General features: G+C 71.0%; 50 protein-coding genes (2 of these 50 running past the window's edge). 28 read left to right on the forward strand and 22 right to left on the reverse strand.

The window, feature by feature from the left end:
• The 3 genes from ACSDR0_RS23210 to ACSDR0_RS23220 all read left to right on the forward strand — a co-directional run.
• Positions 1-51 carry the 3' end of a hypothetical protein gene (locus tag ACSDR0_RS23210; protein WP_435290971.1) on the forward strand. 1,911 nt of this gene lie to the left of the window's left edge, so 51 of the gene's 1,962 nt are visible here — the last part of the coding sequence; its start codon lies off the left edge, out of view; its stop codon occupies positions 49-51.
• Positions 52-185: 134 nt separating this feature from the next.
• Entirely contained in the window at positions 186-3,350 is a 3,165-nt protein-coding gene (locus ACSDR0_RS23215) for an alpha-mannosidase (RefSeq protein ID WP_435290972.1), read from the forward strand.
• A gap of 209 nt (positions 3,351-3,559) precedes the next feature.
• Entirely contained in the window at positions 3,560-3,967 is a 408-nt protein-coding gene (locus ACSDR0_RS23220) for an ATP-binding protein (RefSeq protein WP_435290973.1), read from the forward strand.
• A gap of 52 nt (positions 3,968-4,019) precedes the next feature.
• Here the strand turns inward: ACSDR0_RS23220 and ACSDR0_RS23225 are convergent, their stop codons facing one another.
• Both ACSDR0_RS23225 and ACSDR0_RS23230 read right to left on the reverse strand, forming a co-directional pair.
• Entirely contained in the window at positions 4,020-4,847 is an 828-nt protein-coding gene (locus ACSDR0_RS23225) for a hypothetical protein (RefSeq protein WP_435290974.1), read from the reverse strand.
• Between the two features lie 23 nt (positions 4,848-4,870).
• A complete protein-coding gene (locus ACSDR0_RS23230; RefSeq protein ID WP_435290975.1) occupies positions 4,871-5,425 on the reverse strand; it encodes a hypothetical protein in 555 nt (184 codons plus the stop codon).
• Between ACSDR0_RS23230 and ACSDR0_RS23235 the strand changes: the two genes are divergently transcribed.
• Positions 5,417-5,605, forward strand: a complete 189-nt coding sequence (locus tag ACSDR0_RS23235) for a hypothetical protein (protein WP_435290976.1) — start codon at positions 5,417-5,419, stop codon at positions 5,603-5,605. The genes ACSDR0_RS23230 and ACSDR0_RS23235 overlap by 9 nt on opposite strands.
• Positions 5,606-6,077: 472 nt before the next feature.
• Here ACSDR0_RS23235 and ACSDR0_RS23240 read toward each other — a convergent pair whose 3' ends face one another.
• On the reverse strand, positions 6,078-8,486 hold the full coding sequence (locus ACSDR0_RS23240) for an ATP-binding cassette domain-containing protein (protein WP_435290977.1): 2,409 nt from the start codon (positions 8,484-8,486) through the stop codon (positions 6,078-6,080).
• An 883-nt stretch (positions 8,487-9,369) separates the two neighbouring features.
• On the opposite strand from ACSDR0_RS23240, the gene ACSDR0_RS23245 reads away from it, so the two are divergent.
• Together ACSDR0_RS23245 and ACSDR0_RS23250 are read left to right on the forward strand one after the other, a co-directional pair.
• Positions 9,370-10,584 (forward strand): cytochrome P450, encoded by a 1,215-nt coding sequence (locus ACSDR0_RS23245; RefSeq protein ID WP_435290978.1) that lies wholly within the window; start codon positions 9,370-9,372, stop codon positions 10,582-10,584.
• A 73-nt stretch (positions 10,585-10,657) separates the two neighbouring features.
• Positions 10,658-11,428: an SDR family NAD(P)-dependent oxidoreductase gene (locus ACSDR0_RS23250; protein WP_435290979.1), complete on the forward strand. Its 771-nt coding sequence runs from the start codon at positions 10,658-10,660 to the stop codon at positions 11,426-11,428.
• Between the two features lie 71 nt (positions 11,429-11,499).
• On the opposite strand, the gene ACSDR0_RS23255 is transcribed toward ACSDR0_RS23250, so the two are convergent.
• The 4 genes from ACSDR0_RS23255 to ACSDR0_RS23270 all read right to left on the reverse strand — a co-directional run bounded on the left by ACSDR0_RS23255 (position 11,500) and on the right by ACSDR0_RS23270 (position 18,659).
• Complete coding sequence (locus ACSDR0_RS23255; RefSeq protein ID WP_435290980.1) at positions 11,500-16,314, reverse strand: tetratricopeptide repeat protein; 4,815 nt, start codon at positions 16,312-16,314, stop codon at positions 11,500-11,502.
• Positions 16,314-16,646 (reverse strand): trypco2 family protein, encoded by a 333-nt coding sequence (locus ACSDR0_RS23260; RefSeq protein ID WP_435290981.1) that lies wholly within the window; start codon positions 16,644-16,646, stop codon positions 16,314-16,316. Before ACSDR0_RS23260 ends, ACSDR0_RS23255 begins: the two co-directional genes overlap by 1 nt.
• A gap of 321 nt (positions 16,647-16,967) precedes the next feature.
• Positions 16,968-17,924 carry an NAD-dependent epimerase/dehydratase family protein gene (locus ACSDR0_RS23265; RefSeq protein WP_435290982.1) on the reverse strand — a complete coding sequence of 319 codons (957 nt, stop codon included), beginning with the start codon at positions 17,922-17,924 and terminating at the stop codon, positions 16,968-16,970.
• 102 nt (positions 17,925-18,026) lie between these two features.
• Positions 18,027-18,659: a TetR/AcrR family transcriptional regulator gene (locus ACSDR0_RS23270; protein ID WP_435290983.1), complete on the reverse strand. Its 633-nt coding sequence runs from the start codon at positions 18,657-18,659 to the stop codon at positions 18,027-18,029.
• Between the two features lie 113 nt (positions 18,660-18,772).
• Between ACSDR0_RS23270 and ACSDR0_RS23275 the strand changes: the two genes are divergently transcribed.
• The gene (locus tag ACSDR0_RS23275; protein WP_435290984.1) at positions 18,773-19,537 is read left to right on the forward strand and encodes an SDR family oxidoreductase; all 765 of its coding nucleotides are present in this window, start codon (positions 18,773-18,775) and stop codon (positions 19,535-19,537) included.
• A gap of 96 nt (positions 19,538-19,633) precedes the next feature.
• Complete coding sequence (locus ACSDR0_RS23280; protein WP_435290985.1) at positions 19,634-20,071, forward strand: nuclear transport factor 2 family protein; 438 nt, start codon at positions 19,634-19,636, stop codon at positions 20,069-20,071.
• Between the two features lie 45 nt (positions 20,072-20,116).
• On the opposite strand, the gene ACSDR0_RS23285 is transcribed toward ACSDR0_RS23280, so the two are convergent.
• Positions 20,117-20,704 carry a CGNR zinc finger domain-containing protein gene (locus ACSDR0_RS23285; RefSeq protein ID WP_435290986.1) on the reverse strand — a complete coding sequence of 196 codons (588 nt, stop codon included), beginning with the start codon at positions 20,702-20,704 and terminating at the stop codon, positions 20,117-20,119.
• Positions 20,705-20,791: 87 nt separating this feature from the next.
• Here ACSDR0_RS23285 and ACSDR0_RS23290 point away from each other — a divergent pair, with 87 nt between their 5' ends.
• Both ACSDR0_RS23290 and ACSDR0_RS23295 read left to right on the forward strand, forming a co-directional pair.
• Positions 20,792-21,580, forward strand: coding sequence for an MBL fold metallo-hydrolase (locus tag ACSDR0_RS23290; RefSeq protein ID WP_435290987.1), 789 nt, complete (start codon positions 20,792-20,794; stop codon positions 21,578-21,580).
• A 145-nt stretch (positions 21,581-21,725) separates the two neighbouring features.
• Complete coding sequence (locus ACSDR0_RS23295; protein WP_435290988.1) at positions 21,726-22,589, forward strand: hypothetical protein; 864 nt, start codon at positions 21,726-21,728, stop codon at positions 22,587-22,589.
• Positions 22,590-22,703: 114 nt separating this feature from the next.
• Here the strand turns inward: ACSDR0_RS23295 and ACSDR0_RS23300 are convergent, their stop codons facing one another.
• Both ACSDR0_RS23300 and ACSDR0_RS23305 read right to left on the reverse strand, forming a co-directional pair.
• Entirely contained in the window at positions 22,704-23,876 is a 1,173-nt protein-coding gene (locus tag ACSDR0_RS23300; RefSeq protein WP_435290989.1) for a GDSL-type esterase/lipase family protein, read from the reverse strand.
• On the reverse strand, positions 23,873-24,358 hold the full coding sequence (locus tag ACSDR0_RS23305; RefSeq protein ID WP_435290990.1) for an FBP domain-containing protein: 486 nt from the start codon (positions 24,356-24,358) through the stop codon (positions 23,873-23,875). Before ACSDR0_RS23305 ends, ACSDR0_RS23300 begins: the two co-directional genes overlap by 4 nt.
• 81 nt (positions 24,359-24,439) lie before the next feature.
• Between ACSDR0_RS23305 and ACSDR0_RS23310 the strand changes: the two genes are divergently transcribed.
• Positions 24,440-25,039 (forward strand): TetR/AcrR family transcriptional regulator, encoded by a 600-nt coding sequence (locus ACSDR0_RS23310; protein WP_435290991.1) that lies wholly within the window; start codon positions 24,440-24,442, stop codon positions 25,037-25,039.
• Positions 25,040-25,239: 200 nt separating this feature from the next.
• On the opposite strand, the gene ACSDR0_RS23315 is transcribed toward ACSDR0_RS23310, so the two are convergent.
• Positions 25,240-25,809: a helix-turn-helix domain-containing protein gene (locus tag ACSDR0_RS23315; RefSeq protein ID WP_435290992.1), complete on the reverse strand. Its 570-nt coding sequence runs from the start codon at positions 25,807-25,809 to the stop codon at positions 25,240-25,242.
• Between the two features lie 232 nt (positions 25,810-26,041).
• The gene (locus ACSDR0_RS23320) at positions 26,042-26,848 is read right to left on the reverse strand and encodes an inositol monophosphatase family protein (protein WP_435290993.1); all 807 of its coding nucleotides are present in this window, start codon (positions 26,846-26,848) and stop codon (positions 26,042-26,044) included.
• Positions 26,849-27,049: 201 nt separating this feature from the next.
• Between ACSDR0_RS23320 and ACSDR0_RS23325 the strand changes: the two genes are divergently transcribed.
• Entirely contained in the window at positions 27,050-28,243 is a 1,194-nt protein-coding gene (locus ACSDR0_RS23325) for a monooxygenase (protein WP_435290994.1), read from the forward strand.
• Between the two features lie 122 nt (positions 28,244-28,365).
• Here ACSDR0_RS23325 and ACSDR0_RS23330 read toward each other — a convergent pair whose 3' ends face one another.
• From ACSDR0_RS23330 to ACSDR0_RS23345, 4 genes are read right to left on the reverse strand one after another with little or no spacing between them, the layout of a single operon-like run.
• The gene (locus ACSDR0_RS23330) at positions 28,366-30,267 is read right to left on the reverse strand and encodes a DUF6807 family protein (protein WP_435290995.1); all 1,902 of its coding nucleotides are present in this window, start codon (positions 30,265-30,267) and stop codon (positions 28,366-28,368) included.
• On the reverse strand, positions 30,264-31,295 hold the full coding sequence (locus tag ACSDR0_RS23335) for a mandelate racemase/muconate lactonizing enzyme family protein (protein ID WP_435290996.1): 1,032 nt from the start codon (positions 31,293-31,295) through the stop codon (positions 30,264-30,266). Before ACSDR0_RS23335 ends, ACSDR0_RS23330 begins: the two co-directional genes overlap by 4 nt.
• Positions 31,296-31,303: 8 nt before the next feature.
• Positions 31,304-32,170 (reverse strand): 5-dehydro-4-deoxyglucarate dehydratase, encoded by an 867-nt coding sequence (locus ACSDR0_RS23340; RefSeq protein WP_435290997.1) that lies wholly within the window; start codon positions 32,168-32,170, stop codon positions 31,304-31,306.
• Between the two features lie 14 nt (positions 32,171-32,184).
• Positions 32,185-33,072: an NAD-dependent epimerase/dehydratase family protein gene (locus ACSDR0_RS23345; RefSeq protein ID WP_435290998.1), complete on the reverse strand. Its 888-nt coding sequence runs from the start codon at positions 33,070-33,072 to the stop codon at positions 32,185-32,187.
• Positions 33,073-33,219: 147 nt separating this feature from the next.
• On the opposite strand from ACSDR0_RS23345, the gene ACSDR0_RS23350 reads away from it, so the two are divergent.
• From ACSDR0_RS23350 to ACSDR0_RS23395, 10 genes are all read left to right on the forward strand, one after another.
• Positions 33,220-34,182, forward strand: coding sequence for a LacI family DNA-binding transcriptional regulator (locus ACSDR0_RS23350; protein WP_435290999.1), 963 nt, complete (start codon positions 33,220-33,222; stop codon positions 34,180-34,182).
• 763 nt (positions 34,183-34,945) lie between these two features.
• A complete protein-coding gene (locus ACSDR0_RS23355) occupies positions 34,946-35,926 on the forward strand; it encodes a carbohydrate ABC transporter permease (protein WP_435291000.1) in 981 nt (326 codons plus the stop codon).
• The gene (locus ACSDR0_RS23360) at positions 35,910-36,770 is read left to right on the forward strand and encodes a carbohydrate ABC transporter permease (protein WP_435291001.1); all 861 of its coding nucleotides are present in this window, start codon (positions 35,910-35,912) and stop codon (positions 36,768-36,770) included. The genes ACSDR0_RS23355 and ACSDR0_RS23360 overlap by 17 nt, the downstream gene beginning before the upstream one ends.
• A 34-nt stretch (positions 36,771-36,804) precedes the next feature.
• Entirely contained in the window at positions 36,805-38,067 is a 1,263-nt protein-coding gene (locus tag ACSDR0_RS23365; protein ID WP_435291002.1) for an ABC transporter substrate-binding protein, read from the forward strand.
• Positions 38,068-38,149: 82 nt separating this feature from the next.
• Positions 38,150-39,433, forward strand: a complete 1,284-nt coding sequence (locus ACSDR0_RS23370; RefSeq protein WP_435291003.1) for a Gfo/Idh/MocA family protein — start codon at positions 38,150-38,152, stop codon at positions 39,431-39,433.
• Between the two features lie 56 nt (positions 39,434-39,489).
• Positions 39,490-39,933 (forward strand): DUF1801 domain-containing protein, encoded by a 444-nt coding sequence (locus ACSDR0_RS23375; RefSeq protein ID WP_435291004.1) that lies wholly within the window; start codon positions 39,490-39,492, stop codon positions 39,931-39,933.
• Between the two features lie 243 nt (positions 39,934-40,176).
• A complete protein-coding gene (locus ACSDR0_RS23380) occupies positions 40,177-41,841 on the forward strand; it encodes a glucuronyl esterase domain-containing protein (protein WP_435291005.1) in 1,665 nt (554 codons plus the stop codon).
• A 298-nt stretch (positions 41,842-42,139) separates the two neighbouring features.
• Positions 42,140-42,376 (forward strand): hypothetical protein, encoded by a 237-nt coding sequence (locus ACSDR0_RS23385; protein WP_435291006.1) that lies wholly within the window; start codon positions 42,140-42,142, stop codon positions 42,374-42,376.
• Complete coding sequence (locus tag ACSDR0_RS23390; protein ID WP_435291007.1) at positions 42,373-42,858, forward strand: Clp protease N-terminal domain-containing protein; 486 nt, start codon at positions 42,373-42,375, stop codon at positions 42,856-42,858. The genes ACSDR0_RS23385 and ACSDR0_RS23390 overlap by 4 nt, the downstream gene beginning before the upstream one ends.
• Positions 42,859-43,192: 334 nt before the next feature.
• The gene (locus tag ACSDR0_RS23395) at positions 43,193-44,290 is read left to right on the forward strand and encodes a serine hydrolase domain-containing protein (RefSeq protein ID WP_435291008.1); all 1,098 of its coding nucleotides are present in this window, start codon (positions 43,193-43,195) and stop codon (positions 44,288-44,290) included.
• Positions 44,291-44,378: 88 nt separating this feature from the next.
• On the opposite strand, the gene ACSDR0_RS23400 is transcribed toward ACSDR0_RS23395, so the two are convergent.
• Positions 44,379-44,894, reverse strand: coding sequence for a MarR family winged helix-turn-helix transcriptional regulator (locus ACSDR0_RS23400; protein WP_435291009.1), 516 nt, complete (start codon positions 44,892-44,894; stop codon positions 44,379-44,381).
• Between the two features lie 39 nt (positions 44,895-44,933).
• Between ACSDR0_RS23400 and ACSDR0_RS23405 the strand changes: the two genes are divergently transcribed.
• Complete coding sequence (locus ACSDR0_RS23405) at positions 44,934-45,905, forward strand: EamA family transporter (RefSeq protein WP_435291010.1); 972 nt, start codon at positions 44,934-44,936, stop codon at positions 45,903-45,905.
• Between the two features lie 69 nt (positions 45,906-45,974).
• On the opposite strand, the gene ACSDR0_RS23410 is transcribed toward ACSDR0_RS23405, so the two are convergent.
• Positions 45,975-47,900, reverse strand: a complete 1,926-nt coding sequence (locus tag ACSDR0_RS23410; protein ID WP_435291011.1) for an amino acid transporter — start codon at positions 47,898-47,900, stop codon at positions 45,975-45,977.
• A 547-nt stretch (positions 47,901-48,447) separates the two neighbouring features.
• Positions 48,448-49,149, reverse strand: coding sequence for a DUF4386 domain-containing protein (locus ACSDR0_RS23415; protein WP_435291012.1), 702 nt, complete (start codon positions 49,147-49,149; stop codon positions 48,448-48,450).
• Positions 49,150-49,338: 189 nt separating this feature from the next.
• On the opposite strand from ACSDR0_RS23415, the gene ACSDR0_RS23420 reads away from it, so the two are divergent.
• The 3 genes from ACSDR0_RS23420 (at position 49,339) to ACSDR0_RS23430 (ending at position 51,912) form a co-directional block, all read left to right on the forward strand.
• Positions 49,339-50,049: a TetR/AcrR family transcriptional regulator gene (locus ACSDR0_RS23420; RefSeq protein ID WP_435291013.1), complete on the forward strand. Its 711-nt coding sequence runs from the start codon at positions 49,339-49,341 to the stop codon at positions 50,047-50,049.
• Between the two features lie 164 nt (positions 50,050-50,213).
• Positions 50,214-50,444, forward strand: a complete 231-nt coding sequence (locus ACSDR0_RS23425) for a hypothetical protein (RefSeq protein ID WP_435291014.1) — start codon at positions 50,214-50,216, stop codon at positions 50,442-50,444.
• A gap of 16 nt (positions 50,445-50,460) precedes the next feature.
• On the forward strand, positions 50,461-51,912 hold the full coding sequence (locus tag ACSDR0_RS23430; protein WP_435291015.1) for a family 43 glycosylhydrolase: 1,452 nt from the start codon (positions 50,461-50,463) through the stop codon (positions 51,910-51,912).
• Between the two features lie 342 nt (positions 51,913-52,254).
• Here ACSDR0_RS23430 and ACSDR0_RS23435 read toward each other — a convergent pair whose 3' ends face one another.
• Positions 52,255-53,148 carry an NAD(P)H-binding protein gene (locus ACSDR0_RS23435; protein ID WP_435291016.1) on the reverse strand — a complete coding sequence of 298 codons (894 nt, stop codon included), beginning with the start codon at positions 53,146-53,148 and terminating at the stop codon, positions 52,255-52,257.
• A gap of 62 nt (positions 53,149-53,210) precedes the next feature.
• Between ACSDR0_RS23435 and ACSDR0_RS23440 the strand changes: the two genes are divergently transcribed.
• Together ACSDR0_RS23440 and ACSDR0_RS23445 are read left to right on the forward strand one after the other, a co-directional pair.
• Positions 53,211-53,945 carry a helix-turn-helix transcriptional regulator gene (locus ACSDR0_RS23440; protein WP_435291017.1) on the forward strand — a complete coding sequence of 245 codons (735 nt, stop codon included), beginning with the start codon at positions 53,211-53,213 and terminating at the stop codon, positions 53,943-53,945.
• Positions 53,946-54,117: 172 nt separating this feature from the next.
• Entirely contained in the window at positions 54,118-54,828 is a 711-nt protein-coding gene (locus ACSDR0_RS23445; RefSeq protein ID WP_435291018.1) for a tetratricopeptide repeat protein, read from the forward strand.
• A 154-nt stretch (positions 54,829-54,982) separates the two neighbouring features.
• Here the strand turns inward: ACSDR0_RS23445 and ACSDR0_RS23450 are convergent, their stop codons facing one another.
• Both ACSDR0_RS23450 and ACSDR0_RS23455 read right to left on the reverse strand, forming a co-directional pair.
• Positions 54,983-55,747, reverse strand: coding sequence for an SDR family NAD(P)-dependent oxidoreductase (locus ACSDR0_RS23450; RefSeq protein WP_435291019.1), 765 nt, complete (start codon positions 55,745-55,747; stop codon positions 54,983-54,985).
• Positions 55,748-56,013: 266 nt separating this feature from the next.
• A protein-coding gene (locus tag ACSDR0_RS23455; RefSeq protein WP_435291020.1) for an NADPH-dependent FMN reductase crosses the window boundary here: on the reverse strand, positions 56,014-56,331 show its 3' portion. 243 nt of this gene lie beyond the right edge of the window; only the last 318 of its 561 coding nucleotides appear in the window; the start codon falls outside the window, past its right edge — the gene reads right to left on this strand; the stop codon is at positions 56,014-56,016.

Raw genomic sequence — 56,331 nt, forward strand, 5'->3', positions numbered from 1 at the left:
ACCACCGCTGACGACACCACCACGCCCCCCACCGACGACGGCGACCGCTGACCCTTCCGCGGGACCGCCCGAGCCCCGCACGGCACCACCCCGGCGCACACCGACAAGGAAGGCCACCCCCTCACCCCGCGGCGGACACCACACTGTGCCGCTTACCGCACCCGCCCGCGGGGAATACCCGCACGATGCATGACGATCGGCGGATCACCGAAGACCGTGTCTCCACCTTCGTGGCCGGGCGCCTGCGCCCCGCCCTGTACGGCTCACCGCTGCCCCTGAGCCTGTCCGCCTGGCGGGTCCCGGGCGAGCCCGTCCCCGTCGCCCAGGCGCTGGCCGCCGACTACTCCCCCTTCGCCGTCGGCGAGGGCTGGGGCGCTCCGTGGGCGACCACGTGGCTGCGTGCCCGCGCCGAGATCCCCGCGGGCTGGGCCGGCCGCCGGGTGGAGGCGGTCTTCGACCTGGACTTCGACCTCGCCAAAGGACCGGGCGGCCAGGCCGAGGGCCTGGTGCACGACGCCTCCGGCACGCCCGTCCAGGGCCTGCACCCCCGCAACCGTTCCGTACCGCTGGCCCTGGAGGCGACCGGCGGCGAACGGGTGGACCTGCTGATCGAGCTGGCGGCCAACCCGCCGATCAGCGGCAGCCACGGAGTCGGCACCCACTACGGGACGAAGGAGAGCGCCGGTACCGGCACCCTCTACCGGCTCAGGGCGGCCGACATCGCCGTGCGCGAGGAGGACGTGTGGCACCTCCTGCTGGACATGGAGGTGCTGGAGGAGCTGATGCGGGAACTGCCGACCGGCTCGCCGCGCCGCCACGACATCCTGCGCGCCCTGGAGCGCGCCGTGGACGCCGTCGACCCCTGGAACGTCGCCGCCACGGCCGCGGCCGGACGCGAGCGCCTCGCCGGCGTGCTGGCCAGGCCCGCCCACGCCTCCGCGCACACCGTCATGGCCGTCGGCCACGCCCACATCGACTCCGCGTGGCTGTGGCCGCTGCGCGAGACCGTCCGCAAGTGCGCCAGGACCTTCACCAACGTCACCGCCCTCGCCGAGGAGTACCCCGAGCTGGTCTTCGCGTGCTCGTCGGCGCAGCAGTACGCCTGGATGAAGGAGCACCGGCCGGAGATCTTCGAACGGATCAGGAAGGCCGTCGGCCAGGGCACGTTCGTCCCGGTCGGCGGGATGTGGGTGGAGGCCGACGGCAACCTGCCCGGCGGCGAGGCACTGGCCCGCCAGCTCGTGTACGGGCGGCGCTTCTTCGCGGCGGAGTTCGGCGTCGAGCAGGACGGGGTGTGGCTGCCCGACTCCTTCGGCTACACCGCCGCCTACCCCCAGCTCGCCCGGCTGGCCGGGGCGCGCTGGTTTCTGACCCAGAAGCTCTCGTGGAACGAGACCAACCGCCTGCCCCACCACACCTTCGACTGGGAGGGCGTCGACGGCACCCGGATCCTCACCCACTTCCCTCCCGTCGACACCTACAACGCGGAGCTGACCGGGCGCGAACTCGCCCACGCCGAGCGCAACTTCGCCGACAAGGGCGCGGCCAGCCGCTCGCTCGCGCCGTTCGGCCACGGCGACGGCGGGGGCGGCCCCACCCGGGAGATGATGGAGAAGGCCCGCCGGCTGCGCGACCTCGAAGGGTCCCCGAAGGTGGAGATCACGCGCCCGGCGGAGTTCTTCGACGCGGCCCGCGCGGAATACCCGCGACGCCCCGTGTGGCGCGGTGAGCTGTACCTGGAGACCCACCGCGGCACCTACACCAGCCAGGCCCGCACCAAACGCGGCAACCGCCGTGCCGAGCATCTGCTGCGGGAGGCCGAGCTGTGGGCCGCGACCGCCACCGTGCGCACCGGCGCCCCCTACCCGTACGAGGAGCTGGAGGCGGTGTGGCGGCAGGTGCTGCTGCACCAGTTCCACGACATCCTGCCGGGCACCTCCATCGGCTGGGTGCACCGGCAGGCGGAGGAGACCTACCGGCGAATCCACCGCGACCTGGAGCGGATCATCGACGTCGCCCTGGCCGCCCTCGTGGCCGACGGCGACAGCGACAGCGACAGCGACAGCGACAGCGACAGCGACAGCGACGGTGATCCTGCCGGCCGGTACGCCTACGCCGTGTTCAACGCGGGCCCGTCGGCGCGGCGGGAGGTCGTGGTCCTGCCCGCCGGCACGCCCGCCCCGCGAGGGGCCCAGGCACTGACCGGCGGAAGGCACGCGGTCGCGGTGTCCGCCCCCGCGCTCGGCGGCGGCGCGCTCGCGAACGAGATCCCCGCCACCGTCACCGCCACCGCGGACGGCGACGACCTCGTCCTGGACAACGGCCTGCTGCGGGTCCGGATCGACGGCGACGGCCTCGTGCGGTCGGTGTTCGACCTCACCGCCGGACGCGAGACCCTCGCCCCGGACCAGCCGGGCAATCTGCTGCAGCTGCACCACGACGACCCCAACCTGTGGAGCGCGTGGAACGTCGACCACCACTACCGCAACACCGTGCGCGACCTGACCGGCGCCGTCTCGGTGACGATCACGGAACAGGGCCCGCTGCTGTGCTCGGTGCGCGTCGTACGGGCCGTCAACGACTCGCGGATCGTGCAGGACCTCGAACTGACGGCGGGAAGCCGCCGGCTGGTGGTACGCGGCGACATCGACTGGCAGGAACGCGACGCGATCCTCAAGGCGGCCTGGCCGCTGGACGTACACGCCGAGCACGAGAGCGCGGAGATCCAGTTCGGGCACGTACGGCGGCCCACGCACGAGAACACCAGCTGGGACGCCGCGCGCTTCGAGGTGTGGAACCACCGCTGGGTGCACGTCGGCGAGCACGGCTTCGGCGCGGCCGTGCTGAACGACTCCACCTACGGCCACGACCTGCGCCGGCACACCCGCGAGGACGGCGGCACGACCACGACGCTGCGCCTCAGCCTGCTGCGGGCGCCGCACAGCCCCGATCCGCACGCCGACCGGGGCCGGCACGCGTTCACGTACGCGCTGGAGGCGGGCGCCGACGTCGGCGCGGCCATCGCCGGCGGCTACGCGCTCAACCTGCCGCTGCGCGGACGGCCGGGCCGCGCCGGCGCCGGGCCCCTGCTCGCCGTCGACAACCCGTCCGTGGTCGTGGAGGCGGTCAAGCTCGCCGACGACCGCTCCGGTGACCTGGTGGTACGGCTCTACGAGTCCCGGGGAGGCGCCGCGACGGCGACGCTGACCAGCGCCGTCGACCTGGCCGACGCCCACACGGCCGACCTGCTGGAACGGCCCGAGGCCCGGCTCGCCCGCGCGGACGGCCGCGGCGTGCGGCTGTCGCTGCGCGCCTTCCAGATCATCACCCTGCGGCTGAGCCTCCGCTGATCCCGCCCGCCCCTCCTTTTCCGGTACGGGCGGGCGATCCCGGCGGCCTCACCTGGGGCGGGAGCGCTCCCACCCCGGATGGACGATTGAGCAGGTCAGGGCGGGTAGTGACCCTACACAAGGTTCACAGCGACCGTTCTGGTTCTGGCCGACACGTCGGTAACGCCCCCGGTGAAAGCCACAGACGGCACTCACGTAAGGGGACAGGTATGCACACCGGTCAGCGCGGCCACTGGCCGATCAGCACCGACCTGATCGGCATCCGCAGGCATCTGCACCACTACATGAGCCAGGTGGGGCTGGCCGGAACGCGGCGTGACGACCTGCTGCTGGCGGCCAACGAGGCCGTCATAAACGTGCTGGAACACGGCGACGCGGCCGGCACCGTGAGCGTCTGGCACGACGAGGCGGACCTCGTCGTCGACGTCGTCGACGACGCCGGACGCCTGACCCCCGAGCAGGCCGACCGCCACAGGCCCACCCCGGGCGCGGTCCGCGGGTTCGGGCTGTGGCTGATGGGCCGGCTCTGCGACGAGTTCACCATCTGCCAGAGCGGCGGCCGGTCCCGAGTCCGGTTGCGGATGCGCCTGCACGCCGCCACCGGCGCCGTACGATAACCGGCCGGCTATCGTACGGGGCCGCGCTCCCTCGAGGCGCGTGCCGCCGGGCTCAGCCGGCGCGCGACTCCGGCCCCTCGGAGCGGCGGGCCGTGAGCATCAACGGGGTGCCGACTCCGTGCCGGAAACCCGCCTCGGCGAGGAAGGCCGCCAGCCACCCCAGGGCGTCCAGCGACCACTCGACCAGGACGCCGTGGAAGGTGGCCCGGTGCCGGGCGGGCCCGAGCCACACCTCGTCGACGACGGCGGGCTCCAGGACCACGCCATCATCGTCGCCGTCGTCCGTCACCGAGACCGACTCGCACGAGAAGACGTCCTGATCGAACTGCCGCATCCACCGGAGCATCTCGGGCGCCGCCGAGCGGATGGACGGATCCTGCCCGCCGTCCAACGTCACCCGCGCCCGCGCTCTCAGGCCCGGATCGCCGTCGGCGAACCAGCCCGCGTCCTGCAGCAGGGTCATCACGGCGCTCACGCGCGACGACGCGCCCTGCGGCGCACCGAGGTCCTGCACGGGCAGCAGGACCCGGACCGCCCGCAGGCGCGCGGTGCCGATACGGGCCACGACGTCACCCGCGCACGAGAGGAACCCCTGCACCGGCAACGGCCGCCCCTGCGGGACCGGCGTGGTCAACGACACCTGAAACCACGCGACGCGTGCCGGTCGCGATCCCGAGACCGGGTCCTGCCCGGCGTCGTTCATCCCCCAGAGGCCGCCGGAGGCGTTCTCCTCGGCCTCGGTGAGCCATCCCATCGCGGACGACCTCGCGACGAACAGGCTGTAGGCGTCCGAGGAGGCGACGAGAGGATCCCGCCACGGGTGCGGCACCAACTCGCCGTACAGAGCCGCGAGCATGGTGCTGTCAGGCCTGATACTCACGTCGCCCCTCTCGCGTTACCGCGTTACCGCCTGCAGTAGATGTTCTGACCCGGCGTGACGAGCTTGCCCGGGTCGTCGGCCAGACCGATCAGGTCCACGTCGACGACGCTACGCCATCCCGTCAGGCTGCCGTTGAGACAGCCCGCGCGGCCGGTCGCACGGTTGCCGGCCCCGCCGCCGGAACTCACCGTCGCGCTGCCCGCCGTGCCGGCGTTTCTCCAGATGCCGTCGGCGTAATACTGCTGCAGTTGCACCGTGACGATCGCCAGCGTGGCGTTGCAGTTGCCGTTGATCCACCAGCCGTGCCCGGACGCCTCGAAGGCGGACCCGGAGATGTGGACGTAGTCGCCTCTGGTCTGGAAGAAGCACACCGCGGAAGGCGCCCGGCTGTTGTCGGGGGAACCCGTGTTCCTGGAGCCCGGCTCACCGCTCGCAGGGGCGGGACCGGGAACGGGGGCGGGCACGGGAGGAGGCGCCGACCTCGCCGGAACCGCGATCGCCGAGGTCTGCGACATCCCGAGCAGCACCGCGCCCACGATGCCGGCTGTTGTGGAGATCCTACGAAAAGCGTGACGCATGACCGCACCTCCGAGCTGAGTCGAGCAGAGGATCAGGGACTGCCGCGCGCCCTCCGTCCGGCGGTTGAGAATATGCACGGCGCTGATCTCGATCGGCGCGCAGCACAAACAAACGTGTCATTGGCGTTCTATCGTGTCAAGAAAATTAAAATTGCTAAGCAGTATTTCGTCGCCATATGACTTGCGATTTCACATAGATCCGGAAAGGGGGCATATAATTGTTTTATTGAGGTTTTCGATAAAATGCCCAACAAGCCCGGAATGGGGGATTGAATTCCCGCGCACCGGACCGCCCGCGATACCCGGCGGACCGGCCCCACCTGGGCGATCGCCGTCCCCGAACAGGCCGACCGGCGCACTCCCCCGGGTGTTTCCACGGAGGTGGGTACGGGCAAAAGGACGGAGACCCGCGGCCGGCCCGGAGTGTCCCGTTCCGGAAAACCGGCTCCGGGCGGCCACCCTTCGAACAAAAGGTGCGCGCGCCTCACCCGGCCACCCGCAACTACTCGCCCTGTTTGTAGGAGATGAGTCTTTAGTCCGTTTTTTATTTGGGGCGAAAGCCGGCCATCGCCTTTACGTTGTAGATTTATTACAGGACAGTGCCCGCGCCGCCGCCGCTACCCCGGCACCCGGCGCGGGCACTGCCCGAGCCCTAGGGAGCCACCTCCACGCGGGTGCCGACGTAGGCCGCGAGGTGCTCGCCGGTGAGGGTGGAGCGGGCGGCGACGAGGTCGGCGGGTGTGCCCTCGAAGACGATCCGGCCGCCGTCGTGACCGGCGCCGGGGCCGAGGTCGACGATCCAGTCGGCGTGCGCCATGACCGCCTGGTGGTGCTCGATGACGATGACCGACTTGCCGGACTCGACGAGCCGGTCGAGCAGGCCGAGCAGCTGCTCGACGTCGGCGAGGTGCAGGCCGGTGGTCGGCTCGTCGAGGACGTAGACACCGCCCTTGTCGGCCATGTGGGTGGCCAGCTTGAGCCGCTGCCGCTCGCCGCCGGACAGCGTGGTGAGCGGCTGGCCGAGGCTGAGGTAGCCGAGCCCGACGTCGGCGAGCCGGTCGAGGATGGCGTGCGCGGTCGGCGTGCGCGCCTCACCGGCGCCGAAGAACTCCGCCGCCTCGGTCACCGACATCGCGAGCACCTCGCTGATGTCACGGCCGCCGAAGTGGTAGTCCAGCACCGACGCCTGGAACCGCTTCCCCTCGCACTCGTCGCAGGTGGTGGCGACGCCGGCCATCATCGCCAGGTCGGTGTAAATGACGCCGGCGCCGTTGCAGTTGGGGCAGGCACCCTCGGAGTTGGCGCTGAACAGCGCCGGCTTCACGCCGTTGGCCTTCGCGAACGCCTTGCGGATCGGGTCGAGCAGCCCGGTGTACGTCGCCGGGTTGCTCCGTCGCGAGCCGCGGATCGCGCCCTGGTCGATCGACACCACACCCGCGCCGGCGGGGATCGACCCGTGCACGAGCGAGCTCTTGCCGGAGCCGGCGACGCCGGTGACCACGACGAGCACCCCGAGCGGGATGTCGACGTCGACGTCGCGCAGGTTGTGCGCCGTCGCGCCGCGGATCTCCAGCGCGCCCTTGGGCGTCCGCACCGTCTCCTTGAGGACGGCCCGGTCGTCGAAGTGGCGGCCGGTGATGGTGCCGCTGGTCCGCAGCCCCTCGACGGTGCCCTCGAAGCAGACGGTGCCGCCCGCCGTACCGGCGCCGGGGCCGAGGTCGACGACGTGGTCGGCGATCACGATCGTCTCCGGCTTGTGCTCCACGACGAGCACCGTGTTGCCCTTGTCCCGCAGCCGCAGCAACAGGTTGTTCATCCGCTGGATGTCATGGGGGTGCAGGCCCGCGGTGGGCTCGTCGAAGACGTAGGTGGTGTCGGTGAGCGAGGAGCCGAGGTGGCGGATCATCTTGACGCGCTGCGCCTCGCCGCCCGACAGCGTGCCCGACGACCGGTCGAGCGAGAGGTAGCCCAGCCCGATCTCCACGAACGAGTCGAGGGTCTGCCGCAGGGTGGCGAGCAGCGGCGCCACCGACGGCTCGTCGAGGCCGCGGACCCATCCGGCCAGGTCGCTGATCTGCATCGCGCACGCGTCGGCGATGTTGATCCCGCCGATCCGCGACGACCGGGCCGCCTCGCTGAGGCGGGTGCCGCCGCACTCGGGGCAGGCGGTGAAGGTGACCGCCCGGTCCACGAACGCCCGGATGTGCGGCTGCATCGCCTCCCGGTCCTTGGACAGGAACGACTTCTGGATCTTCGGGATCAGCCCCTCGTAGGTGAGGTTGACGCCGTCGACCTTCACCTTGACCGGCTCCTTGTAGAGGAAGTCGTGGAGCTCCTTCTCGGTGTACTTGCGGATTGGCTTGTCCGGGTCGACGAGGCCCGACTCCGCGTAGACCCGCACGGTCCAGAAGCTGTCCGACTTCCAGCCGGGGATGGTGAACGCGCCCTCGGCGAGCGACTTGGAGTCGTCGTAGAGCTGGGTGAGATCGATGTCGGAGACCGCGCCCCGGCCCTCGCAGCGCGTGCACATGCCGCCGGTGCGGGTGAAGCTCTGCCTCACGGTCTTGCGATCACCGCGTTCGACCGTGATCGCACCGGTCGCCCGGACCGAGGCGACGTTGAAGGAGAACGCGTTGGGCGAGCCGATGTGCGGCTGCCCGAGCCGGCTGAACAGGATGCGCAGCATCGCGTTGGCGTCGGTGGCGGTGCCGACCGTGGAGCGGACGTCGGCCCCCATCCGCTGCTGGTCGACGATGATCGCGGTCGTCAGCCCCTCGAGTACGTCGACCTCGGGCCGCGCCAGCGTCGGCATGAAACCCTGCACGAAGGCGCTGTAGGTCTCGTTGATCAGCCGCTGCGACTCCGCGGCGATCGTGCCGAACACCAGCGAGCTCTTGCCCGAGCCGGAGACTCCGGTGAACACCGTCAGCCGGCGTTTCGGGATCTCGACGCTGACGTCCTTGAGGTTGTTCACGCGCGCGCCGTGCACCCGGATCAGATCGTGGTTGTCGGCGACGTGCGGCGCGGGCGACTGCGCGTCCGTCCTCGGGACCATGCTCATCGTGTCTCCATCTGTTACGCGGGACCGTCTTCGCGGTCTCCGCCGGTCACCCGCCGCCGCGGCAGCGCGTCGATCTCCAGGACCTCGGCGCGGGAACGGGGGTTCGGCACTCATCGGTCCCGAGGCCGCGAGTCTGGTCGGGATCGTCTGGCTCAAAGGGAAATCGTCAACCCGATCAGCCCGGATTTCGTCCTGACCGGGCGCGGGCCCGCGCGAGGAGGACCACCGGGCGGTCGCGACGGTGAGCCCGGGACGCGTCAGGGCCATCGTGCGGGCCATTGTCCGGGTCATCGTGCGGGCCGCCGTGCGGGAGGGGTCTCGCGTGAACGGTGATGTCCATGACGGACACGCTAGCCGTGGCTCGGTGACCGGCGCTTCTCGAATCCTGATCGATCCGGCCGCCCGTTTCGCCACGCACGACGGTGGCCCCGCGGACCTCGGTGACGCCGGGCACGCCACGACGTGGCCGCGCGAGGTCGCTGGGGGGCCGCGCCGTGGCGGGTCTGCTGGTCACACGCGAAATCGTATGTCGCGTCCGGAGATGTCCGGCGCCGCGGGCTCCCGGGTCTTGATCACCCCGGGGTCCACCGGCACCTCGATCCGGACCGCCGCGTAGCGCGGCGGGACGGGAAGACCCGTCGCGCTACGCGGCGGCCGGGGACACGTTCGGAAGAGAGCCCCCGACGCGCGGTGATCACCGGGTTCTCCCGGGTCGGAGATGCCGGGGACACGTTCGGAAGAGGACCCCCGACCCCGCTGACGTGCGGCGGCCGCGCACCGCGCTCGGCGCGCCCGCTCCGGGGGCACACCCATTTGAGTCGCTTGACTTAAATAAGTCATGCGATTTGAATGACGCTAACCGCAGTCTTTAAGGGGAGTGATCTTGAGCGAGCCCGGCGCCGAGGCGCCCGAATACCCCTTCCGCAACCCCAGCGCGCTGGAGCCGCCCCAGGAGTGGGCCGAGTTGCGAGAGGGCTGCCCGGTCGCGCCGATCCGGCTGGCCAGTGGTGACACCGCGCTGCTGCTGACGCGCTACCAGGACGTCAAGGAGGTCCTGTCGGACCCGCGTTTCACCCGCCGGCTCGACGCCGAGGGCGCGGCGCGGGTGACGGCCAACGAGTCGGGCGGCGTGTTCGGCCGCGGTGACAGCGGCGGCGGCATGACGGGCGACACGCACCGGGCGTGGCGGCAGCTGGTGGGCAAGGCGTTCACCGCCAAGCGGGTCACCGCGATGCGGCCCAGGATCCAGGCGATGGCCGAGCATCTGGTCGAGCGGATGATCACCCAGGGCGAGCCGGCCGACCTGGTGAGCGCGGTCGGCTTCCCGTTGCCGGTGTGGGCGATCTGCGACCTGCTCGGGGTGCCCGACTCCGACCGGGGCAGGTTCGCGTACTGGTCGGACACCATGCTCAGCATGACCAGGTTCGGCCAGGAGGAGATCGACGCCGCCCAGGGCGAGTTCGACGCCTACCTGGTGGCACACGTCGAGGCCAAGCGGGCCCGGCCGGGCGACGACCTGCTGAGCGAGCTGGCCTCGATGGTGGACGGGCTCGACGGGCGGCTGACCGAGCAGCTGCTGGTGATGACGGCCAAGGGCCTGCTGGTGGCCGGGCACGAGACCACCGCCAACATGATCGGCAAGATGGTGTCGATGCTGCTGGCCGACCGTTCCCGCTGGGAGGCGCTGCTGGCCGACCGCACGCTGGTGCGCTCGGCGGTGGAGGAGGTGCTGCGCTTCGACGCCAATCCCGGCTTCGGCATGCCGCGCTACCTCAGCGAGGAGGTCGAGGTGGCCGAGGAGAGGCTGCCGGCGGGGACCACGGTCGTGTGCAGCATGGCCTCGGCCAACCGGGACCGGCGGCAGTTCGAGGGCGCCGACGAGATGCGGCTGGACCGCTCGCCCAACCCGCACGTGGCCTTCGGCGTCGGCCCGCACTCCTGCCTGGGGCAGGCGCTGGCCCGCACCGAGCTGCAGACCGTGCTCGGCGTGCTGCTGGAGCGGCTGCCCACGCTGGAGCTGGCCGTCCCGGCCGCGCGGCTCAAGTGCCGCGAGGGTCTCGTGGTCGGCGGCCTGGAGCGGGTTCCGGTCCGATGGTGACCGCCCCGGCCCACCCCGCCACCGGCCATCTCGACGCGCCGGGCGTGCCGGCACCGAGGAGAACGGATCTCTCATGCGTGGACTGAAGGACAAGAGAATCGTCGTGGCCGGCGGCGCCACCGGCATTGGCGCCGCCACCGCCGAACGGCTGGCCGGGGAGGGCGCGCGCGTCCTGGTCGGCGACATCAACGTCGCCGGTGCCAAGGCCACCGTCGAGCGCGTCGCCGCCGCCGGTGGCACGGCGGCGGCCGCCGAGTTCGACCTGTCCGACGAGGTGTCGGTCAGGGCGCTGTTCGAGCGGGCGGTCGCCGAGTTCGGCGGCGTGGACGGCGTGTTCAACGTGGGCGCCGACCTGTCCCCCGGCACGATCGGCCGCGACGGGGACCTGTCGGAGATGGACGTGGCCGTCTGGCGGCGCACCTTCGAGGTCAACCTCATCGGCTACGCCCACAGCTGCCGCGTCGCGATCCCGCTGCTGCTGGCCGCCGGCGGCGGCGCGATCGTCAACACCTCCTCCAGCGCCGCCTTCGTCGGCGAGCCGCTGCGTCCCGCCTACGCCGCGTCCAAGGCGGGTGTCAACGCCCTCACCCGGCACGTCGCCTCCCGCTGGGGCAAGGAGGGCGTCCGCTGCAACGGCGTCTCCCCCGGCCTGGTGCTGTCGGAAACCGGCCTGGCGCAGATGAGCGAGGAGTTCAAGGCCGCCGTCCTGGCCGGCACCCGTAGCACCCGCCTGGGCAGGCCGTCCGACCTGGCCGCCGCGGCCGCGTTCCTGCTGTCCGACGACGCCGAATGGATCAACGGCCAGACGTGGTCCATCGACGGCGGCGGCTCCCTGCACGACTGAGGGGACACGGATCCGGCGGGACGCGCCGGGCCGCGTCGCGCCGCGGCGGGCCGCCTCAGGCGATCACGCGGTCATCTGATCCAGTCGGGGAACGCCTCGCCGGTGAACCGCTCGTACTCGGCGACCACCCCCTCGGGGTCGCCCCGGTAGGCCAGCGTCAGATCGTTGACGAGGGCGGGGAGGAGCACCTGGTCGGCGCCGGGCAGCTGCCCGCCCACGCCGAACGCCGCCACCAGCGGGATGACCGCCTCCCGGTGGCGCCCGGCCATGAGCAGCACGGAGCCGTACGCCCCCAGGCTGTGCGCGTACTCGGAGGCGTGGGTGCCGGGATCGGCCTCCATCAGCTCCTCGTAGAGCCGCGCGGACTCCTCGCCGGCGGGCAGGGCCTCGTCCGGGCGGCCCGCCCCGGCCAGGTGGATCGCGAGGTTGAACAGCGAACCGGCCAAAAGAGGCAGGGCCGTGTCGCGGTCGAGTCCGGCCAGCTCGCGGTAGAGCCCAACGGCTTCCTGATCCGCGGACAGCGCCTCGGCGGTCCTGCCGGTGTCGGCCAGTCGCAGGGCGTGGTCGTTGACGGACATGGCCAGGTCGCGAAGATGGCGGGTGCGATCGCCGCCCGCGCTCCCGCGGCGCAGGCGTACGGCCTCCTCGCTCGCGGTGACGGCTTCGAGGAGGCGGCCCGCCTCGGCCAGCGAGTTGGCGTGGTTGCTGAGCGAGGAGGCGAGCTCGAGAAGGTAGGTGCCGGGGTCAAGCCCGGCCAGCTCCCGGTAGCGGCCGACGACCTCCTCGCTGACCGGGAGAACGTCGCCGGGGCGCTCCGCCGCCGCGAGGTGACCCGCCTGGTTGTTCAGCGTGCTCGCCAGGTCCGCCAGATAGGTGACCCGGTCGAGCCCTGCCGTCTCCCGCCGGAGCCGCACGGCCTCCGCTCCGGCCGAGACGGCCTCGGCGAAGCGGCCGACGTCGGAGAGCCGGTTCGCGTGGTTGTTCAGCGCGGTGGCCAGGTAGGAGGGCCGCGCCAGCTCGCGGGAGAGCCGCACCGCCTCCTCGCTCGTGACCAGGGCCTCGGCGGGACGGCCGGCGTCGGCCAGACGGGTCGCGTGGTCGGTCAGAGCGTCGGCCAGGAGGGGCAGGCCGGTGGCGCGGTCGAGTCCGGCCAGCTCGCGGAGCCGGTCGAGGGCCTCCTCCGGGCGGCCCGCGTCCATCAGGCGGGTGGCGAGTTTCCGCAGGGAACCGGCCAGTTCCGCCGGTACGGCCAGCTCGCGGCGGAGCCGCACGGCCTGCTCACCGGCGGCGACGGCCTCGGCGTGCCGGCCGGTCTTCGAGTAGCCGAGCGCGAGGTTGTCGAGGGAGAGGGCCAGGTCGGGCAGGTTGGCCTCCCGGTCCCGGTCCACGAGCTCCCGCCAGAGCCGGATCTCCTCCTCGCCTTCGGAGACGGCCTCGGCGTACCGTCCGGCCCTGGCGAGGGCGAGCGTGAGGTTGCCGAGCGCGACGGCCAGGTCGGGAAGGTGGCGATCACGGTCGCGGTCGGTCAGGGCCCGGCGGAGCGGGACGAGCTCTTCGCTGATCGCGAGTCTCTCCTCGGGGGTGGCCGAATGGTCGTGGTGGAACGCGAGCGAGATGGCGAGGTCGGCGAGGAAGGCGTCGCGGTCCACCTCGACCAGTTCCCTGAACAGGCGGATCGCCTCCTCGGCACTGGCCGCCGCCTCCGGGAGACGGCCGGCCTTGACCTCGAGCCCGGCCTGCCTGCCCAGCGCGCCGGCCAGGTCGGGGAGGAACCCGTCGCGGTCGATCGCGGTCATCTCGCGGAAATGGCCGACGGCCCGCTCTCCGGCCGACACCGCCTCCTCCGTCCGGCCGGCCGCCGCCAGTGAGTCGGCCTGGTTCATCAACGTCTTGGCCAGGTGGTGCAGGTAGGCCTCCCGGTGGATCCCGGCCAGCTCGTCGTAGAGGTGGACGGCCTCCTGCCCGACGGCGAGGGCCTCGTCGAGGCGGCCTGTCTCCGCCAGGCAGGTGGCGTGGTTGTTCAGTGCCATGGCCAGTTCGCCGAGGAAGACGAAGCGGTTGAGCTCGACCAGGTTCCGGTAGTGGCGGATGGCCTCTTCGAGGTCGGGGAAGGCCTCGCCGTAGCGGTCGGCCCCCATGAGGGCGATGGCGTGGTGGTTCAGCGCCCTGACCAGGCCCGGCAGGAAGACGTCCTCGTCGGTGGCGACCAGCTCGCGGTAGACCCCGACGGCCTCCTGCCCGACGGAGCGTGCCTCGGCGAAACGGCCGATGCCCGTCAGGGTGAGGGAGTGGTCGCTGAGCAGCGAGGCCAGGCCGGGCAGGTAGCGGTCGCGGTCGGTCGCGGCCAGCTCCCGGCGGAGCGCGAGGGCCTCCTCGGCGGGGGGAAGCGCCTCGGTGAAACGGCCGACCTCCGCCAGGTAGGCCGTGTGGTTGCTCAGCGCGAACGTCAGGTCGAGGAGGTCGCCGCCCAGTCCGCTGCCGGCCAGTTCCCTGCGGAGCCCCACGGCCTCCTCGCTGAGCGCGAGCGCCTCGGCCCTGCGGCCGTTGTTCGACAGGTGGCTGGCGTGGTTGACGAGCGCCGTGCCCAGGTCGTGGAGATGGGCGGAGCGGTCCAGCGCCACCAGCTCGCGGCAGTGCCGCACGGCCTGCTCGCTGACGGCCAGCGCCTCCGCGTACTGGCCGGTGTTGCCGAGCCAGGAGCCGTGGTTGATGAGCGAGCGGGCCAGGTCGACGAGGTAGGTGTCCGGGTCCCTGCCGGCCAGCTCGCCGAAGAGGTGGCTCTGAATCTGCGCGAGATAGAGACCACCCCAGAGCATGCTGACCGCGCCTGCCGGGAAGACGTTGGCGACCGCCCAGATCCGGCGTTTGAGCTCGGAGGGGTTCCTCTCCCCGAGCCCGGCCAGCCCGTCGAGCAGCGGGTCGGGCCGGTCGACGTAGAGCGCGACGAGCTGCGCCTCCTCGGCGTAGGGTGCCGGCACGTCCGTGATCAACCGCTCGATGCGGGCGTCGGTCGCCGCGCGGAAGAGGGGGCGCTCGGCCGTACGGGCGAGCACGTACAGCACGTCCGCGGCGCTCTCGCCGTCCTCGGCGAGGGCGGCGATCCGGGTGAGCGGCTCCTCTCGCGCCTCGGCCAGGATCTGGCCGAGGAGCCGTTCGGCCAGGCGGTCGGGCTGGACCGGGGCGAGCACCTTGCCCTCGCTCCGATGCTGCTCGGAGGGCGGGTAGAGGGCGGCCAGCCAGCGCGCCACCTCCTCCGCGTACGGCTCGCTCGCCAGGGCTGCGACGGACGACGCCCGGCCGGGGTCGCACCCGGACTGGCCGATCAGGATGACCCCGGCGAGGGCCCGGTCCAGCGCGCGCAGCGACTCGGCGCGGCGTTCGTCGTCGTCGAGACGGGACGAGAGGATGCCCGGCCGCAGCAGATTGCGTCTCTCGGCGAGCCGGTACAGGTAGGCGCGCTCGTGGAGGGCCAGCTCGTGCTCGGGGTCGACGGCGGGCTCCTCCCCCGCGCCCGCGCGCAGCAGGGCGTTCATCGCCGCCATGTGCACGGTGAGGGCGTTGCCGAACGTCCGCGCGGCCAGGTCGGGCGGTGCGTCGCGGACCCGGTCGGCCAGAGCGGGCCAGTCGGCCGGGGGGAGGCCGGGGAGGCGGCCGAGGTGGGCCGCGAAGGCGGCAGCCGCCCGGTCGAACTCGGCGTGCCGCTCCTGGCTGTCTCCTGCCAGCGGCGTCAGCCGTACGGCGGGGGTCAGCGCGTTCGGCGCCTCGCGTTCGAGCCGGTCGCGCAGGCCGTCCCACCAGGCGCCGTCCGTGCGGGCCAGCAGCAGGAGCCGCACGTTGCGCCTGGGCGGGGCCTGGAGCAGCACGGCCAGCAGCGCGGCCACCCGGTGCGCGTTGGCCTCGGCGTAGTCGGCCACGATGAGCGCCGGGTGGTTGCCGCGGGCCAGGGCCCGTGCCGCGTCGTCGTCGGAGGAGCCGAGAAACCCGGTGATCCAGTGGACGGGGGTGCGCCTGAGCAGCTGCCCGGCGAGCCGGGTCTTGCCCTGGCCGCCCTCCCCCGTGATCAGTTTGAGGGAGAACGGCCGGTCGTCGTCGCGCCAGCGGGCGAGCTCGTCGAGCAGCTCCCCCCGGCCGTGGAACGGCACCGTCTCGCGGTCGGCGGCGAGCAGCGAGCCGGGGGTTCCGGCGCGGGGCTCGATCGGCTCGCCCCGTAACAGGCCGTGCAGCTCGACCGATTCGAGCGCCGGGCGCAGGCCGGTCTCGGCCTGGAGCAGCCGACCGAACTCCGGGTCGTGGAAGAACGCCGTCACCGGGATCATGTGCAGGCGCCGGTTCGCGAAGGCGGTGTCGTCGTAGACGACCACGCCGAGGAGCAGCCCCGCGGACGCGCCGAACACCGCGGCCCCCGAGACCCCGCGCCAGGGATGTCCGGGACCGTCGGGGAAGGCGCGCTGGTCGACGGGGTAGCCGCCCCGCGCCCCGATCGAATCGGGATTGATCACACCGGAGAGCTGTTCCACGTGCCGCTCGTCCGTGCCGTACCCGGCGAACCGCGGGAACCCCCAGCCGGTGTAGCCGACCGGGTCGGATCCGGTCATCCGGCCCCAGCGGACCGGGCTCGCGGGCGCGGCGGGGCCCTCGACGCGCAGCAGCGCCACGTCGGCGTCGCCCGGGGCGCGCCAGTCCAGCACGGTGGCGTCGTGGCGGGTGGGCGGCCGGTCCCTCGGGTGTCCCAGCGACACCACGACCTTCGGAAGTGCGACGTCGCCGGCCACGACGTTGTGCCGCGCGGTCAGGATCAGGCGCGGCCCGATCCGGTAGCCGGAGCCGGAGCGTACGGCCTCCTCGGCGGTCCCCGCGCGGATGTCGGCGAGGCAGCGCCGGTCCATCAGTCGCCCCAGCGGCGGGGAACCTCGTCCGTCACCTCCGCGTGGCGGCCGGTCTCACCGTCCTTGACGGCGAGCTTCAGGGTGATCCGGTGGGTCGTCTCCCTCGCGATCTTCCCGTCCGCGCCCAGCTCCAGACCGCCGATCGCGACGACCTCGAACTTGATCTTCCCGCCGGGGGTGGCCTCGCGGGAGACCGCCACCTGCAGCTCCACCTCGGCCTCGGTTATCTCGAACCGCAGGCGCTCGTCCGCCCCCTTCGCCTGCGCCTCGGCCAGCTCCGCCCGCAGCTGCCCGAGCGTCTCGGCGAGGCCGATCCGTGACCGCCCGCTCATCTGGTCTCCGTACGCCGCGTTCGCACAGGACACACGGTAATCGCGAGATATCCGCCTGGATAGGCGTGTCATGCGCCTGTGACGATGCCGTGCCCGTAGGCGCGGACGGCGGCGTGGACGGCGGCGATGCCCTACACCCGGCCGCCGCGCTGGCCGCCGGCCTGCGCCACGACGACGGCTTCCTTGTCTCGGACGAGTACCGCGCCCCGGAGCGCTCGACCTTCAGGAACTGCGCGAACCGGCGCCCCATGTCGGTGAACGTGGGCGCCGGCTCGATCCATCGCGAGTCGACCTCGACGAGCCGCGGTACCGGGCCGCTTCTCACCCGAGCAGTCGAAGGAGCTCTGCTTCCTCGGCGGCCGTGAGGCCGGAGCGGCTCACCGTGTGGCCGGACTCGCGCTGCCAGGCGAGCGTGTCGCGAGCCGTGTCGGCGACCGGGCGGACACGCAGCCCGGCGGCCAGCGTGGCGGAGGTGTCGCGGGCCATGAAGCCGGCGTACTCGGGCAACGGCAGCCACATCGGCAGCGACCGCGGGCCCGTCCACGGCTCCACCTTCTGCTCGACGAGGAACTCCTGACCGGCCCAGACCAGCTCGGGCTCCGCCCCTAGGCCCTCGGCGATCTCCGCCAGCAGCTCACCCCTGCCGAACGGCATGGAGGTCGCGTCGTAGGGCCCGGCGAGCCCTTTCTGCGCCGCGTCGAGTGTCCAGGCGGCCAGATCGCGCACGTCGACGAGCTGCACGAGCTCGTCGGGTGACCCGGGAGCCAGCACGGGCCCGCCGCGCGCCAGCCGGTCGACCCAGTAGGTGAACCGGTCGGATTGGTCCTCCGGGCCCACGATCAGCCCGGCGCGCACCAGGAGCGCCTCGTCACCGACGATCCGCTCGCACGCCACCTTGGCCGGCCCGTAGTTCTCCGGGTCGCTCTCGTCGGCGTCGGCGGCCAGCGGCTCGTGCATAACCTGGTTGGCCTCGCCGAAGTCGGAGTAAACGCTGCACGACGACACGAACGTCCAGTGACCGGCGCGGCCCGCGAGCTCCGTGACGGCCCGCCGCACCAGGCTCGGATGCCTGGCGACGTCGACGACGAGGTCGAACCGCCCCTTCACCGGCGCCAGCCCGCCGTCCTCGCTCCGGTCGACCCGGACGAACTCAACATCCGGCGGCGGATCGCCCGCGAGCCCGCGCGCCGCGCACACCACCTCGTGCCCGCGATCGCGCGCCTGCCGCGCGATCTCCCTGGACAAAAATCTCGTACCACCCAGAACAAGTGTCCGCATTCCCCCATCCTGGCCCGCCCGGTCCTGATGGACTCCCTCCCTTCACTCCCAGCGCAAAAGCGGAAACGGGGCGGCGGCCACCGCGCCGGTCCCCGGCCCCGCTCAGATGAGGTCGGCCGCGATCAGGGCCAGCAGGCCGGCCGCCGCGTCGTGCGCGCGGGCTCGAAGCTCGTCCGGACCGGGGATCGGGCCGCCGAGCAGGGCGGTCTCGAGGAGGTCGGCCTGCAACAGCGCGCTGAAGACCCTGGCCGCCCGCAGGGGGTCCCGGATCCTGGCGCGCAGGCTGTCGGGCCAACGTTCGAAGTAGCGGGTGAGCTGGGCGATCTGGCCGCCCACGACCTCGCTCCGGTAGCGCTTCCCGAGCTCGGGGAAGCGCTGGGCCTCCCGGGTCACGACGCGGTAGAGCGCGATCTGTTCCGCGGAGAGGGCGAAGGCCAGGTGCTCGCCGCCCGCCCGGGTGAGGCCCTCCAGGGGGGGCAGGTTCAGCCAGGGCGGCTCCTCGGCTCCCGGATTGGCCGTGCAGGCGGTTTGGATCACCGCGACGAACAGGTCGTCCTTGTTGTCGAAGTGCCGGTACAGCGTCTTGATGGACACCCCGGCGTTCTCGGCGATCCGGTTCACCGAGCTCCCGGCGTAGCCGTCCTCAAGGAAGGCGTCGAGCGCGGCCTTGAGGATCACCTTGCGTTTGCGCTCCATGAGACCCGCCTTCGGGTCGTCCGCGGTCCAGGTACGCATGTTCTCTCCCTCAGATCGCATCGCCTTGACAAAGCATACGACAGCGAGCACTGTTGCAGCGTGCGACAGCAACCGCTGTCGTAGACGAAGAGAAGCGAAAAGGAGTTGGGGACATGTCCGCACTCGCCGGAAAGACAGCACTGGTGACGGGCGCCAGCCGGGGTATCGGCCGCTACACCGCGCAGCGGCTGGCCCGGGACGGAGCCCGGGTGGCCGTGCACTACGGCGCGAACGAGCAGGCGGCCAAGGACACCGTCGCCTCCATCGAGGCCGAGGGCGGCTCCGCGTTCCTCCTGCGGGCGGATCTGGCGGCCCCCCACGCGGCGGAGGCCCTGTGGGCGGAGTTCGACAAGCACGCGGACGGGGTGGACATCCTGGTCAACAACGCCGGAGTGGTCGTCTACGGCCGCGTGAACGAGGTCGTGGAAGAGGACTTCGACCGGCTGTTCGCGGTCAACGTCAAGGCGCCGCTGTTCCTCATCCAGCACGGCCTGCGCCGCCTGCGTGACGGTGGCCGGATCATCAACCTCTCCTCGGCCGGCGCCTACCTCGCCAGCCCGATGGCCACCATGTACACCATGACGAAGGGGGCGATCAACACCCTGACCCTCACCCTCGCCTGGGAGCTCGGCGACCGCGAGATCACCGTCAACGCCGTCGCGCCGGGCTTCACCGACACCGACATGAACTCCTGGTTCGCCGACCCGGCTGCCAAGGCGTGGGCCGCCTCCCAGGGCGTCCGGGGCCGGGTCGGCCGGCCGGACGACATCGGCGACATCGTCGCCTTCCTCGCCTCCGACGACGCCCGCTGGATCAACGGCCAGGTCATAGACGCCACCGGCAGCGGCGCCCTCGGCGTGACCCCCATGGCCGGGTGACCACCGACCGGGCCGCGGCGCCCCACCCCTGAACCGGCGCACTGTGCGCCTGCCCCCAGGCGGGCCCTCACGCCCTTCCTCCCAGAAAGGACAGCCATGTCCAGCCCCACCACAAGGCGGACCGCGATGTCGAGCGAGCGCGAGATCGAGAACCTGATCTCGGCCTACGCGTACCGGAACGACGACGCCGACTTCGCCGGGCTCGGCGACCTGTACGCCGACGCCGTCTTCACCCTTGACGGAACGTCGGCACGCGGCCGCGAGGAGATGGAGACGGCCGCCCGCGACATCATCCGCGTCGGGGAGGACGGCCGTTCCACGACCACTCACGAGATCACCAACATCATGATCGAGGTCGACGAGGAGGCCGGCACGGCTGTCGCCCACGCGTACTGGACCCTCTATCAGACGGTGTCCGGCACCCCGCGGCGGCCCGCCCTCAGCGGCCGCTACCTCGACCGCTTCGAGCGCCGTGACGGGCGGTGGCGCTTCGCCGAGCGGAACGCGACCACCCGATGGAGGGCGGCGGCCTGAGCCCCGCCTCGAACCCGCCCCGAACCCGCCGCGGAGCCGGCGACGCTACCGGGTACGCCGGGTGTAGGCGCGGGCGGCGCGGGCGCGGTCGCCACAGCGGGTGGAACACCAGTGGCGGCGGCCGTGGCGCAGCAGGTAGCGGTTGCAGGGGGTGGAGCCGCAGGCGGTGAGGCGGTCGGCGTCGGGGCCGGTGAGAAGGTCCGCCGCGCCGGCCGCGAGGGTCGCGAGAACGTGGTCGAGGATCTCGGTGGTGGGGCACGGCGCCGCGCGGTAGGGGCCGCTCCTGTCGTCCCAGCGCAGCAGGGCGGCCGTGGGGGCCCTGCTCAGCGCGTCGTTGACGGCGGACAGAGCCGAGGGCGGGGCGGGCAGCCCGGCGACACGGGCGGCGAACAGCACCCTGAGGTGTTCGCGCAGCGAGCGCAGCTGCGCCGCGCACATCTCCCGCACCCCGGCGTCGGCCGGAGCGAGGCCGCGTTCGGTGAGCCACCGGTTCGTCGCTTCGGGGGTGCCGAGGAAATCGATGAACCGCCCTCCGGGCACCGCGATGGCGCTGTTGACGAAGTCGAGGGCGAGGTGGTCCTCCGCCCCCGGCGCGGGCTGCGGCACAGACTCGGCGATCGGGGGCTCGCTCATGACTCTCATGGTACGGCTTGCCTTTGTCCGTGAGACACGGCTACCGTCCTTCATGGATAAACCGCTTCTCATCCGTGAGGTGTCTGAATGGCCGGTACCGGCACGACCGCTGAGCAGATCCCCGTCCGCGTCTTCGGCGGCCCGACCGCCCTCTTCGAGTACGGCGGCCTGCGATTCCTGACCGACCCGACCTTCGACGCTCCCGGCGACTACCCGATACCGGGCGGCCGGCTGACCAAGACGGCGCCCTCCTCCGCCGCACCAGCCGACCTCGGCCGCATCGACGTGGTCCTGCTCTCCCACGACGAGCACCCCGACAACCTCGACGACTCCGGCCGAGCACTGCTCGCCGACGTCCCGCTCACCCTCACGACGCCCGAGGGCGGGCGGCGCCTGGGCGACGGGGCCAAGGGGCTGGCCGACTGGGAGACGATCGAGCTGGACCGCCCCGGCGGCGGCACGATCACCGTCACGGGCGTGCCCGCCATCCACGGGCCCGGCGCACGCGAGGAGGTCGAACCGCTCACCGGCCAGGTCGTCGGATTCGTCCTGACCGGGCAGGGCCTGCCCACGATCTACGTCAGCGGCGACAACGCCTCGATCGACCTGGTCAAGCAGATCGCCGAACGCTTCGGCCCGGTGGACACCGCCGTCCTCTTCGCCGGGGCTCCCCGCTTCTCCGTCCTCTTCGACGGCGCGCCGATCGTCCTCGACAGCGCGCAGGCCGCCGAGGCCGCCGGGATCCTCGGCGCCCGCCGGGTCGTTCCCGTCCACTACAACAGCTGGTCGCACTTCACCGAGGGCCGCGACGAACTGGTGGCGGCCTTCACCGACGCCGGGCTGGCCGGCCGCCTGGACCTGGGCGACCCGAACTGAGACGTGTTCACTCCTCAGGTCGCCTAACTCCGCGAATTGAAAGTCAGTAAAGCCTGAAGCCGTTATCGATCGCTTGACAGTCGCGTTCCCGCCGGAAATGGTGAAGCCGAGCACGCACGGACGATCACCGCCCTGGGGGTACCACATGATTCCCTTCATTCCCGCGTTGAACGAGTACCGGGTGATCGTGGAGAGCCTTCGCGGCATAGAGCAGAGAATCGCGCTGGAAAAGAAAGGGGTTTTCTCCGAGGCTCTCATCCTGTTCGACCACGTGCCGGTACACCACACCCAGCCGTACAGCGGCTACGACGGTTACGAGGTGGCCGGCAAGGACCTGCGTTTCGCGCTCACCGACTCGAGGTCCGACGCCCGCAACGCCCGCAGGCCCTACTACGTCTCCGACAAGGAGGCGAACGTCTCGCTGGCCGACTCCGAGGTGGTCAGCCTGGAGCGGGCCTGGCGCTGGATGGCCGAATGGAAGCAGAACAAGGCCCTGGCACGGGCGCAGATCGTCCAGCAGCACCAGGCCTGGCGAAACAGCCGGGAGGCGGCGGCGTCCGACCTGCGGGCCCGCGAGTACGAGCGGCTGCGTTCCGGGTTGGATCCGCTGCCCCCGCAGGTGTGGGGCCCGGCTCAGGAGCGTGACTGGCAGGCCGAAACGGACCGCGGGGAGGTGGCGGCGTACCAGTCACTCCAGGCCTGGGACAGCCACCCCTATTCGGTGACCGTGATTCTGGTCGGCAATATCGGCCCCTGCGACGGATGCAAGGCCCGGTTGAAGGTTTTCCTGTACGAACTCAGCACGGAATTGTTCCCAAAGGCGTTCGTAATCGTGAAGACCGTATATACCGGCGACCGGTGCAAGGCCGGAGTGCGCGGCGCCACCGACCGGCTGGAGACGGAATACGGATATCCGGACCGCGCGGAACAGCAGGAGTTCCGGCTGGACGACAAAACCTTCTGGCGCCCGTGGGTCCGCCTGGTGAGCCCGTGGCCGGTGCGGCAGTAGGTCCGTGGCCGACCGCCCGGCACCTCGCCCCGCCGGCCCCGCCGATGACCGTCCGCGCCCCGCTGGCCCCGCCGTGATCGGGCCCGCGCCATGGGCCTCCTCGGTCGCCGGGGCTCAATCACGCTCCACGGGCACGTCCTGACCGCCGGTGCCGGCGAACGGGCCGTGGCTCCCGAAGGCCTGGGCGGCGAAGCGCTCGCCGATCGTCCGGTGGCCGGCGGGGTCCGGGTGGAGCTCGTCGGGCAGCGGCAGCTCGGCGTAGTCGGCTTCGCCGTACAGGGTGCGGCCATCCAGATAGTGCAGGTTCGGGTCGTTCCTGCGCGCGACGACACGGGTCAGCTCGTCGCGGATGACGGTGAGCGTGAGGCGTCCGTCCTTGGCGTCCTGCGGGGTGGACACGGAGCGGAACGTCAGCCGCCCGCCGTCGAGAAGCGGCGCGATGGGGCCGGGGGTGTCCTCGAGGAAGGGGCACAGGATCGGCGAGACGACCAGCAGGGGCGTGCCGGGGTGGCCCTCGCGGATGGTGTCGAGGAAGCCGTGCACCGCCGGGCCGAAGGCGCGCAGGCGCATCAGGTCGTGGTTGACCAGATTGATGCCGATCTTGACGCTGATCAGGTCCGCGGGGGTTTCGCGCATGGCGCGGGCGGTGAACGGGTCGAGCAGGGCGTTGCCGCCCAGGCCCAGGTTGATCAGCTCCACCCCGCCTCGGGCGGCGGCCAGCGCCGGCCAGGTGGTGCTGGGGCTTTCTGCGGCCGAGCCGTGGCTGATGGAGCTGCCGTGGTGCAGCCACACCCGGCGGCCCCCGCCGGAGGTGGCCACGAGCGGGGCGTCGGCGCGTAGCGCGACCAGCTCGGTGATCTCGCGCAGCGGCAGCCAGATCTCCACGTCCTTCTCGCGATCGGGCAGGCCGGCGAACCGGACGGTCTTCTCGGGAGTGGGCAGGCCGGTGAAGCGGGCCGTCTTCTCCCGGACGGGCCGCCCGGTGACGGTGGCGGTCGCCCGGCCGGTCAGGTGGCCGTCGACGAGCAGGTCGTAGATGCCGTCCTCCGGCTCGGGGAGGCCGGGATGGACGACCTTGGCCGGCAACACGTCCAGCTCGACGGCGGTGGCCCGGGTGCGGAAGGCCAGCCGTACCCCCGACGGCTGTGCTTCCACGGCGGCCAGGTAGGCGTCGGGGAACTGGGCGCGGGCGCGAGCCGGCAGCCGGTGGGGCAGCAGGCCGTGGCCGGTGCGTTCCAGCTCCAGCGCGCCGCGCACGAGGCCGGACGTCATGGGGATGTCGATCATCGGGTCACCTTCTGGAGGAACTCGGTCACGTTGACCGCGGTCCTGTCGATCTTCTCTTCGAGCGTGAGCGACTCGGGCATCCGCCCGCCGGGCCCGGCGTCCTTCTTTCCGCGCAGATAGAGGGAGCAGGCCAGGTCGGTGCAGATGTAGGCGCCCACGGAGTCGCCGTTGCCCCCGGTGCGGCGGGCGGTCATCAGCGACACGCCGTCGCCGGTGTGCGTGGTCAAACAAAGCGAGCACATGCTGCGCCGCGCTTGCCCGGTGTGCGGGGTCCCCCTGCGCAGCGCCACCCCGACCAGCCGGTCGCCGTGCTCGGCGACCAGGTAGGCGCGGCCGGGGGACGCGGCGTCTCGCCAGCCGAGGAAGTCCAGGTCGTCCCAGGGCCGGGTGTCGAGATCCCTGGGGACGGCGAGGCGTTTGACCTCGCCCTTGGTGCAGTTGACGAAAGAGGCACGGATCTCGCCCTCGGAAATCGCTCTCATAGGCGGAAAGCTATCTCCCGTATGATAAAACAGCAAACCATTAAGTTTTTTCCTAGGGCTCCTAGGAAGAGGGGATGGCTCATGGCACGTGCCGGAGTGACCGTCGAACGGCTGGCCGAGGCGGCGGCGCAACTGGCCGACGAGGTGGGATTGGAGAACGTGACCGTCTCGGAGCTCGCGCGCAGGTTCGGCGTGAAGGATGCGAGCCTGTACTCCCACATCAGGAACGCGCACGAGCTACGGGTTCGGGTGGCCGTGCTGGCGCTGGCCGAGCTCGCCGATCGCGGCGCGGCGGCGCTGGCCGGGCGGGCGGGCAAGGACGCGCTGGTCGCCTTCGCCAACGTCTACCGCGACTACGCCAGGGAACATCCGGGCAGGTACACGGCGGCTCAGGTCGAGCTCGACCCGGAGACCGCGAAGGCGAGCGCGGCACGCCGGCACTCGGACATGACACGGGCCATCCTGCGCGGCTACTCGCTGGTGGAGCCCGACCAGACCGACGCGGTCCGGCTGCTGGGCAGCATCTTCCACGGGTTCGTGAGCCTGGAGCAGGCGGGCGGCTTCCGCCACCACCCACGCGGCGCGGACGAGTCCTGGGGCCGGGTGCTCGACACGCTCGACGTCGCGCTCCGCAACTGGCCGGCGCAGGCGGGCGATACAGCCGCGGGCCGCACGCCATGACGGCGACCGAGGCCGCGACAACGCACCAGGCCGCCGCCAGGGCCCGCCGACCGGTGAGGGAGCGATGATCTCGCCGGTCGGCGGGAGGTCGTCGTCCCAGAGGTCCCACCGGGGCCCCGCCGAGTTCCCCTCCCCCGGGAACGGGCTCTCGCGAGCCGCCCGCGGCGCCGCGAACGGGACCCGCCGGACCTCGCGCGAGATCACCCGGGGCGGGCTCGCAGGTGGGCGCGCTCGCCCTGCCGTCCGAAGATGACAAGGAGCTCCACCGGCTGGTCGTCGGCGGAACCGAGCCAGTGCGGGAGGCGAGTGTCGAACTCCGCCACCTCGCCGGGGGCCATGACGAGGCCACCGTCGCCGAGGAGGAGGCGCAGGCGGCCGTTGAGGACGTAGACCCACTCGTAGCCCTCGTGGGTTTTCAGGTCGGGCTCTCCGCCAACGGGGCCGATGACGAGTTTGTAGGCCTGCAGGCCTCCGGCGCGGCGGGTGAGCGGCACGTACGTCGTGCCGCCGCGGGTGACGGGGCGCAGGTGCACGCGGGGATCGCCGGTTTGCGGGGCGCCGACGAGCTCGTCCAGGGGAACGCCGTAGGCGCGGGCGAGCGGGAGCAGCAACTCCAGGTTGGGTTTGCGCCCGCCGCTCTCCAGGCGGGAGAGCGTGCTCTCCGAGATGCCGGTGGTCTCGGCCAGGTAGGCCAGGGTGAGGCCGCGGTCGCGGCGCAGCCCCCGTAGCCGGGGGCCGACGGCGGCCAGCACGTCGTTGAGTTCGTCCACACCCCCATCTTGCTGAACCGGCATGATTTCGTGCAAACGAAGCGGGGGCGCCCTCCCTGAGTCATGGGCGGCACACCCAAATCGGCCCAGGTTCCGGACCCGGCGGATTCGCCTGTCCGGGAAGGTCCGGACGGTTCGGGTGTGCCGCCGATAATGATCTTGAAGACGGGCCGACGCCTTTACAATGTAGATTCATTGCACCGGACGCCGCGCCCGGAAACGGGCGGGCCCGCTACCGGTCGGACGCGACCTGATCGCCGGTCATCCGCAGCAGTGCCGCGTGCGTCTCCCGGTCGGCCGCCACGACGAGCCCGCCCGCACCGGTGTGCGGCGGCTGGCCGTGGATGCCGGTCACCACGCACCCGGCCGCCTGGCACAGGGCGATCCCGGCGGCGAAGTGCACGTTGTCGCGCAGATGGCCGTCGGTGACGAAGGCGGCTCGCCGTCCGGCGGCCACCCAGGCCACCGCCAGGGTGGTGGAGACGACACGCGGCTGGAACCGCTCGGCGAACCGCGGGTCGGCGAGCAGGCGGACCGCCCGGAAGCCCGGCTCGTTCGGGAACGGGGGGTCGAGATTGACGTCCACCAACCGTGACCCGGGCGACGGCCTGAGCTCCTCGTCCACGTCGCCCCTGCGCGCCCAGGCGCGTTCGCCGTCCGTCCAGAACACCTCCTCGGCGAACGGATCGGCCGACGCCGCCACGGTGACGCCGTCCTGCGCCCGCAGGGCGACGTTCACCGCGACCAGCATGTTCCGCGCGGCGTAGTTCAGCGTGCCGCACAGGGGATCGACCAGCCACATGCGTTCCGCGCCCTCCGCGCCGGTACGCCCGCCCTCCTCCCCCGTCACGGCGTCGTCCGGCCGAGCGGTCCGGATGACGTCGAGGATGACCTTCTCCGCCTCGAGATCGGCGGCCGTGGCGAAGTCACCGGCGGACTTCTCGAAGCGCGCCAGCGTCCTCCCGTACATGGCGCGCACCACGGCGGCTCCCGCCAGCGCCGCCGCCACGGCCAGCTCCGCGTCGCTTCTCGCGTTCATGATCGGCATGTGAGCAGGATAGCCCCGCCCGTTTTCCTGGCCGGGGCCCGGCGTGCGGCGATCGGCCGCCCCGGTCATACCGACGAGGTCCCTCTCGGCCACGAGTACCAGCCGACTCCCGAAAACCTTTCCGCCTTGAGGATGAGAAGGTTCGACTCTCAGACCGATGAGGAAACGGGCGCGAACAGCGACGCTGAACCCATGAAAACGACACGGTGGCCGGGTATGGCCGCCCTCGTGCTGACGGGCGCCCTTGTCCTCGCGTCCTGCGGGCAGGGCGCGGGCACGGCGCGTCCCTCCGCCGTCCCTCCTCAATCCCCGGGTGCCGCCACGCACTCCGGCCACGGAATGGAGGCCGCCCCGCCTCCGCCGGCCGCGCCGTTGCGGGCTGGGGAACGCTTCGTCAACCTGAAGCTGCCCAAGCCCTACACCCCGGCCGCGCCGCCGAAGGCGACCGACGAGTACCGGTGCTTCCTTCTCGACCCGAAGCTGAGCGCCCCGGCGTTCCTCACCGGCAACCAGTTCCTGGCGCAGAACACCGACCTCGTCCACCACGCGATCGTCTACGCGGTCGACCGGGACGCGGCCGAGAAGGCCCGTACCCTCGACGCGAGCACCTCGGGCGAGGGCTGGACCTGCTTCGGCGACGCCGGCATCGAGGACGGCAAGTGGATCGGCCACTGGGCGCCGGGCGCCAACGAGACGCTGCTCACCCAGAAGGTCGGCCACCCGGTGGCCGCCGGCAGCCGGCTCATCCTGCAGGTCCACTACAACCTGCTCGCCACCGAGGGCAAGGCCGCGGGCAGCGACCAGTCGGGCATCAGGCTCCGGTTCGCCGACGGAGCCTCCAAGCTCACCCCGCTGGAGACCAGCCTGCTGTCCGCCCCCATCGAGCTGCCCTGCACCAAGGAGGAGTCGGGCCCGCTGTGCGACCGTGAGGCCGCCATCGACGACCTGGCCAACCGCTTCGGCGGCCAGGCGCGGGAGTTCCCGGACCAGCTCGGCCAGATGTGCAACGACGGCAAGCCGCCGCCCCCGGGCGACACCCAGCACTGCGAGACGTCGCTGCCCGCCGGCGGCACGGTCTACGCCCTCGCCGGGCACATGCACCTGCTGGGCCGCTCGATCAAGGTCGAGCTCAACCCCGGCGGCCCCGGCGGGGAGACCCTTCTCGACATCCCGCGGTACAACTTCGACGATCAGGCCATCCGGCCGCTGGACCGGCCCGTCGTGGTCAAGAAGGGCGACCGCCTGCGGGTCACCTGCACCCACGACGCGGGCCTGCGCAAGGCACTGCCCGCGCTGAGCACCCTGCCCCCGCGCTACGTCGTCTGGGGCGAGGGCACCAGCGACGAGATGTGCCTGGGCCTGGTCGTCTGGTCCCCCGGCGTATAGGCGAGGATCCGGCGGTCCCGAGCGCGCCGTACCGCCCGTCGAGGAGGACGTCGAGGGGGATGGGGTTCGTCCCTATGGACCACCCTTCGGGCCCGCGGGCGCGTTCCCCGCGACGAGGATTCTCACGAGACCGTGAGCTCCGCGGCGAGGGCCAGGGCCCGTCCGGTGGTGAGCCGCCCGTCGGCGACCACGATCGTGATCGCGCGTTCCAGCCGGTCGGGGACGCTCAGCGGCGCGTCCCAGGCCAGGGCCGGTCCGACGCCCGGATACTCGGCGACGCGGACGAACCACGGGTCGAGGCCGAGGGTCTGCACGAACAGCAGGCTCCAGTCGTCGGAGGTCAGCGCCAGCCAGGGCGAGAGGCTGCCGTGCACAGCCTGCTCGCCGGAGGCGTCGGCGGCGAAGACGTCCAGCCCGGTGGAGTCCTTGGGCGCGCGCCAGAAGAACCCGCCGTAGCCGGCGCCGGTCCGGCCCTTGCAGGCCGAGCTCTGGATCGACAGCGGCTCGCCGGTCCGGTTGTGCAGCGTCAGGGCGACCTCCAGCGCCCAGGCGCCGGGCAGGGCGCGGGCCGTGAGGGTCCGTTCTTCGACGGCCAGGACGGCGCCGTCCGGTCCGACCCAGTCGAGGTGCTCGGCGAAGCCGCCGTCCACCGGGCGCAGCGAGCGCCGCCGCTGCCGCCCGTGGTTGGGGAGGATCTTCGGCCCGGTGCCGGGTACGTAGGTGGAGCCGCCCCAGAAGTTGACTCCGTTGACGTCGGAGATCGCCACGCTCGCCCCGAAATGGTGCACGTGGTCGGCGGGCTGGGTCTCGGTCACGACCGTCCCGCCGAGGGTCCGGACCGGATGCAGGTGGGGTCGCGGCGCGTCCGCCGGCTGGAGATCGCCCCGCCGGACGTAGGTCGCGACCTCCCGCGAACCGACGCGCAGCGACGATTCCGGCCAGGTGCTCGGCGGGGAACCGAGGCTGCCGGGGAAACCGACCTCCGACAGGGTCTTCAGCTCCGCCGCCGCGCGCACGGCCAGGCCGTCGATGCCCGGCAGCACCAGCCGGGACGGCTCGGCGCGAAAGCCGTCGACGGGCTGCGGGTCGGGGGCGCGCCGGATCTCGTCGAGCAGCCGGGTGAAGCCACCGGTCCGCTCCAGCGGCACCAGCAGCTCCTCCCCCTCCCTGATGTGCGCCAGGAGGTTGCCGAGGAGGTCGACCCGGTCGAAGCCGGTGCGGACGCCGTCCACCTCGATCTCGTCGAGGGTGTAGAAGAGCAGGGCCGAGCGTGTCTCGCCGTGCAGATGCAGGTAGGGCTCGGTCCGGCGGTCGCCGCAGAGGCTCACGGTGATCGCGATGACGGTGCCGTCGGCGAGACGGATCCGGGCGCTGGAGGTGTCGTCGCAGGAGATCGCGTTGGCCCGGTACAGCTCCAGCTCGATCCCCTGGACCGAGGAGACCGCGTCGGCCCCCGCGACGGCCAGCGCGGTGGCCACCGCGTGCGCGAACGGATTGGTCAGCGCGCCGTCCATGACGTCCACGCCGTCCAGCCGGCGATGCCCGGCCCAGGGGGCGCGCGAGTAGTAGGCGAACGGGCGCGTCCAGGATCCGGCGACGCCGATGCCGCGGATCGGCTCGCCCAGCAGTCCGGCCGCGGCGGGGACGGCGGCCGAGCCGAGCGACTGGAAGCCGACCTGGCAGGCCAGCCCCGTCTCGGCCACGGCGGCGGAGATCCGTTCGAACTCCTCCACCGACGGCGTGGGGGGCTTCTCCAGCAGCACGTGCGCCCCGGCCCGCAGGGCCGCGACGGCCAGCGGCGCGTGGGTGTGGATCGGCGTCGCGATCACCGCGACCTCCGCCCCGGTCTCGGCGATCAGCGACGGCAGGTCCGCCGACGACGGCACGTCGAGGCCGGGTACGGGCCGGGTGTCGCAGACCCCGGCGAGCTCGGCCCGTCCGGCCGAGGCCAGCCGCCGGACGTTCTCCAGATGGTTCCTGCCGTGGCCGTGCACCCCGGCGACCACCATTCGCACCGGCTTCACGACGCCCACCTCGTCGGTGCCCCGGTCGCCCGCAGCTCCGGCCCGGTGATCTCCACCGGGAGGGGCGCGGCGAGCAGCCCGAGATCGGCCAGCGCGGCGTCCTCCACCCTCTCCACCATCGCGGGGTGGTGCAGCGCGAGGGCGAGCTGGCCCGACAGCTCGGTGAGCAGATGCGGATAGACCGGGACTCCGAAGACACGGGCGATCTCGGCGATCCGCAGGAACGGCGTGATCCCGCCGACCCGCACCAGGTTCGGCTGGACGACGTCGCAGGCTCCCGCCGTCAGCAGGTCGCGGAACCCGTGAGCGGTGGCGACGTTCTCGCCGACCGCGACCGGGGTGCCGACGCTCCGCCGCAGTTCCACCTGGGCGGCCAGGTCGTCGGCGGGCAGCGGCTCCTCGATCCAGAACAGGTCGTACCGCTCCAGGGCCCGCAGCGCGGTCCGGGCCCGGTGCAGGTCCCACCGCTGGTTGGCGTCGATCATCAGCAGCCGGTCCGGCCCGATCACCTCGCGGACCGCCGCCACCCGCTCGACGTCCTCGGCCAGCGAGGGGCGCCCGACCTTGATCTTGACCGCGGTGTATCCGGTGGCGAGCCAGCGTTCGGCCTGCGCCCGGAGTTCCTCCAGCGGGTAGTGGAGATTGACCCCGCTGCCGTAGACGGGGACGCTCTCGCGCCGCGCGCCGAGGACCTCGACCAGCGGGCGCTCGCCACAGCGCAGATCCCAGAGCGCGAGATCCACCCCGGCCAGGGCGATCGGGACGATCCCGGCCCGCCCCGCCTCGCCGAGGTGGGCCGACAGCCGGTCCCACGCGAGCTCCGGATGCGGCGGCATGCCGATCACCGCGTCGCGGATGTCGTGTTCCAGCAGGGCCTTGACCGCCTGGGCCCCGATCTGCGGGGTCCAGGCCATCCCGGTGCCGCGCCGCCCGTCCTCCAGCGTGATCGTGACGAGCAGCGCGTGGTTGCAGGGCACGTCCGCGCCCCAGGGCCTGGCCAGGGGCACCGACCGCGGTGTGACCGTCAAGTCCTTGATCATGACGCTACCAGGGCGAGTCCCGACTTGATCAGCGCTTCGAGCTCGGCCTCGTGCTCGGGCGTCACGGGAACCAGTGGTGGCCGGACCTGCCCTGCGTCCAGCCCGCGCAGCCGCACTCCGGCCTTGACCAGCGACACCGCGTAGCCCGGCACCTTGGAACGCAATCGCACCAGCGGGGCGTAGAACTCGGTGATCAGCCGCTCGTCGCCGTTCAGGTAGGCGCCGGCGATCTCGGGCGCGAAGCAGAACACCGCGCTGGAGTACAGGCCGATGCCGATCGCCCGGTAGGCGGGCTGGGTCAGCTCGGCGGTCGGCAGCCCGTTGAAGAACAGGAAGTCCGGGCGGGCCTCCCGGACGGCCAGCACGATCCGCTGCATCCGGTCGATGTCGCCGAGGCCGTCCTTCAGCCCGATGACGCCGGGGATCGCGGCGAGCGCGACCGCCGCCTCGGGTTCGAGCGCGATCGGCCCGCGCTGGTAGATGATCACCGGGAGCTCGGCGGCGATCGCCCGTACGTAGTCGGGGAAACCGGGCCCCTGGACGAGATAGGGCGGCATGAGCAGCAGCCCGTCGGCACCCGCCTCGCGGGCGGCCCGCGCCTGGGCGAGCGCCGCGCCGATCGGCCCGCCCGCTCCGGCGAACACCGGGACGGCCCCGCCCGCCGCCCGCGCCGCCACCTGGACGACCCGGGCGTGCTCGGCTTCCGACAGCGCGGTGAACTCACCGGTCCCGCAGGCGGCGAACACGCCGCCGGGCCGGTGCTCGAGTCCCTGCCGGATGTGGTCGGCCAGCACGCCGGGCGCGAGCTCGCCGTCCGGGCCGAAGGGGGTCACGGGAAAGAACAGGACACCATCAAGATTCATGATCGTGGTTTCTCTCAGGAGAGTTCGGTGCGCCAGCTGCGCTTGGCGGTCCAGCCGAGCAGCCGCTCGGCCTTGGCGGAGGAGAAGGCGGGGGCGGTACCGGTCAGATGGGCGGCGAACGCCTTCGTCTCCGGTATGACGGCCGGCAGCAACTCGGCCAGCGGCTCGCGCGCCAGGGCGTCGGCGGCGCCCGCGAAGAAGACCTCGCCGTTCGTCTCCAGCAGGGGGAGCCTGGTGAGCAGCGTGTCGACGAAGTCGCCGGCGTCGCGGGCGTCGAGGTAGTTGAACAGGGAGACCCCGCCTATCTCGGGCCGGTTCAGCCGCTCGGTGATCGTGTGCCCGGACTGGGTGGGCGCGCCCTCCCACTCCTCGGGCGCGACGACGAAGCAGGGGCGGACCGCGGCCATCCGGGTGGTCTCGGTGGTCCGGGCGAACGTCCGCATGGTCTCCTCGGCCACGACCTTCGACAGGTTGTAGGCGTTCCAGGGCTCCGTCGGGTGGTCCTCGTCGATCGGCAGGTAGGCGGGGGTCCAGCCGCCCGGCGCGCCGTATCCGATCACCGTGGGGCTGCTGGCCACGATGAGCTTCTCCACGCCGAGGGCGACCGAGGCCTCGCAGACGTTGAAGGCGAGCTGGGTGTTGACCCGGAACGTGGTGGGCTCGGAACGGCTGAACGGCACCGCGATGGCGGCCAGGTGGACCACCGCCTCCGGCCGGAACCGCGCGATCACCGAGTGGGCCTCACCCAGGTCGGTGAGATCCGCCGGAAGGGCCGAGGCGGCCTCGCGCGGGGTTCCCGGCGCGCTGTCCACACCGATCACCTCATGCCCGGCCGCCGCGAGCGAGATGACCACGCTGCGGCCGAGCCGACCCGCGCTGCCGGTGACGAGCACTCTGCTCACCGTGGGGACTCCTTTTGAAGACTGCAATCAGTTGCAGTAAACAATCGCGTCCGGCAGGACAATACGTCAAGTGAGCGGGGTGGATCACCGGCAACCGGTCTCAGGATGGTTGGCTGATATGCAAACGATTGCGTTAAGGTGTGCGGCATGTCAGTGACCATCCGGGACGTCGCCCATGCGTCAGGTGTCCATGTGTCGACGGTCTCCCGAACCTTCTCGGCACCCCATCTGGTGAACGCCGAGACCCGGACCCGGGTGCTGGCGGCGGCCGAGGAGCTCGACTACCGGCCCAACCGGGCGGCCCGCTCGCTCAAGACGGGCCGTACCAACAACATCGGGCTGATCGTGGCCGATCTGGCCAACCCGTTCTTCCCTCCGCTGATCAAGGCCGCGCAGGCCGCCGCCCGCCGCCAGGACTACCACCTGTTCGTGGCCGACACCGGCGAGGACCCCGCCGAGGAGGAGAACCTCGTACTGGCCTTCTCCAAGCAGGTCGACGGCATCGTGCTGTGCAGCCCGCGCCTGTCCAACAAGGCCCTCGAGAAGCTTTCCGAGCGCGTCTCGTTCGTGCTGGTCAACCGGCGCATCCGCGGGCTGACCACGGTCGTGATGGACGTCGCCCACGGCGCCCGCGCCGCCATGGAGCACCTCGTGGAGCTCGGTCACCGGCGCGTCGCCCTGGTGGCGGGCCCCGCGGGCTCGTGGACCAGCGGCGAGATCCGCAAGGCCGTCTCGGAGATCCCCGGTCTCGACACCGTCGTCATCGGCCCCAACTCCCCCACCGTGGAGGGCGGCCTCGCCGCCGCACCCACGGTCGCCGAGGCGGGGGTGACCGGCGTGCTCGCCTACAACGACCTCGTCGCCATCGGCCTCATCGAGGGACTGGAGACCCTCGGCGTCGAGGTGCCGGGCGACGTCAGCGTGATCGGCTTCGACGACAGCGTCACCGGCCGGCTGCACCGCCCCAAACTCACCACGGTCGCGATGCCCACGAGTGACGCCGGCCGGATGGCGGTCGACCTCCTCATCCAGTCGATGAGCGCCGCGACGGTCCTGGAGACCCACCTGGTGGTCCGCGACTCCACCGCGCCTCCCGGAGGGGCCCGGTGAGCGGCGACCCCGCGCGATTGCCGGACGCCGCCCTTCTCGGAGGTGCCGGACCCGGGTGAGGCTCCCCGGGTGAGGCCCGGACCGCCGGGTCCGCGCCGACCGCGCGATGAGGTTCGGGCGGCGACGGCCGGGTTCGGCGACGGGCCGGCCGACCTCGGCGCAGACTTCGTGCCATCGTTGACTTTTCGTACCGCTTTTTCGTTTCGTCCGACTATTGTCGTTTTATGCCGCTTTTGTCCTTTTATTCCGTTATTGCCTTTTCGTGCCGCCGTTGTCCTCCGGGTACTGCGACGCGGCCTGCCGGGACACGCCGGCCGGCCGGACGCTCTCCCGGATGGGCGCGGGCCTCTTTCTCACCCCGGCACCCCGGTGTCGCCGGCCATGCCGTCGCAGGACCGCCGAAGGACCGCCGAGAGGCCGCCGCGGACAGGCGTGAGCCGTGGAAACCGATGACGCCGACGGGCCCCCGCGGAGGTGACGCGCTTCGGGCGGACGTCTCCCCCACAGGGCTGCCACCAGGCGCTTTCCCCCTTTTCGCGGCGGGGGCGGACCCCCATCTGTCACTGCAATCGGTTGTACTAACTCGTGCTCGATCGAGATTTTTCCTCGCGCCCTCTGATGAGGTATATCCCGCCTGAGCTGCAACGACGACAAAATCAAACGTTACGATTCGTGAGCTAGCTCACTGCAAAGGGTTGACGTCTTAGTTTGTAAAGCTATAGGAAAAGCGCATCCCATTCACCAACTCCCCGAAGGGCCAGTGATGACGCTGAGTCCCGCACCGGCGGGGACGACCGAGGTGCCGGTCGCGCCCCCGGAAAAAGCGGGTGCCCCCCACCCCGGGCGCCTCAAAAGCTCCCGCAGCCGATCGCAGGCATGGGCGGCCTACCTGTTTCTGGCCCCTTGGTTCATCGGCCTGTTCGCGATCACACTGGGCCCGATGATCGCCTCGCTCTACCTGTCGTTCACCGACTACAGCCTGCTGAGCGAAGCCCACTGGGTGGGCCTCGACAACTACGAGAAGATGTTCACGCAGGACGACCGGTTCATGGCCTCGCTGCAGGTGACGACCACCTACGTGGTGGTTTCCGTTCCGCTGCAGCTGGCCTTCGCGCTGGCGCTGGCGCTCGTGCTGGACCGGGGCCTGCGCGGCCTGCCGTTCTACCGCTCGATCTTCTACCTGCCCTCGCTGCTGGGAGGCAGCGTGGCGATCTCGATCCTCTGGCGGAAGATCTTCGGGACCGACGGCATCGTCAACTCGTTCCTGGGCCTGTTCGGCTACGAGGGCCAGGGCTGGGTGACCAGCCCCGACACCGCGCTGTGGACACTGATCATCCTGCACGTCTGGACGTTCGGCGCCCCGATGGTCATCTTCCTGGCCGGGCTCCGCCAGATCCCGCAGAGCCTGTACGAGGCGGCCTCGGTCGACGGCGCCGGCAGGTGGCGGAAGTTCCGCTCGATCACCCTGCCGCTGCTCACCCCGATCATCTTCTTCAACCTGGTGCTGGAGGTGATCAAGTCGTTCCAGTCCTTCACCCAGTCGTTCATCGTCAGCGGCGGCAACGGCGGGCCGATCGACTCGACCCTGTTCTACACGCTCTACCTCTACATCAAGGGCTTCAAGAACTACGAAATGGGTTACGCGGCCGGCATGGCCTGGGTGCTGCTGCTCATCATCGCCGCGCTGACCGCCGTCAACTTCCTCATGTCTCGATTCTGGGTTTTCTATGGCGACGACAAGTAAGCGCGTGCCGGCCCTGTTCCGGCCCGCCCCGCGCCTGGTCAGGCATCTGCTGCTCATCGTTGCCGGGCTGTTCATGCTCTACCCGCTGCTGTGGATGATCTCCAGCTCGCTCAAGCCCGAGGAGCTGATCTTCCGGGAGCCGGGGCTGATGCCGACCGCGGTGACGGCCGAGAACTACACCGAGGGCTGGGGCGCCCTCAAGCACTCCTTCGGCTACTACCTGTGGAACTCGGCCGTCGTCACCTCCCTGGCGGTGGTCGGCAACCTGGTCGCCTGCTCGCTCGCGGCCTACGCCTTCGCCCGGCTGGAGTTCCCGCTGAAGAAGATGTGGTTTGCGATCATGCTCGGCTCGATCATGCTGCCGCACCACGTCACGGTCGTCCCGCAGTACATCGTGTTCGCCAAGATCGACTGGATCAACACGATCTGGCCGATCGTCGCGCCGAAGTTCCTCGCGACCGACGCGTTCTTCATCTTCCTTATGGTGCAGTTCATCCGCACCCTCCCCCGGGAGCTGGACGAGGCGGCGGCGATCGACGGCGCGGGCTACTGGCGCACGTTCGTCCAGGTGATCCTGCCACTGTGCGTCCCGGCACTGGCGACCACCGCGATCTTCACCTTCATCTGGACGTGGAACGACTTCTTCACCCAGAACCTCTATCTGACCAACTCCGACAACCTCACCGTTCCCGTCGCGCTCCGGCAGTTCATGGACTCCAGCGGCGAGTCCTCCTGGGGTCCGCTGTTCGCGATGTCGATCATCTCTCTCGGCCCGATCTTCGGCTTCTTCCTCGCGGGCCAGAAATATCTCATTCGCGGCATGGCGACCACCGGCCTCAAGTAACCCCTCCCATCCCCCATCCCCCGGAGGTATCTCGATGAAGCGCATCCTGGCGGCCACCGCCATCACCCTGCTCGCCGTGTCGGCCACCGCGTGTGGCAGTGACGACGGCGGCGAATCCGGCGGGAAGACGAAGGTCGTCTTCTCGTACTGGGGCAGCGACGCCCGGCAGAAGCTGACCGAGTCGGCCATCGCCACGTTCGAGAAGAAGAACCCGACGATCGACGTCGAAGGTGACTTCTCCGACTGGGACAGCTACTACGAGAAGCTGGCCACCAAGACCGCGGCCGGCGACGCCCCGGACGTCATGTCCATCGAGATCCGCGGTCTCGCCGAGTACTCCGGCCGCGCCACCCTCGCCGACCTCACCGGCAAGGTCAACACCGCCGACCTCGACCAGGAAGTGCTCAAGGCCGGCCAGGTCGACGGCAAGCAGTACGCCATCCCCACCGGCGTCAACACCTTCCCGATGATCGTCAACAAGGCCGCGGTGGAGAAAGCGGGCCAGCAGATCCCGGATGACAAGACCTGGACCTGGGACGACTACATCTCGATCTCCCAGAAGGTAACCGAGCAGGGCCAGGGCAAGCTCTGGGGCACCGAGTACAACGAGAACCCCGCCTTCCTGCAGCTGTTCGCCGCCCAGCGCGGGGAGCAGTTCTACAAGGACGGCAGGATCGGCCTGTCGGAGCAGACCATCAAGGACTGGTGGGCCCTGCTGCAGAAAATCATCTCCACCAAGGCCGGCCCGGACGCCGCCCTGATGCTGGAGACCGGCACCAAGGTCGACCAGGCCCTGCTCGCCACGAACGCCAGCGCGTTCGGCAGCTGGTGGAGCAACCAGCTCACCGCGCTGAGCAAGGGCTCCGGCCAGGAGCTCGACCTGCTGCGGATGCCGAAGGCCCAGGGCGCCACCACCGCCGGCATGTTCCTGCAGCCGGCGATGTACTACACGATCTCGGCCAAGACGGAGAAGGCCGAGGCCGCCCAGAAGTTCGTCGACTTCCTCGTCAACGACCCCGAGGCCGGCGCCATCCTGCTCAGCGACCGCGGTCTGCCGACCAACGCCAAGGTCGTCACCGCCATCAAGGACAAGCTGACCCCGGCCGACCAGAAGGTGCTGGCCTTCATCGACTCGATCAAGAGCGAGCTGAGCCCGATCTCGATCCCGCCGAAGGGCGCCATGGAGATGGAGGACATCCTCAAGCGCGCCACCGACTCGGTGCTGTTCGGCAAGGCCTCCGCGGACGACGCGGCGACGGCCTTCCTCACCGAGGCCAACGCCGCCATCACCAAGTGACCGGCGTCCGCTGACGTGCCGTACGGCTCGCGCCGAGCCGTACGGCACACCCGTTCTCACCGCTCCCTCCATGGAGTTCTTGATGCGATACGCCTTCGTCGGGCTCGGTCACCGGGCACAGCTCTACATCGACGCGCTGCTCGGCGAGTGGAGCGACACCGGTGAGATCGTCGCCCTCTGCGACGTCAACCGGACCCGGCTCGGCTACTACCTCGACCGGATCGGACGCGACGTCCCGTGTTTCGCGCCGCACGAGTTCGACAAGATGCTCCAGGTGGCGGACGCCGTCGTGGTCGCCACCGTCGACGCCACCCATGCCCGTTACGTCGTCGCCGCGCTGGAGGCGGGCAAGGACGTCATCGTGGAGAAGCCGCTGTGCACCACCGCCGAGGACTGCGCGGCCATCGTCGAGGCCGCCGAGCGGAGCACCGGACGGCTCGTCGTCACCTTCAACTACCGCTACTCGCCGCGCAACGGCGCCGTCCGCCGGCTGATCGCCGACGGATCGATCGGCGACGTCACCTCCGTGCACTTCGAGTGGGTGCTGGACACCATCCACGGAGCCGACTACTTCCGCCGCTGGCACCGTGACAAGGCCAGCTCCGGCGGCCTGCTGGTGCACAAGTCCACCCACCACTTCGACCTGGTCAACTGGTGGCTGGCCGACACCGCCCGCTCCGTCTACGCCCAGTCGGCACTGCGGTTCTACGGGGCCGGCAACGCCCGCGCCCGCGGCCTGCACGACCGGCCGGAACGCGCTCACGGCGCGCCCGAGCTCGGCAGCGACCCCTATCTTCTCGACATCTCCGCCGACCCCCGGCTCAAACGCCTCTATCTGGACGCCGAGCACGAGGACGGCTACATCCGCGACCAGGACGTGTTCGGTGACGGCGTGACCATCGAGGACAACATGGCCGTCCTCGTCGGCTACTCCCGCGGGGCGAAACTCACCTACTCCCTCAACGCCCACGGCCCCTTCGAGGGCTACCGGGTGGCCGTCAACGGCACCGCCGGACGCCTGGAGCTGGAAGTCGTCGAACGCGCCTGGACCCCGCCCCGGGCCGCGATCGACCCGACCGCGGCCGACAAGGCTCACGCCACCGGCACCTCCGAGCGGCTCGTCCTGCACCGGCACTGGCGCGAACCCGAGGAGATCGCCATCTCCTCGGGCGCGGGCGGCCACGGCGGCGGCGACGCCCTCATGCTGGACGACGTCTTCCGCGGCGCCGGCGAGGACCCCCTGGGCCGCCAGGCGGGGTACCGCGCGGGCGTCGCCAGCGTGATGGTCGGGGTCTCGGCCAACCGGTCCGCCGCTACCGGCGCGCCCGTCCTCCTGGACGACGGCGGCACCTGGCCCGCGGGCTGAGACCCGGCGGGAGCTCGCGCGGCGCCTTTGTCGTACCCGCGTGGGAGCATGCCGCCATGGCGACATCAAAGCAGCCGGTGACGGTCCCGACCGACGCCGACGTCGACGGTTTCCTGGCCGAGGTCCCCGACGAGCGCCGGCGGGCCGACGCGGAGCGTCTGCGCGCGATCCTGCGCGAGGTGACCGGCGAGCCCGCGGTGATGTGGGGCCCGAGCATCGTCGGCTTCGGCAGTTACCGCTACACCTACGAGAGCGGGCGCACGGGCGACTGGCCCCTGGCGGGCTTCTCACCGCGAAAGCAGCATCTCGTCGTCTACCTGGTGGGCGGGTTCGAGGAGCGACACGCGTCGGTGCTCGCCCGGCTGGGTCCCCACAAGGCCGGAAAGGGATGCCTCTACCTGAAACGGCTCGACGACGTCGACGAGAGCGCGCTGCGCGAGCTCATCGACCGCACGGTCCGGGTGCACAGGGGCGTCGACCGGGCCGGCGAGAGCCGATGACCACCGCCCGTCCCTGACCGACTCGCGCGGGTCCGCCCACCATCCATCGCGACGGAGGTTCTCCTCGGACGCCTTCACCTGATTTATTGCGGTGAATCATTGAAAATTTCAAATCCGTTGATGATCCCCTGAATGCTTACCCAGCTCAGTGAGATGGAGAAAGTCCAGCAAATCCGGCTACTTTTCGGTCCGAAAAGTCATCGATACTTTTCGACCACCACCCTAACCGGAAGGGGAGCATTCGTGATCATCAGCCCGGGCCGCTCCAGGATCCGTTCGACGGTCGTCGCGCTGGCGGTAGCCGCGGCGCTCTTGGTCGCCGGAGCGGTAACGGTAGTGGCCGCCGAGGCCGCCGCACCCGCCGCGCTCGCCGCGGCCGGTGTCGAGGACGAGGGCGCCGACTGCGCGGTGCCCGGCCTGCCCGACGCGGGGTCTCTGCCCACCAATTCCAGGCTTCCCGATCCCTTCAGGAGGCTGGACGGCACGCGCATCACCGCCAGGTCCGATTGGCGGTGCCGGCGACAGGAGACCAAGAGGCTGGCGGAGAGGTTCGCCTACGGCGAGAAGCCAGGAAAGCCGGCGAGTGTCACGGGAACGGTCTCAAGGACCGGCGTCACCGTGAACGTGAACCACAACGGCAGAAGCTCCAGCTTCTCCGCGAGCGTCTCGCTGCCGAGTGGTTCCGGCCCCTTTCCCGCCGTCGTCGTCCTGGGAGGGTTCGGCGCCGACACGGCCGCCATCAGAGCGGCCGGCGCCGCCGTCATCAGCTACGATCCCTACGTGGTCGGGCGGGAGGGCACACCACGAAACAACAAACAAGGCGCGTTCTACAGCGTCTACGGCTCCTCGAGCAGCACGGGGCTGCTCCTCGCCTGGGCCTGGGGGGTGAGCCGGATCATCGACGTCATCGAGCAGTCGGACGGCAGCGTTCTCAAAGCGGACGCGACCGGCGTCACGGGATGCTCGCGGTTCGGAAAGGGCGCCTTCGTGACCGGCGCGTTCGATCAGCGCATCGCCCTGACCATGCCGATCGAGTCGGGGAGCGCCGGGGTCCCCATCTTCCGCGGCATTCCCGGGGAGGGCGCCCAGAGTCTGAGCAGCGCCTACGGAGAGCAGCCGTGGCTGGGCGACGCGTTCGGCTCCTTCACGGGCAGCCCGGCCAGGCTGCCGGTGGACACGCACCAGATGGTGGCCATGGTCGCGCCGCGAGGGCTGTTCATCATGGACAATCCCCACATCGCCAATCTGGGTCCCCGCTCCGCGAGCGTGGCGGCCCTGGGCGGGGCGGAGGTCTACAGGGCGCTCGGCGCGGGAGACAACATCACCTACTGGTCCGACGTCCAGGACGGCAGCCACTGCGCCAACAGGTCCGAGTGGAGGACCCCGTTGCAGCAGAACATCCAGAAGTTCCTGCTGAAGACGGGCAACGCTCCCGGCGCGATCAGGATCTCCTCCAGGGCGAGTGGCAGCCTGTCCGAGTGGAGAGACTGGCAGACTCCGGTCCTCAACGACTCCAGCCCGTCTCCGACCCCGACCCCGACCCCCACACCGACGCCCGGTGACCCCACCCCTACGCCAACACCGACACCCACGCCCACTCCGACCCCGGTGCCCGGCGCGTGCTCGGCGACGTTCCGGGTGGTGAACTCCTGGTCCGGTGGTTTCCAGGGGGAGGTCACGGTGCGCGCGGGCAACGCGCCGATCAGCGGCTGGACCGTGAACTGGACCTGGCCCGGCTCGCAGACCGTCACCCAGCTGTGGGGAGGCGTGCGCTCGGGCTCCGGCCCGAACGTGACGGTGCGCAACGAGTCGTGGAACGGCTCGGTCGCGGCCAACGCGAGCACCACCTTCGGCTTCACCGCCGGAGGATCCTCGGCCACCCCGGCGGCCACCTGCGCCGGCCCGTGACCGCGTCGGACACGACCGGCTGAACCGCGGTCAAGGGCCCGTGGTGCGGCGCGACCACCGCACCACGGGCCCGACCCGTGGCCGGGCGCGCGGGCGGCAACGGGTCGGGCCCGTGGCCGGCCGCGCGGGCGCGCGGGCCACGGCGCGGACCGCCGGCCGACCGCCCCGCCGGACCTGGGCGCGGTCTCCGAACTCCTGATCGCCGGCACTCCAGCCCCGCCGTTTCACCCCGCGGCCTGCCCGTCATTTAAGCAACTCGTGTTGACTATCTCCGGATTAGTCAATTAATGTTGCCTACATGCCCGCGAGTGACATCCCCGATCCCCAGGACCCCGCCGACGCGCTGGCGGCCGTGGTGGCGCTGCGGCGCCTGGCCGACCAACTGGAGGACACCGCCGTCGAGCGGGCGATGCGCGCGGGCTGGAGCTGGCCGCAGGTCGCCGAGGCGCTCGGCGTGACCCGCCAGGCGGTCCACCGGAAGCACGCCAGGCGGCTCATCGCCGCGGGCGTCAAGCTGAGGAGACGTTCACCATGAGCACGTTCGACAGATACCTCCATACGATCATCACGGAGGGGGCGATCGAGGCGCGGAGACAAGGGTCGGCCACGGTCGAGGCGCAGCACCTCCTGCTGGCCGTCACGGCCCAGGAGGGCACCGCCCCGCAGCGCCTCCTGGCCTCCGCGGGCCTCGACCACCAGGCGACGCGGGCCGCCCTCGACCGGGAGTTCGACCACAGCCTGAGCGCGGCCGGGGTGTCCCGCGCCTCCTTCGGCCCCTCCCTGCCGGACACCACGCTCAAGCGCTCGCCCGCCCTGGGCGCGACGGGCAAGCTCGCCCTTGAGCGTGGCTTCGCCTCGGTCTCCCGCAAGAAGGACCTGCGACCGGCGCACCTGCTGCTCGGAATCCTGCGGGCCGAGGTCGGCACGGTGCCACGCGCCCTGGCCCTGGCCGGTGTCGATCGCACCGACCTGCTGACCCGTGTCCAGGACACCGTCGCGAACGGCGACATCGGGTAACGACCACACCGCCCCCATGGTCCGGCGTGCGGCTAACGACCACGCCGACCCCCACGGTCCGGCGTGCGGCTCGCGAGCCCATGAGACAGCGGGCGCCACCCGTGGGACGGACGCGCCCCATCGGCCACACCCCGTTCTCACCGGGCGCTCCCCACCGGCGGCGCGGCGATCCGAACGGATCAAGCGACAACGCTCCAGCGCTTTCCGCGGCCCTCAGCGGCCTCTCCCCCTCCTGCCCGCACGGCCCTTTCCGGCACGATCCTTTTCCGGCACGGCCATGCCCGGCCCCACCTCTTCCGACCTCAGATCTTTCTTCCATGCCCAAGGAGATGAAATGTCCATGTTCCATGCCCGCGCGGGCCTGCTCGTCGCCGTCCTGACCGTCACGGGGACCGCCATGATGACCTCCGCCTCCGCAACCGGCCGCGACCGGGATCACGCCGAGATCCAGCGTGTGCTCGACCAGGCCGTGACCGGCGGCGGCGGCCCCGGCGTGGTCGCCGAGTTGAGGGGCGCCCGTACGGCACCGTGGTTCGGCACGGCGGGGGTGGCCGACATGACGACAGGTCGCGGGCGTCAACCGGGTGAGCACTTCCGCATCGGAAGCCTCACCAAGGCGTTCACCGGCACGGTGGTCCTGCGACTGGCGGCCGAGGGCAGGCTGACCCTGGACGACACGGTGGCGAGGTGGCTGCCCGGCGTGGTGGAGGAGTATCTCGGCGCGGACGGCACCAAGATCACCATCAGGCGGTTGCTCAACCACACCAGCGGACTCCCCGACGCCATCCTCGGCCAGGAGACCCCGCGCCCCGAGGAGCCGGGGAGTCGCTTCATCTACTCCAAAATCAACTACACCCTCGCGGGAATGATCGTCGAGCGTGCGGCGGGCGCGACCCTCGCGGACGAGATCGAGCGCCGCATCGCCCGCCCGCTCAACCTGGCGGGAACCTACCTGCCGGGCACCGGCGAGGAGACGATCCGCGGCCCGCACGCCCGCCACTACTCCAAGCTGGGCGAGACCGGTCCCGACGCGGAAATCCACGACGTGACCGAGATGGACGTGAGCTGGGCGGGGGCCGCCGGTGGCATGATCTCGACGACCTCGGACCTGCACCTGTTCCTGAGCGCCCTGCTGGGCGGCCGTCTTCTGCCTCCCGCCCAGCAGAAGGAGATGTTCACCACCGTCTCGACGGAGGGCTCGGGCTGGGTCCCGGACACCGAATACGGCCTCGGCGTCTACTCCCAGAAGCTCCCGTGCGGGGTCACGCTCTGGGGAGGCGGCGGCTTCATCCAGGGCTCGATGTCGTACGCGATGGGCGATCGCCAGGGCACCCACACGCTGGTGAGCAACCTGAACGGCGACTGGAACGACTTCCAGGAGACCTTCACCGCGCTCTTCGGGGCACGCTTCCGCCCGGGCCGGACGGCGTAGCCGGACACGGCGTAGCCGGACACGGCGTAGCCGGACACGGCGTAGCCCAGGATGCCGACCGGGACGGCGACGAACACGCCGGCCGGGCTCAGCTCTCCGGCCGACGCGGTGTCTCGAAGCGGGTCAGCCAGGTGGTGAGGAGCGCCTCGAGGTGCGCGGCCGCCTCGGGGGGCAGGTCGTCGACGAGGCGGCGTTCGTTGCGCATGTGCTCGGTGAACGCCCGGTCGATCAGCTCCTTGCCCGCGGGAGTGAGCGCGACCACCCGTCCCCGGCCGTCGCTCTCGCTCGGACGGCGGGTGACGAGCCCGTCGCGTTCGAGCCGGTCGATGCGTTTGGTCATCGCGCCGGTGGTGACCATGGTGAAGGCGGCGAGCTCTCCGGGAGCGCGCTCGAACGGCGCGCCGCCGCGCCGCAGGGTGGCCAGGACGTCGAACTCCCCCTCCGCGAGCCCGTAGCGCCGGTAGACGACGCAGAGCTGCTCGGTGAGGTGCCCGGCGAGGCGGTGGAGGCGCCCGATCACCCCCTGCGGGCTCACATCCAGGTCCGGGCGCTCGCGAGCCCACTCTCGCTGGATGCGGGCGACGTGATCCAGGGATTCGTTCATGCGTAGATTATAGCTTCCAGGGAAGCTATATTGTCTTCCATGGAAGCTAATTTCCGCTGGGTGCTGGTCACGGCCATGGCACCGATCGCGTGGGGGACGACCTACTTCGTCACCCACCAGTCCCTCCCGCCCGACTACCCCCTGTACGGCGCGGCCATCAGGGCGCTGCCCGCGGGGCTCCTGCTTCTCCTGCTCAGCAGGAGGCGTCCTCACGGGTCGTGGTGGTGGAGGTCCCTGGTCCTCGGAACTCTCAACATGAGCGCGTTCTTCGCGCTGATCTATCTGGCGGCTCAGCTGCTTCCGACGAGCGTCGCCTCGACGATCATGGCGACGTCGCCCGTCGTGATGATGCTCCTGGCCTGGTCGCTGCTCTCCGAGCGACCGCGGATCCCGCATCTGGCCGGAGCGGGCATCGGCATCGCGGGGGTGTGTCTCATGCTGTTCACCGGCGCGGCCGCCGTCGACCCCCTCGGCGTGCTCGCGTCCGTCGCCGCCATGGTGATGTCGTCGTTCGGCTACGTGCTGGCCAAGAGGTGGAACACGGGGGTCGACGCGCTGGCGTCGACCTCGTGGCAGCTCATCGCCGGGGGCCTCGTCCTGCTGCCCTTCGCCGTCGCGCTGGAGGGCTCGCCACCGGCCTTGGACGGACTCGCGATCCTCGGGTTCGGTTACGTCACCGTCGTCGCGACGGCTCTCGCCTTCGCCGCCTGGTTCACGGGACTGCGGCATCTGCCCGCGGGAACGGTGGGACTCGTCGGGTTGCTGAACCCGGTGGCCGGGGTGCTGCTCGGCACGGCGATCGCCGGAGAGGCGCTCACCGCGCGGCAGTTCTGCGGGCTGGCGCTGGTCCTCCTCGGAGTCCTCCTCGGGCAGCCCGTCGTGGCCCGGCTCACCGCATCCCTCCGGAACCGGCCCGGCCCGGCTCTGACCCTGGCCCCGGCTCCGGCCCTGACCCCGACCCTGGCTCCGGCTCCGGCAGGAGACGCCCGGGTGGCCGAGGCCTCGTGCTGAAGACAGTGGAGCCGGTCACCGGGGTGAGCCGAGGGCCGCTCCGGAGCGGGCGGTGCCGTGGCGCCGGTGTCAGCCGACGTGGACCAGGGGGCGGCGGGCGGTGTCGGCCTCGGCCTGGCGCAGCACCTCCCGGGTGAGGGGCGGGATGTCGCCGCCGCCGAAGACGAGGTAGCGCAGCAGCGCGCCGATGGGGTTGCCCTCGGCGGCCCAGTGGAAGTAGACGTGCGGGGTCTTGCCGGTCTCGTCACGCAGATAGAGCAGCAGGGCGGCGATGGCGTTGGCGATGGTGGGGCTCTCCATCCGCAGGACGCGAAAGCCGTGGCGTTCCTCGCCGACGACGCGCAGCTCTCCGGCGAACTCCGAGGCGTCGGGGACACTCACCTCCAAGAACAGCAGGCCCTCGCCGGTGCGCAGCCGGTGCAGCTCCCAGGCCTCGCGGGCCTTGTCGACGTACTCCTTGCAGTCGCGCTCGTGCGGCTCGTTGGCGATCAGCCGGATCTCCCCTGACTCGCTGATGTAGCGGCGCGCCAGGTCGTCCAGGGTGACCTTGGTGACGCGCAGTTCGGTGGAGCGGGTGGCCCGGGAGACCAGCGAGGTGATCACGATGGCCAGCACGAACAGCAGGGCGATGACCAGGCCGTCGGGGCGTTCGATGATGTTGGCGACGGTGGCGTAGGCGAAGATCAGGGTGATGATCCCGAACGAGATCGCGGCCCGGACGCGGCCGGAGCTCCAGGCGGCCAGGGTGACCGCGACGGCGGCCGAGAGGATCAGCGCGAGCACGCCGGTGGCGTAGGCGCCGCCCTGGGACTCCACGTCGGCGCCGAAGAACAGGGTGATGAGAAAGGAGATGGCGGTGAAGACCAGCACCATCGGCCGGGCGGCGCGCGACCAGTCGGGGGCCATGCCGTACCGGGGAAGGTAGCGCGGCACGATGTTGAGCAGCCCGGCCAGCGCGGAGGCCCCGGCGAACCACAGGATCGCGATCGTGGACAGGTCGTAGACGGTACCGAACCCGTCGCCCAGAAACTCGTGGGCCAGATAGGCGAGGGCGCGCCCGTTGGCCGCGCCGCCCTCGGCGAACTCCCCGGCCGGGATGAGCACGGTGGTGGCGAAGCTGGAGGTGATCAGGAAGACGCTCATGATGATCGCCGCGGTGGTCAGCAGCTTCTTCGCGCCGCCGATCCGCCGGGCGAGGTCTCCCTTGACCAGTGGCATCACGGCCACGCCGGTCTCGAAGCCGGACAGGCCCAGGGCGAGTTTGGGCATGATGTAGAGCGACACGGCGATCATCGCGATCGGGCTGGAGTGCTGGCTGGTCAACGCCGCCTGCCAGTCGGTGACCAGCCCGGGATCGGCGAGCACATGCTGCAGCGCCACCCCCAGGACGACCAGGTTCAAGGTGAGATAGACGGCCACCAGGATGACGGCGATCGAGATGGCCTCGCTGAACCCGACCAGGAACACCCCGCCGAGTGCGGCGATCAGCGCCAGCGTGACCGGCACCTGCCAGCCGGAGAGGAACCCGGGCACGAACGGGTTGTGCAGGATGTGGGCGGTGGCGTCGGCCGCCGACAGGGTGATGGTCACGATGAACGCGGTGGCGACGAACCCGAGCAGGAACAGCACCAGCAGCTTGCCCCGCCAGCCGGGCAGCAGGCGCTCCAGCATCGACAGCGAGCCCAGCCCGTGGGGGCTCTGCTCGGCCACCGCCCGGTAGGTCGGCAGCGCCCCGAACAGGGTCAGCGCCACCAGCAGCACGGTGGCGACCGGGCTGAGGGCGCCCGCGGCCAGGGCCGCGATGCCCGGCTGGTAGCCCAGGGTGGAGAAGTAGTCCACGCCGGTCAGGCACATCACCTTCCACCAGGCATGCTGGTGTTCGGGCGGCTCCTCGTGATGCGGGCCCCCGGTTTTGGGGTCGGAGCGCTGCAGGCCCTTCAGCAACCACCCCCGCATCCCCGAGTTCACCCGCGCCGATGCCGATGCACTTGCCACTGTTTCTCCCTGCGCTACACATCGTTGCCTGGTTCCTGACGGGCGTGGACGGCGCACCGCCTCGCTACCGGGCACCCGCCGGGTGCCGGTGTCCGGGCTTCGCCGCCGGTCGCGCCCTACAGCCGCGGGATCGGAGCGGACGGCCGAAAAGTTCCCGGCGAAGGAACGCCGCGGCCCGCGGAAGCCCACCCTTCGCCGTCCGACAAGGGAACGCCGCGGCCCGCGGAAGCCCACCGGTCGCCGTCCGGCGAAGGGACGCCGCGGCCCGCGGAGACCCACCCGTCGCCGTCCGGCGAGGGGACGCCGGGTCGTCCTGGGGGGCGGAGCGCGGTCGGGAGGGATCGCCGGAGCGAAAGAGGGGACACCCCATATTCCCTACCGGTCCGGCCGTCGGGCGCCTAGGAAATCATGCGGATCCATACGCGTTCTTGACGCCTGTTCGCCCCGGTTAGCGCCGTTTTGCTTAGGCACCGACTGTCTTGCTATGTTTCCCGCGCATCTCGTCGCGGGACCGCGATCACGCGCCCCCGGTCACGGGGGCGCCGCTTCACGCCCCCTGCGCCACAGGCACCTCGACCCGGCCGGCGACGCCTTCGGGATCCCGGCTCCGCACCGCGGGGAACCCCTTCACGATGAGCAGGACGGCGAGGGCGATCTCGAAGAGTCCGCCAGGGACGGACAGGGCCAGGCCAACGCCGTACCCGAGGATCTCGAGCATCGATCCCGCCGCGAAGATGACATAACCAACGATTCCCCATACCGCCATGAATCTGGGCACGAGCCTCGCTCTGAACAGGGCGCGGCAGAACAGGACGCTGCCGATTCCGAGCCCGGTCATGGCGATCTGGTAGGAGTAGAAATTTCCCTCCTGCGCGACCCGCGCCAAGGCCGGGAGAACGGATCCGCCGCCGGCACCCGCGTCGGCGTACTCTCGCCCGAGCGGTATCAGCAGCAGGAGGCACAGTGTTCCGACGGCCATCATCGCCGCCTCGAACACCCTGGTGACCAGGTACGCGTAGGCGGAGATCTCGTGGTGGAGCCTCACGACAGGAAACACCAGCACTCCGATGCCGACGACGGCGGCGGAGTTGACCAACATCAGCAGCGCTCCCGCCGACATCCGCATCTGGTCGCCGACGTCGCCGGCGTCGCCGGGCGGCGCGGCCGTGCCGCCCGGTCCGGAGCCTGAGCCGGCCAGGGCACTGCCCGCCATGTAGACGACGTACCCGAGCAGAATGAGTGCGCCCACGATTCGCCCGCTTGTTCTCGCCCGCATTTTGTTTCCTTCCTTCGATGGACCGTCCGCGTCGCCGCGCGGCACGGCGTGCCATCGCTCGAATCCCATGACCGCCCTCCTCCGAACCGGCGCGGCACCCCGTCGTACTTAGTACGGGACGGTATAGTACTAAGTACGAAAGCGCCACCGCCGGGGAGTGAGATGTCCGAGCCAGTCAGCGAGAGTCCCCAGGAACGCGTTCCGCTCAGCCGGGAGCGGGTGTTGCACGGCGCCGTCGCGGTCGCCGACACGGGAGGGATCGGGTCACTGACGATCCGCTCGCTCGCCCAGGAGCTCCGCGTCAAGCCGATGTCGGTCTACCACTACGTCGCCGGCAAGGACGACATCCTCGACGGCATCGTCGATCTCGTCTTCGGTGAAATCGAACCGCCGCTGGCCGGCGGCGACTGGCGATCGGAGATGCGCAGGAGCGCGACCTCGGCCCGCCGGGCGCTGAGGCGCCACCCCTGGGCGATCGCGCTCCTGCAGTCGCGAACCAACCCGGGCCCCGCGACGCTGCGACACCACGACGCGATGATCGGCACCCTGCGCGGGGCGGGCTTCTCGGTGGAGATGACCGCCCACGCCTACGCCCTGATCGACAGCTACGTCTACGGATTCGCGCTGTCGGAGGCCTCGCTGCCCATCAACGGCCCCGACACCGTCGCCGAGGTCGCCGAGTCGATGAACCGGCAGGTCTCCCCCGGCGAGTATCCCCACCTCGCCGAGTTCACGGTCGAGCACATCCTCAAGCCCGGTTACGACTTCGGCGACGAGTTCGAGTTCGGGCTCACCGTGATCCTCGACGCCCTCGCGAGGTCGATTCCGCCGGATGGACCGGCCAGGCCGGACGGAGGAGCGGGCGGCGCGTAAGCGAGCGCGGCGCGAAAAGACCCGTGAAGCGCCCATCCGCCTCGCGAGCCACCCGTTGACGTAAAGCCTCCGCCGGGTTATTAATGCGCCTATACCCGAACGCCATCACCATTTCCACGCGTTCGCTGTGAAATGTTAGCGCTAACATCGTGGAGGTCGCCGGAATGCGTATATGCCAAAGGGCTCCGGCCGCCTCGACGACCGGTACTGCGGGACGATTCCGGCCGCACCGGATCACCGCCACCACCGCCCTGTCGTCCTGGACCGTCCAGGCGAACCGCGTCAACGGCTCCACCCACCACGACCTTCCCGGTCGCCACCACGAGAGGCGGCCGGACCCGAAGGCGTCCACCTCGGGGGTCGCCTCCCGCACGGTGACCTCGCCTTCGGCCTGACAGAAGGATGACCTCGATGCCCCCCTCGCACGCGCGCCGCGCACTGGTGACCGCCCTGGCCACGTTGCTCGTCGTGATCAGCGGCCTGCTCTGGCCGGGCACCTCCCACGCCTCGCCGGCCGTCCAGTACACCAACCCCCTGGTCACGCAACGAGCCGACCCGCACATCTTCCGCCACACCGACGGCTACTACTACCTCACCGCCACCGTCCCCGAGTACGACCGCATCGTGCTGCGCCGCGCCACCACCATCCAGGGCCTGTCCACCGCGCCGGAGACGGTCATCTGGCGCAAACACTCCAGCGGCGAGATGGGCGCCCACATCTGGGCACCGGAGATCCACTTCATCAACGGCAAATGGTACGTCTACTTCGCCGCCGGCCGCGCCGACGACATCTGGCGGATCCGGATGTACGTCCTGGAAAGCTCCTCGGCCAACCCGCTGAGCGGCACCTGGACCGAACGCGGCCGCATCACCACCCCCTGGGACACCTTCGCCCTGGACGCCTCGACATTCGTCGCGAACGGCATCCGCTACCTGATCTGGGCCCAGCAGGAACCCGGTATCGCCACCAACTCCAACCTGTACATCGCCCGCATGGGCACCAACCCCTGGACCATCACCGGCACCACCACCCGCCTGACCGTACCCACCCTGACCTGGGAGACCCGCGGATTCAAAGTCGCCGAAGGACCCGCGGTGATCCAACGCAACGGCCGCCTCTTCCTCACCTACTCCGCCAGCGCCACCGACGCCAACTACTGCCTGGGCATGCTGACCGCCTCCGCCTCGGCCGACCCGCTCAACGCCTCCTCCTGGACCAAGAGCGCCAACCCCGTCTTCGCCAGCAACGCCGCCACCGGCCAGTACGGCCCCGGCCACAACTCCTTCACCGTCTCCGAGGACGGGCAGAGCGACATCCTCGTCTACCACGACCGCGACTACCGCGACATCACCGGCGACCCGCTGAACGACCCCAACCGCCGTACCCGCGTCCAGAAGGTCTACTGGAGGGCCGACGGCACCCCCGACTTCGGCGTCCCCGTCCCCGACGGCGCGACCCCCGTGCGGTTGATGTCCTACGACACCCCTGGCTCCGCGGTACGCCACTGGGAGTACCGGGCCCGCCTGGAGGCGAACGTCTCCCCGCTGGCCGACTCCCAGTTCAAGATCGTCACCGGCCTGTCCGGCTCGGGCACCGTGTCGCTGGAGTCCACCAACTTCCCCGGCTACTACCTGCGCCACCGTAACCACGAGGCCTGGGTGGAGAGGAACGACGGCACGAGCCTGTTCAGGGCCGACGCCGCCTTCACCCGCCGCACCGGGCTCGCCGGTTCGGGAACGGTGTCACTGGAGTCGGTCAACTTCCCCGGCTACTACCTGCGCCACCGCGCCGGCCAGGTGTGGGTCGAGCAGAACGACGGCACCGGCACCTTCCGGGGCAACGCCAGCTTCATCCAGGAGTGAGGACCGGCGAGAAATAGGAAAGAGGTGTGACGGGCCCCCTCTTCCGACCACACGCGGTCGTCGCGGCGTACGGCGGAACGCGACCCCGCCCGCTTTTCCCGCCCACGATCACAGGCACTCCGTTCGGCGTCGCGCTGAGCCGCGCCCCGCACGAACACGATCGCGTTCGTGCGGGGCGCGACCCGCGACGGTACGCGCCCGGCAGCAGCGACGTGCGATTGCCGGCGAGGAGCCGGCGGAAGCCGGGCTACCGCCGCGGAACCGGCCACGGCCGAGACGAAGGATGGTCACCGTCATCGGTCCTCTCCGGCGGTGCCCGGGTTTCCCCCTCAGACAAGGTCGTCACCCGGCCGCTTCGAGGACGGGACGGAGCTCGGCCCAGGCCCATGCCTCGAGCGTCGTGTCGGTCGTGGTCACGGGAGTCCGCGGCTGCTCGGGAACGAAGCCCTCGCGCAGCCCGGTCGACATGCCCATGACGGCCTCGATCCGCGCCCGGGACATGCCGGCACCCGCCAGCGTGGCGCGCATGGCGTCGTCCCCGACGCGGTGGGCGGTGACCGTGCGGCCCAGGACGTTGCCGACCATGGCCAGGGCGTCGTTCCAGGACAGGTCCCGCGGTCCGTGCACGGTCCGCACCCGGCGTCCTGACCAGTCGGCGCGCAGCAACAGGGACGCGGCCACCACGGCTATGTCAGCCGGCGCGACCCAGGGGAACGGCTCGCCGGTGGGCCGGAGCACGGCCACGGTGCCGGAGCGGATGGCGTCGAGCTCGAACAACAGGTTGCTGAAGAAATAGCCGCACCGCAGGTGGGTGACGGCGAGGCCTGCCTCCCCGGCGATCCGGTCCAGCGTCTCCTCGACACGGGCGAGCCCGTCGATCTCACCGGCGCCCCCGCGGAGTTCCGCACCCACGCTGCTCTGGAAGACGGTACGGGGGACGCGGTTCTCGGCGACCGCCGCGGCGACGACCTCGCCGGCCGCGGCATACGCCGCGACGGGGTCGTCGGCCTCGCCGGGCGGCACGACCAGGAACAGCGCGTCGACGCCGCGGGTCGCCTCGGTGACGGCCGCCTCGTCCCGCAGGTCGACCTCGCGGGCGTCGACATGGTCGCCCCAGCTCGCACGGGCCCGCTCGGGGTGGCGGCTCAGCAGCCGCGGACGAACCCCGGCGCGGACCAGGTGCCCGACCAGGAAGCGGCCGACATTACCGGACGGCGCGGTGATGGCGATCTCCATGGCCTCGACCATACGGGGAGATGTGGCCCGATCCTGTCCGCGATTCTGGCCACACTGGAGACATGACCGACTTCGCCCCCCTCGACGGCGACCCCGCCGGACGGACCCTCCGGCTGCTGGAGTTGCTGGCCGCCCGGCCGAGCTGGCCGGCGTCCGAGCTCGCGGGTCGCCTCGCGGTCAGCACCCGCACCGTACGCCGAGACGTGGCCCGCCTGCAGGGCCTCGGCTACGCCGTCGAAAGCCGGCCCGGACCGGGCGGCCACTATGCGCTGCGCCCAGGTCACCGGATGCCGCCGCTGGTCTTCCAGGACGACGAGGTCCTGGCCCTGGTGGCGGCCCTGCGCATGATCGAGGGAATCCTCGCCGGGGATGCCTCGCACCGGGCATTGGCCAAGCTGTCGCAGGTGCTCCCGCGGCGGCTGCGTGCCGTCCTGGACAACGCCGCCGCGGGCAGCGAGAACGCCGGCGGCGAGGGTGGGGAAATGGACCTGGCGACCCTGGCGGTGCTGCTCCGCGCGGCCGGTCAGGACCTCGTGCTGCGGTTCGTCTACCGCGACCGGCACGGGGCCGTCACCCGGCGGCGGGTGGAGGCGGTGCGGTGTGTCCACGCTCGCGGGCGCTGGTACGTCCTCGCCCACGACCTCGACGCCGACGACTGGCGAGTGTTCCGCCTCGACCGCGTGCGGGAGCCGGCGATCGGGGAACCGAGGCTCGGCGACCGTCGCCGGCCGGTCGAGAACCTCGCCACCTGGCTCGCCACGGACTTCGGCCGACACCCGGGAACGCCGGGGAGCTGAGTGGCTCAAAGCCGTCATGTTCCGCGCGACCTGGGACTCCAGGACATCCGTTCATCTGTTCGCCCATCGGTCTTCGGCCATGCCCGGTTTCCGGCCCCGATTTGTGTTGACCCGCGGGGAGAGTGATCGAAGAATGGGGCGGTGGGCTCCTGGCCGAGGGGGTGGGCAAGGAATGCGGTGGTGGCCCGAACGCTGGCGACGACGTACGGCCGAATCCGATTCTTTCGCCGACCTCTTGCTGGCGGCGGCGCGGGAACGGGGTATCCCCGCTGAGCGGGTGAACGATTCCGACGTCGAGGACCTCGCGATCGCGATGGCGAAGAACACCTACGAGAAAGGTGACATCGCCGCGGCGGAGAAGATGCTGCGCCTGATCACGGTCAAGGGCAGGCCATCGGCCGCCGGGATGGCGGCCTTCAACCTGGGCGTGATGCTGGAATCTCGCGGTGATGCGCGTGGTGCCCGGCACGCGTACAGGATGGCCGTGGACCTTCCCGATCGTGACGCGGCGGCGATGGCCGCGTTGAACCTGGGGATCATCCTGTTCCACGAGGGTGACACCGAGCAGGCCCGAACCCTCCTGACCATCGCCATGGAGTCGAGCCACCCGCAGGCCGCGCCGAAAGGGGCTTTCAACCTGGGTGGCCTGCTCGCCAGAGAGGGCCGTACCGAAGAGGCGATGCGCGCGTTGCAGCGCGCGGTGGATTCAGGTCATCCCGACGAGTCGCCGGGAGCACTGACCCAGCTCGGTGCCCTCTGGTTCACCACGGGTCGCGTCGCGGAGGCCGAGGCCGCGTTCGAGCGGGTCATCGCGACACGACACCCGGAGTTCGCGGCCATGGCACACGCGTGCCTGCTCGACTTGCGTCGCCAACGGCGCTGATCGAAGCCGTACGGGACAACCCGTGATGCGGCTCTTCGCGCGGCGGGCCGCCGGCCGCGCGGCGCCGCTGACGCCCGGCCGAGCTGTGAACGGGCGGCGAAACGTTCGAGCGCCTCAGCGTGGCGGTTCGATTTTGCGCGAGCTCCCGGTGGCGCTACCAGGCGGTCGCGCCGCCGTCGACCGCGTAGTTGGCGCCTGTGATGTATGCCGCCCGGTCAGAGGCGAGGAAGGCCGCCAGCTCGACGACCTCCTCGGGTCGAGCGAAGCGCTTGAGGAGCGTCTTGCCGGTTATCGCGTCCCGGGCCGCCTGGTCGTCGCCGAGATCGCGGTCACTGGCCGGGGTCAGGGTGGGCCCAGGGCTGATCGCCACCGCGCGGATCCCGTGGCGCGCGCCCTCGAGCGCGAGTTGTCGCGTCATGCCGATGACGCCGGCGTTCGCCGCGCTGTGCGCGACCATCGGGGGGACCTCGCCGGCGATCATGCCGGCCATGGACGCGACGTTGATGATGACGCCGCCACCGCGCCGGACCAGGTGCGGCCATGCGAACTTCGATACGAAGAAGGGTATGTCGAGTTCGCCGGCCATGGTCGCCCGCCAGTCATCGACCGAGAAATCGGGCATCGGGCCGAAGCGTTGCACCGCCGCGTTGTTGTAGACCACGTCGAGGCCGCCATAGGCGGCCACGGCGTCCTCGACGACCTGCCGCGCCTGTTCCGGATCGGTGAGGTCGACCGGCGCGATGCCCGTCATCTCACCGCCGTCGCGACGTACGAGTTCGACCGTCTCGTTGTTGGCATCGGCCTGGATGTCGCACCCGATGACCTTCGCGCCTTCTCTTGCGAAGATCAGCGACGCGACGCGGCCCTGACCTCCCGCGGTGCCGGTGATCAGCACTATCTTCCCGTCAAGCGTTCCCATGGAACTCCTCCTGGTCCGTGGTTCGTCCGAGCAGTGGTCGCGCGAGCCGTCTGGGACAGACGGCCGCCGGCATGATCTGTCCTGCGGATACCCGCTGTCGGTGGTACTCCGCCATCACCGGGGTCGCGGTATCGCTTGAAGCGACCCTGATCACGGGGCACGGACATCGCGGAGCGGTTCGCGATGTCCGTGCCGCCCGGCTCGATCGGCTCGCATGTGTTGATCTTGATGTCCGCCCTCATCGGATCGGTCCGGGGGCGGTGTGTTCAGCGGGTGCGCATCGGTGCGAGCGCCGTGCTCCACGCCACGACCTGACCCAGCATCGCGGTGAGCGACTCAAGCTGGAAATCGTTGGGCCTGAACACGCTGAAGTCCTCGAAGTCGGTGAAGAGCGACAGCGCCACCTGGTTTCGCACGTCGGCCATCTGGAGCTCGCCGGCGATCAGGCGCAGATGTTCCACGGCGCGAGTGCCGCCGGCCGAGCCGTAGCTGACGAACCCGACAGCCTTGTTGTTCCACTCGCCGTACAGGAAGTCGATGGCGTTCTTCAGTGCCCCTGACGTCGAGTGGTTGTATTCAGGCGT

This window comes from Streptosporangium sp. G11, assembly GCF_051192615.1.
In the GTDB taxonomy this organism is placed as follows: domain Bacteria; phylum Actinomycetota; class Actinomycetes; order Streptosporangiales; family Streptosporangiaceae; genus Streptosporangium.

What these genes read in the sequence shown, in the direction of transcription:
- ACSDR0_RS23435 (WP_435291016.1), bottom strand. Translation starts at nt 53,148, where the DNA reads ATGGAGATCGCCATCACCGCGCCGTCCGGTAATGTCGGCCGCTTCCTG.
- ACSDR0_RS23385 (WP_435291006.1), top strand. Translation starts at nt 42,140, where the DNA reads ATGCCCGCGAGTGACATCCCCGATCCCCAGGACCCCGCCGACGCGCTG.
- ACSDR0_RS23390 (WP_435291007.1), top strand. Translation starts at nt 42,373, where the DNA reads ATGAGCACGTTCGACAGATACCTCCATACGATCATCACGGAGGGGGCG.
- ACSDR0_RS23290 (WP_435290987.1), top strand. Translation starts at nt 20,792, where the DNA reads ATGGCCGGTACCGGCACGACCGCTGAGCAGATCCCCGTCCGCGTCTTC.
- ACSDR0_RS23295 (WP_435290988.1), top strand. Translation starts at nt 21,726, where the DNA reads ATGATTCCCTTCATTCCCGCGTTGAACGAGTACCGGGTGATCGTGGAG.
- ACSDR0_RS23280 (WP_435290985.1), top strand. Translation starts at nt 19,634, where the DNA reads ATGTCCAGCCCCACCACAAGGCGGACCGCGATGTCGAGCGAGCGCGAG.
- ACSDR0_RS23360 (WP_435291001.1), top strand. Translation starts at nt 35,910, where the DNA reads ATGGCGACGACAAGTAAGCGCGTGCCGGCCCTGTTCCGGCCCGCCCCG.
- ACSDR0_RS23270 (WP_435290983.1), bottom strand. Translation starts at nt 18,659, where the DNA reads ATGCGTACCTGGACCGCGGACGACCCGAAGGCGGGTCTCATGGAGCGC.
- ACSDR0_RS23400 (WP_435291009.1), bottom strand. Translation starts at nt 44,894, where the DNA reads ATGAACGAATCCCTGGATCACGTCGCCCGCATCCAGCGAGAGTGGGCT.
- ACSDR0_RS23350 (WP_435290999.1), top strand. Translation starts at nt 33,220, where the DNA reads ATGTCAGTGACCATCCGGGACGTCGCCCATGCGTCAGGTGTCCATGTG.
- ACSDR0_RS23405 (WP_435291010.1), top strand. Translation starts at nt 44,934, where the DNA reads ATGGAAGCTAATTTCCGCTGGGTGCTGGTCACGGCCATGGCACCGATC.
- ACSDR0_RS23430 (WP_435291015.1), top strand. Translation starts at nt 50,461, where the DNA reads ATGCCCCCCTCGCACGCGCGCCGCGCACTGGTGACCGCCCTGGCCACG.
- ACSDR0_RS23395 (WP_435291008.1), top strand. Translation starts at nt 43,193, where the DNA reads ATGTCCATGTTCCATGCCCGCGCGGGCCTGCTCGTCGCCGTCCTGACC.
- ACSDR0_RS23220 (WP_435290973.1), top strand. Translation starts at nt 3,560, where the DNA reads ATGCACACCGGTCAGCGCGGCCACTGGCCGATCAGCACCGACCTGATC.
- ACSDR0_RS23440 (WP_435291017.1), top strand. Translation starts at nt 53,211, where the DNA reads ATGACCGACTTCGCCCCCCTCGACGGCGACCCCGCCGGACGGACCCTC.
- ACSDR0_RS23370 (WP_435291003.1), top strand. Translation starts at nt 38,150, where the DNA reads ATGCGATACGCCTTCGTCGGGCTCGGTCACCGGGCACAGCTCTACATC.
- ACSDR0_RS23305 (WP_435290990.1), bottom strand. Translation starts at nt 24,358, where the DNA reads ATGAGAGCGATTTCCGAGGGCGAGATCCGTGCCTCTTTCGTCAACTGC.
- ACSDR0_RS23445 (WP_435291018.1), top strand. Translation starts at nt 54,118, where the DNA reads ATGCGGTGGTGGCCCGAACGCTGGCGACGACGTACGGCCGAATCCGAT.
- ACSDR0_RS23425 (WP_435291014.1), top strand. Translation starts at nt 50,214, where the DNA reads ATGCGTATATGCCAAAGGGCTCCGGCCGCCTCGACGACCGGTACTGCG.
- ACSDR0_RS23265 (WP_435290982.1), bottom strand. Translation starts at nt 17,924, where the DNA reads ATGCGGACACTTGTTCTGGGTGGTACGAGATTTTTGTCCAGGGAGATC.
- ACSDR0_RS23230 (WP_435290975.1), bottom strand. Translation starts at nt 5,425, where the DNA reads ATGCGTCACGCTTTTCGTAGGATCTCCACAACAGCCGGCATCGTGGGC.
- ACSDR0_RS23260 (WP_435290981.1), bottom strand. Translation starts at nt 16,646, where the DNA reads ATGAGCGGGCGGTCACGGATCGGCCTCGCCGAGACGCTCGGGCAGCTG.
- ACSDR0_RS23215 (WP_435290972.1), top strand. Translation starts at nt 186, where the DNA reads ATGCATGACGATCGGCGGATCACCGAAGACCGTGTCTCCACCTTCGTG.
- ACSDR0_RS23240 (WP_435290977.1), bottom strand. Translation starts at nt 8,486, where the DNA reads ATGAGCATGGTCCCGAGGACGGACGCGCAGTCGCCCGCGCCGCACGTC.
- ACSDR0_RS23255 (WP_435290980.1), bottom strand. Translation starts at nt 16,314, where the DNA reads ATGGACCGGCGCTGCCTCGCCGACATCCGCGCGGGGACCGCCGAGGAG.
- ACSDR0_RS23300 (WP_435290989.1), bottom strand. Translation starts at nt 23,876, where the DNA reads ATGATCGACATCCCCATGACGTCCGGCCTCGTGCGCGGCGCGCTGGAG.
- ACSDR0_RS23365 (WP_435291002.1), top strand. Translation starts at nt 36,805, where the DNA reads ATGAAGCGCATCCTGGCGGCCACCGCCATCACCCTGCTCGCCGTGTCG.
- ACSDR0_RS23355 (WP_435291000.1), top strand. Translation starts at nt 34,946, where the DNA reads ATGACGCTGAGTCCCGCACCGGCGGGGACGACCGAGGTGCCGGTCGCG.
- ACSDR0_RS23320 (WP_435290993.1), bottom strand. Translation starts at nt 26,848, where the DNA reads ATGAACGCGAGAAGCGACGCGGAGCTGGCCGTGGCGGCGGCGCTGGCG.
- ACSDR0_RS23375 (WP_435291004.1), top strand. Translation starts at nt 39,490, where the DNA reads ATGGCGACATCAAAGCAGCCGGTGACGGTCCCGACCGACGCCGACGTC.
- ACSDR0_RS23340 (WP_435290997.1), bottom strand. Translation starts at nt 32,170, where the DNA reads ATGAATCTTGATGGTGTCCTGTTCTTTCCCGTGACCCCCTTCGGCCCG.
- ACSDR0_RS23450 (WP_435291019.1), bottom strand. Translation starts at nt 55,747, where the DNA reads ATGGGAACGCTTGACGGGAAGATAGTGCTGATCACCGGCACCGCGGGA.
- ACSDR0_RS23420 (WP_435291013.1), top strand. Translation starts at nt 49,339, where the DNA reads ATGTCCGAGCCAGTCAGCGAGAGTCCCCAGGAACGCGTTCCGCTCAGC.
- ACSDR0_RS23275 (WP_435290984.1), top strand. Translation starts at nt 18,773, where the DNA reads ATGTCCGCACTCGCCGGAAAGACAGCACTGGTGACGGGCGCCAGCCGG.
- ACSDR0_RS23250 (WP_435290979.1), top strand. Translation starts at nt 10,658, where the DNA reads ATGCGTGGACTGAAGGACAAGAGAATCGTCGTGGCCGGCGGCGCCACC.
- ACSDR0_RS23310 (WP_435290991.1), top strand. Translation starts at nt 24,440, where the DNA reads ATGGCACGTGCCGGAGTGACCGTCGAACGGCTGGCCGAGGCGGCGGCG.
- ACSDR0_RS23325 (WP_435290994.1), top strand. Translation starts at nt 27,050, where the DNA reads ATGAAAACGACACGGTGGCCGGGTATGGCCGCCCTCGTGCTGACGGGC.
- ACSDR0_RS23285 (WP_435290986.1), bottom strand. Translation starts at nt 20,704, where the DNA reads ATGAGCGAGCCCCCGATCGCCGAGTCTGTGCCGCAGCCCGCGCCGGGG.